Origin of the sequence: Sphaerisporangium sp. NPDC051017 (genome assembly GCF_040683095.1) — a bacterium.
Taxonomy (GTDB): Bacteria; Actinomycetota; Actinomycetes; order Streptosporangiales; family Streptosporangiaceae; genus Sphaerisporangium.
On record NZ_JBFBCI010000027.1, the window covers coordinates 1 to 57,671 of the forward strand.

Sequence of the window (57,671 nt, forward strand, 5' to 3'; positions counted from 1 at the left end):
GGCTTTCGGCATGCCCGAACCCGGAACTCTGCACCCAACACCATGATCAACACGACCTCAGGAAAGCTTGATCATGATCGTGAAAGATCTGGGTCAGCGAGCCCGTCTGGGAGCCAATGGTGTCGCTGAAGGACGCATCAGGAATGCCCATACAGGGATCCGTAGCTGGTGACGCCTCGAAGAAGGTTTTTACCTTCACACCGGCGCAGCGGCTGACACCCGGTACCAGGTACACCGCAGAGATCGCTGAGGCCACCGACGCTTCAGCCAACCCCATGACGCCATTCATCTGGTCCTTCGAGATTCAGGTGGAGGAAAGCGCGCATTGGACTTTCAACGAGGGCTCAGGCGGCACCGCAGCCGACTCCTCAGGAAAGGGCCATACCGCCACTCTGAGCGACACGGCCCGCTGGATCACCGGAAAGAGCGGAAACGCAGTTTCGAACTCGCCTTCGGAGGCGCAGGCTGCCGGTACAGGTGCGCTGGCGGGCGGTTCGCCGGTGTCGGGCATGACGTTCGAGGATCACTCTGACAACGGGTACGTGCTGTTAACCGGTGCGGACGGCTCTCAGCTCACCTACACCCGGCAGGCGGATGGCACCTACAAGCGTGAGTCCGACCCTGCCGACGCTTCCAAAGTGATCAGGGATTCACCGACCCAGTTCACCCACACCGCCGCGGATGGGGTCAGGACCGTCTTTACGGCGGTCAGCGTGCCCGGGACCACCCCCGCGCGCCTTTTCGTCGATACGGACACTCCGGCGGTCGCGGCGGTTGATGAATCCGACCCGGTGGAGCTGGGGGTGAAGTTCACCGCCGACAAGCCCGGCCTCATTACGGGGGTTCGGTTCTACAAGGGGCCGGGGAACACCGGAACGCACATCGGGAACCTGTGGACCACCTCCGGGCTGAATCTGGCGACCGGGACGTTCACCGACGAGAGCGAATCCGGCTGGCAGACGCTCACCTTCGCCGCGCCGGTCCAGGTGGTTCCCGGCGCCACATATGTGGCGTCCTACTTCGCCCCCGTCGGACACTACGCGTTCAACGACGACTACTTCAGCACGGCCACCGACAGCCCTCCACTGCACGCCCCGGCCACTACGGAGGTGTACGGCGGCAACGGTGTCTACGCCTACGGCCCCTCCTCAACGATGCCATCCGGCAGCTATCACGGAGGCAATTACTGGGTGGATGTCGAGTTCGTCCCCAACCAGGGCCAGCCCGATCCTGCTCTATCGATGGTGCGCACCTCGCATCTGTTCGGTGCGGCGGCGACCCCGGGGACCGCTGCCTCTACAGACCCTGGCCCATTGGAGTTGGGGGTGAAGTTCACCGCCGACAAGCCCGGATTCATTACGGGGGTTCGGTTCTACAAGGGGCCGGGGAACACCGGAACGCACATCGGGAACCTGTGGACCGCCTCCGGGCTGAATCTGGCGACGGGGACGTTCACGGGGGAGACCGAATCCGGGTGGCAGACGCTCACCTTCGCCGCGCCGGTTCAGGTGACTTCAGGGACGACATATGTGGCGTCGTACTTCGCCCCCGCCGGACACTACGCGTTCGACGCCGGCTACTTCGCCGCAGCGACGGACAGTCCGCCGCTGCATGCTCCGGCCACCACGGGTGTGTACGGCGGCAACGGCGTCTACGGTCACGGCCAGGCTTCCCAGTTCCCCGTTAGTACCTACGGTGGTGGCAACTACTGGGTCGACGTGAAATTCGCATCAGAGTTGACGCGCTGGGTCGTCAGCAGCATCCAGCCCCCAGAGGAACCGCTGGCGCAGACCGCCGAGCCGGTGCTCCGCACGGACCAGAGCTTTACCGTCAGCGCCTGGTTACGGTGGAGTGACAAGGACGGCGACTACAGGATCCTTGAGCAGAAGGGCGCTCACCAGGCTCCCTTCCGCCTTGGCAACACCCCCGATCGCGGTCTGGTGTTTACCTTCACCAGCGCCGACACCGCCGACGCGACGACCGAGGGTGTGCTGTCCAACGTCGAACCGCCGGTTAATGAGTGGTTCCACCTCGCCGGTGTGTACGACGTTGTGGCTAAGACCGCGACGCTGTACCTCAACGGCAACCTGGTCAAGTCCGCACCGGTCAGCTTTTCTGTGTGGAACCCTGAAGCCGTCATGACGTTGGGCACAAGCATGCGCGGCGACCTCGATGACGTGCGCGGCTACCAGCGGCCGCTCACCGCAGGTGAAGTCAACTTGCTCGCCGCCGGTCCAGCGGCGGTGACCTCTCCATCAGCGGCGACCTCTCAGCCGGCCACCGCTAAGGTGACGGAATCGCCCTTGGTGGGCCAGTCGCCACGCGACGTGGAGTACAAGCACTTCACCCTGAACACCTGCCGGTCAAAGGCTCCCAAGGAGGCCATATGGGGCATCTGGACTGACGCCACCGTCTTCAGTGGATGCTCCGTCAGATGGTTCGGGATCAGCATGTGGGTCGATGACCTCGACGATCCCGACCGCAAGAAAAAAAAGAGGATGAAGCTGCCCGACGGCTCGGAGGGCATGGACCTGATAATTCGTGCCACCACTGTGATCAACACCTACCTCGGCACGAGAAATGGGACAGGGATCCGGAACCAGGGCAGCGACGGTGTAACTGACCTCCTGACGCCGAAAGACATCTCAATGTGGGTCGCGCTCGACCAGATCGATTTCGACGAGGTGACCGGCATAGGAAACTCGCGCTTGAAACTGTCGGTGACGGCGAAGCCGGGCACCACCGACTCGACATGCACCAAAACGATCAACGGTGATCGCGAGGCCCGTGTCAATGAATGGAACGACACGATGCGGTACTACCGTTTCAAGTCCGAGAGCACCAGCGGGGCGGTACGCAGGTGCAGCATGTTCCCCTGGGTGAATATCCGAGACCTCATCACCAGCGTAGGGCCGACGAGTTTCCCGCTCTGGGGCAAGCTCGACGATGATCGGCAGAATGGGATATGGACTCCGCCGACCGTCCGCTGCGACGACGAGGCCATGGGTCCAGGCAGCCCCCCAAACTGGCGGGAAGAACTGCACGTCCGCTACACGGGCGCCTGCATTTTCCCGGACGTTAGCCGTATCTACCAGATGGATGTTCAGCATGCCAAGCGGGGGCCGGTCGCCGCGCACGTGTGGGCAGCGTTCAACACTCCCGATATCACAGACCCCAAGAAGGTGCCAGGCACAAAGGTGGTCCCCGGTAACTGGGACGGGAAGACGGCTGGAGCCCGGGCCCCATTGAATCGGATCAACAAAAAAGAACTCCGCCCCGGGGACCCGGATGGGCGGACCTGGGAACAGGTTCAGAACTCAGAGAGAGACAAGGCATGCCGTGCGGCGAAGGTGGTCGGGGACTGCGATGAGTTCCCGTTCAACACTGTCAAGGAGGGCCCCGGATGGGGGGACGGTAACTACTCTGTCCGCGGCGTACCTTTTTCAAATAATAGGAGCGACGGCTGGTATCTCACGGTATTCTACGCCCGTTACCGCGTGCTTGTGCCGGAAGGCGCCACGCGGCCTAACGGCGACCGAATCTGGGTGAGTGTCAAGGGCACGCCGACGCCCTGATTCCACGAACTCGCAAGGGACCGCCGCCCGGCTAGACTGGCCGGGCGGCACCCAGTGCGATCTTCTATCCAGGAGGTTAAAGGCCATGAAGCCAACCGAAAGGCTGTACGAGCTGCTCGGCTCCTATGACGACAGCGATGTTTCGATGTGGCAGTTCTACGCCGTGTGGTGCGAAGGCATCGCCGTCGAGGAAGCCGTTCTTCTCCTGAACGCCGACCCGGACACCGCCATACCGGCCACCTTCGTCGGGTGGGGGCCCGGCTCCGACGGAAGCGGTGATGAGGACAGCGGCTTGCTCGTGGGGACGATCGGCGCCTGGGTTGTGCTCATCGGCGACTACCGCTGTACCGAGGACGAAGCGCTGTCCGCGTTATCGGAGAACAACAGGCGGACACTGGGAATCAGCTGGGATTTCCAGGGCGACAACACGCTGAAATACGCCATGGGCGGGGAGCTGATCACCGTCCTCAATATGTTCGACACGAGTTACCGGTCCGGTCGCGACCCGGACGCGCTCGACCCTTACCTGCACGGCTTGCGCTTCAACATAGACGGGGGGAAGCCTGGCGAGCCCGGGGTCGATCCGCGCGAGAGTTTTACCTCCGCGCTGACCGCCATCGGCAGGATGGTCGGCCGGGAGATCGATAAGGAATGGCTGGACTCGATGCACACCTGCTACATCGTGCCAGCGGGCAACTGCGAGTGATGAGAGCCTGTCCTCGGCGGGGTCGCCGCAGAGGACAGGCATTTCAGTGGACAGCGCGGCCAAACTGGAACCAGCACAACGCGGGCCGCCTTGAGCTGGGTCAAAGCGGGCATCAAGACCGAACTAGGGTGCAGGTCCCGTTGTCTTCTGTGGTCAGGTGCTTGCCTAGTTCAGGCGCTCAGCTCGCCGGACTTGAGGCTGTTGCGGAATGCGGCCCACTCGGTGGCGGGGATACGGAGCACTGGCCCGTGCGGACGCTTGCTGTCACGAAGCGCCATGCCCTCGACGGACAACTTGGCCACTTCGACGCAGTCACCACCGTTGTCACTGCTGTACGAGGACTTGACCCATCTGGCGGCGGTCGGATCGACCGTGTGGCATCGTCTCCGTGTCCGGAATCGAGGGGCTGGTGTCTCGCTGGGATACCGCCGTTTTGCGGTTGGTCAGCGGGACCCGCCCTGGGGGGCAGGTCCCGCTCACAACGAGGGTCAGGTTGTCAGGGTGTCGAAGTCGCCGGACTTGAGGCTCTGGCGGAATGCGGCCCACTCGGTGATTGGGACGCGGAGCACCGGCCCGTGGGGGCGCTTGCTGTCACGAACCGCCATGCCAAGGCTGGACAGCGCGGCAAGCTCGACGCAGTCTCCGCCGTTGTCGCCGCTGTACGAGGACTTGACCCACCTGGCACTAGTCAGGTCGTCCATTTAATCATCCACTCCTTGATCCGATCGAGTGAGAGGTCATGCGGAAGCGCGAACGTGCGTATTGTTTCGTAGCGTATCTGGATATCTCGCACTTCCTTGCCCTGGGCAGTTACCTGTCCCTTACCGGCGGAATCTAGGTATACGACCTCGCGACCGTCTCGTAGCCGCGCGAGGATGAAACCGCCCAACAATCCTGCGGTGCAGGACACCGCGAGTGGGACTATCTGGATCGCTATACATGGATGCTCGGCCATCGTCAAGAGGTGCTTCATCTGCCCCTCCATGACGGACGCACCGCCTATGGGCCGTTGGAAGACGCCCTCGTCCAGGACCGCCCACATTCTAGGCGGATGGTCACCCCTGAAGATGGCTTGTCGATCGATTCGGGCCTCCACCACCTTGTCGATCGCTTCGGACGTCATGCCGGCCTTTCCGAGGAAGATGGCCCGTACGTAGTCGGGTGTCTGGAGGAGGCCGGGGACGAGGAGGGGCTGCCAGGTGCGCAGAGTAAGAGCCTGCTGCTCGGCCTCGAGCCACGGGTAGAACCAGCGCTGGTTGCCGTCGGAGCGGCACTGTTCCCAGACTTGGAGTAGGGCGCCGTTGACGCCGAGGGCCTCGTCGCACTGTTCGACGAGTTCTCGTTGCTGCGGGAGGCGTAGTCCTCTTTCTATCGCGCCCATCGCGGCTCCCGTGTAGCCGAGCTTGCCGCCCAGCTGGGACTGGGTCATGTGTACTTCCATGCGGAGTCTGCGCAGCTCGTAGCCGAAACGGGCTGCCGGGGAGGACTCCGGGTTGGTCGTCTGCGGTTTTGGCACCTGACCCTCCACGCAACGGAATGCAACTGAATGCAACGGGGGACAACCGCGCCTTTACGGGGCCGTCGTCGGTATTCGCTTACGCACAGTAGAGCCCCGAAGCACTCTTGGAGAGGCGAATCAAGAACCGGCAAGGAAACGGTGTCCCGCATGCCACAGAAAACCGCATCCAAGGCCTTCCCGCAACCCCAAAAAGTCGGACATCCCGCCGATAGCATCGATATCGCTTTTAAGGTGGCGCAATCTCTTCGGCGTGAGTCGGGCGCCCTTTCATATCTGCACGGGCATCAATGTGGGGAACGGCGTCGCGCTGGCCGAAGCGGGGTCAGCCGCGTAGGTAAGTGACGACGGCGAGGACGCGGCGGTGGGCGTCCTGGTCGGGGGGAGGTCCAGTTTGGTGAGGATGTTGCCGATGTGTTTGCCCACCGCCGCCTCGGAGACGACCAGGGCGCGGGCGATGGCCGTGTTGGAGCGGCCCTCGGCCATGAGGGCGAGGACCTCGCGTTCGCGCGGGCTGAGCCGGGTCAGCGGGTCACGGCGGCGGCGGAGCAATTGCCTGACCACCTCCGGGTCCACCACCGTGCCGCCGCCCGCGACCGTGCGCAGGGCGTCAACGAACTCCTCGACGTCGCCGACGCGGTCCTTCAGCAGGTAGCCGACCCCAGTGCCGTCCCCGGAGTCCAGCAGTTCGGAGGCGTAGGTCTGCTCGACGTACTGGCTGAGGACGAGCACGGCCAGGCGCGGGTTCGCCGCCCGCAGTGCCACGGCGGCGCGCAGCCCCTCCTCGGCGTAGCCGGGCGGCATGCGCACGTCCGTGACCACGATGTCGGGGGCGTGCTCGGCCACGGCGGCCATCAGGGACTCGGCGTCGCCCACGGAGGCGGCCACGTGGTGGCCGAATCGGGCCAGCAGACCGGACAGCCCTTCGCGCAGCAGTACGCCGTCCTCGGCGATCACTACTGTCAGGCGGCCGTCGTCGCGCACGGGATCTCCACACGTAGCAGGGTCGGCCCGCCGGGCGGGCTGGACAGCATGAGTCTGCCGTCCACCACCGAGACGCGGTCGGCCAGGCCGGCCAGGCCCGTGCCGGCAGTCGCGTCCGCGCCGCCCACGCCGTCGTCGCGGATCTCCACGACGAGCAGCCCGTCGTCCACCTGGCCGTCGATCGTGGCGAGCCGGGCCTGGCTGTGCTTGGCGACGTTGGCCAGCGCCTCGCACACCACGAAGTAGGCGACCGACTCGATCGCCTCGGGCAGGCGCGGGCACTCGACGGAGCCCTCGACGGGCACGGGGGACCGGTCGGCGACGTCCGCCACGGCGGCGGGCAGCCCGCGGTCGGTGAGGATGCGCGGGTGGATGCCGCGGATCAGGTCGCGGATCTCGGCCAGGGCGAGTTTGGCCTGCTCGTGCGCCTGTCCGACGAGCTCCGCGGCCTCCTCGCCGCGCGTCACCCGGGCCAGGCCGAGCGTCATGGTGAGCGAGATCAGCCGTTGCTGCGCGCCGTCGTGCAGGTCGCGCTCGATGCGCCGCCGCTCGGACTCGAACGCCTCCAGCAGCCGGGTGCGCGAGCGCGTCAGCTCGGCCAGCCGCTCGCCTCGCTCGTCGTCGCGGGGGGCCAGCAGCAGCCGGGCCAGCATGGCGTGGCCCATCGCCAGCGCCGTCAGCGGGTAGGCGGCCAGGGCCAGCCCGAGCACGCCGAGCGCACTCATCGCGAAGGCCTCCGGATAGGTGTCCACCAGCCACACCTTGAGGACGTTGAGGCTGCCCACCTCCGCGACGCCGTACGGGGTGAAGATCATCGTCGTCGGTGTCACCAGGCCGTAGAGGACCACCGCCAGCTCGGCGGGCCAGAGCACCACGACCAGCAACCCCGTGTACGCCAGCTCGCGCCACGTGGCCTGCTCCTTGTAGCGCCACTCGACCCAGGCCCACAGTCCCGGCCGCTTCGGGTCCAGGTGCGGGGTGGGGACCGGTTCGTCCTCGATGAGGCGCAGCCGCCGACGCTCCAGCGCGGCGACCGGGACACCGCCGAGCCCCATGGCCAGCACAATCGGGATGCCGATCAGCACCAGCGTCAGGACGGCGCCCGCGACCAGCGAGGTCACGAACAGCACGAGCACGACGCCGCCGACGGCCACGCCGGTCAGCAGGTAGGCCATCGCGCGCCACGGCCAGGCCGAGATGATCAGGTCCCACCGGGCGAGGGTCCGCCAGGCATGTCGAGGTCGCACCCACACGACGGTAGGGCCTGCTCACGACGCCTTGACAGGTGGCCTGGCCCACCTTGGGGGTAGGGCCGGCCATACCCCCAAGACTAGGCTTCGTCCCCCTGCGCGCCGGAGGGCCGCGGCGGTCTGATTGCCGGTCATGAACGAGACAGCGCGGCTCCTGCCGGACACGGTCGCCGGTGGGGACGCCGAGGGCGCGGGCCAGGTCGGCACGCGGACGGAAGACCTGGAAGCCGCGGGTGGTCGTGCCGCGGACCTGCGGGCCTTCATGGGGGTGGCGCTGCGCAGGCAGCGCGTCGTCGGGGCCGTGGCGCCGAGTTCTCCCGCGCTGGCGCGGGCGCTCACCACGATCGTCCCCTCCTCGGGGACGCCGGTCGTGGTGGAGCTCGGCGCGGGCACCGGGCCGATCAGTGAGGCGATCCGGGGCAGGATCGCCCCCGGCGGCCGGCAGATCGCCATCGACGTGGACCCGGCGATGGTGGACCACCTGCGCCGGACCCGGCCCTGGCTGGAGGTCCTGCACGGGGACGCCGCCGACCTCGGGGCTTTGCTCGCCTCGGCCGGGGTGGGCCGGGTGGACGCGGTCGTCAGCACGCTGCCCTGGTCGCTGTTCCCGGTCCCGCGCCAGGTGCGGATGCTGGAGGAGATCGGCGGGGTGCTCACCCCGGCCGGGGCGTTCACGACGGTGACGTACCTGCCCGCGCTGCTCCTGCGCGGCGCCCACGAGTTCCGGCGGCGTCTCGGCCGGGCCTTCGAGGAGGTTCTGATCACCGGCCCGGTCTGGCGCAACATCCCGCCGGGCCTGGCCTACGTCTGCCGCAGGTCGTTGTCCGCCTCACCCGCGCCGGGTGGCGAGGATCACTCCTGACCCGTCGGACAGCTCGGCCGCGACCAGGTCGGCATGGGCGAACAGCGCGCGCCTGACCCCGTGCTGCCGCTCGGCGAAGTCGGCCGGCCAGTCGGGCATGGGCCGCATGTCGTCCACCACCAGCGTCCCGCGCGGGGCGAGGGCGGCGATCGTCGCCTCCAGCCCCTCATGCTTGCCCGCGGCGGCGTCGGCGAAGATCAGGTCGAACGGGCCGAGGCCCAGCGGCGGCACCTCCCCGATATGGAAGTGCACGAAGGTCGGCCAGTCGCCCTCGGCCGCGCGCGCCGACCTCGCAGCGTCCTGCTCGACGGTGATCACGGTAACGTCCGTGCGGGGCAGAAGACCCGTGGTGATCCAGGCGGTGCCGACGCCGAGCCCCGTCCCGATCTCCAGGACGTGACCCGACGGGGGGACGCGGGCCGCGAGCACCGCGAGCAGCCGACCGGTGACGGGGTCACACGAGTACGGGAACGCCTGGGCACGTGCGCGGGCCGTGGCCTCGGCCACCAGGGGCGGGTGATCGGTGTCCATGAACGACAGAGCCTATGCGCGTCCAAGATCGTTCACCGGGTGACCCACCGCACAGAGGCGCCGGATTCGCCGTACCACTCCTCGCCGACCCGCTGCCGGATGAGGAGCACCGCGACGAGGTGGAGGGCAGCACACCGGGCGATCACGAGTGGGCACCGCGCGCGCGAAAACCCGCAGCCCGCGACCGGCTGTCCGTCGCCCCGGCCGTCGCCGCGTGGGTCCCCCGATCACGACGGAGGTGGTGAAGACAGGTGGGCCGGTGACCATGCGGACGACAGGTCGGCTGGTGAACACGGGCCGTCCACTGATGATGGGTCGGCCGATGGCGACGGGGGCCTGGTGGCCAGGCGGGGCGGCGGGGCCCGGGGGCGGTCAGCGGGTGAGGATGAAGTCGGCGGCCTCGCGCGGTGGGCGGTCGCGGGGCGGGGTGGCGGCGTGGCCCACCGCCACGGCGCCCATCGGGTCCCATGTGCCCGGGATGTCGAGCACCTCGCGGACGACGTCGCGGCAGAACATCGTCGAGGACACCCACGCCGAGCCCAGCCCCTCGACAGCGAGCTGCACCAGCAGGTTCTGCACGCCCGCCCCCATGGCGACGACGAACATCTCGCGCTCGGCGGTGTTGCGGCGATCGTCGGGGTAGGTGTGCGAGCCGTCCATCACCAGGCAGGGCACCACGAGGTACGGCGCGCGGCGCAAGACGTCGCCGCGCCGTACCCGGCGCGCGATCGACTCCTCGGTGAAGCCCGTGGCCCGCAGGTCGCGCACCCAGGCCTCCAGCATGGTGTCCAGCAGCTTCTCACGCGTGGACGCCGACTCCAGCAGCACGAAGCGCCACGGCGTGGTGTGGTGGGGGGCGGGCGCGCTGATCGCGGCGTTCACCGCCCGCCTGACGGACGCCGGGTCCACCGGCTCGGCGGAGAACTCCCGGATCGTCCGGCGCGCGAACACCACGTCGGCGGAGCCGTACCGGAACATGTCCTCGTCGGCGGGCCGCACCAGCGGGCGCACCCCGGGACCGTCCTCGTCGGTCACCAGGTGGGACAGGCCGCGGACGACGGCCACCGGCACCCCGTCGAGCTTGCCCTTGACCAGCTCGGCCGCGGCGGCGATCTCGTCGACCAGCGCGGTGAGCGTGGCCATCAGCGGGTTGCCGTAGCCGTCGGACATGCCGCGGAAGTCGGCGAACGGGCGGACGCCGGCCGCGCCGATCGCGACGTCGGTGAGCCCGTTGCGCCACGGCCGGCCGAAGGTGTCGGAGAGGATCACCCCGGCCTTCACCGGCAGGCCCGCGCGGATCCGGCGCGCCGAGGCGTCGGGGTCCGTGGGCAGGAGAAGGACGGTGCCGGGCTCGGTGTTGGAGGCGTCCACCCCGGCGGCGGCCATGACGAAGCCGTGCCGGGTCTGGGAGATGACGGTGTCGCCGCGCCGGGCGACGACGCGCACGGTCTCCTCGGCGATGGCCTGGGTGCGGTCGGCGCCCTGCCGTACCCGGCCCTCGGCCTTGCTCACGATCTTGGAGGTGACGACGAGGATGTCGCCCTCGGCGAGGCCGGGGACCGCCGCGGCGATCAGCGCGGCGAGGTCGTCGCCGGGACGCACCTCGGGCAGGCCGGGTACCGGGCGGATCTCGATGTTCTGGTGGGTCATCGGGCGAGCTCCAGCGCGGCGCGGGCGATGTCGGCGGTGGTGTCCAGGTCGGTCATGAGCAGCGGCCTGGCCTGGACGCGAACCCCGTCCAGCGCGACGCCGGCGTCCTGCTCGGCGACCAGCCACCCGTCGAGCAGGCGCGAGCCGTACAGCTCCAGGACCGCCTGGGCGGTGGTCTCGACGCCGATCGCGGTGAGGCAGGCGTCGGCCATGCCGCGCACCGGGGCGCCGCCGATGATGGGGGAGACCCCGACGACGACCTTCTGCTCAAGGGCGTCGCGGATGCCGGGGATCTGGAGGATCGTGCCGATGCTCACCACCGGGTTGGAGGGCGGGAGCACGACGACGTCCGCGTCGCGGATGGCCTCGATCACGCCCGGCGCGGGCTTGGCGTCCTCCGCGCCGACCAGGACGATCTGCCGGGCGGGGACGGAGGCCCGCAGCCGCACCCACCACTCCTGGAAGTGGATCGCGCGCCTGCCCTGGTCGTCCTCGATGACGACGTGGGTCTCGGCGCGGTCGTCGGTCATGGGGATGAGCCGGACGCCGGGGTTCCAGCGCACGCTCAGGGCCTCGGTGACCGCCGAGAGGGGGTAGCCGGCGCCCAGCATCTGCGTGCGGACGATGTGGGTGGCGAAGTCCTTGTCGCCGAGGCCGAACCACTGTGGTTCCACGCCGTACGCGGCGAGCTCGGACTTGACGACGTGGCTCTCGCCGTCGCGGCCCCAGCCCTGCTCGGGGTTGATGCCGCCGCCGAGGGTGTACATGACGGTGTCGAGGTCGGGGCACACTCGGAGGCCGAAGAGGGTGATGTCGTCGCCGGTGTTTCCGATGACGGTGATCTCGGCGTCGGGGGCCGCGGCTCGCAGGCCCCGCAGAAAGCGGGCGCCGCCGATTCCACCGGCCAGGGACACGATGCGCATGCTGTCAAGTGTTCCACTGCCGTCTTCTCGCGTGATCCCGGCCCGGGCGCGTCGTCGGTCGTGGCGGTGAAAGCCCAGGTCATAGGTGGTGACATTGGCGTTAAAGGCATTGATCGGTGCCTTATGTGCTAATTGAGGTTCTTGAGACTGCCGCCCTGAATCTAGGCGCATGTGCAAAACTGCGAGGTGCCGTATGGACCCATTGGGGGGTAGTTGTGGTCAAAGTCGAGCCTGGACGGCTACGGGAGCCGGCGGCATGGATCATGCTCGTGGTGGTCTGTGCCAACGTGCTGACCGGCGCGTGGAACCTGGTCATCGGCACCGGCGGCGTCCCGTTCGCGACGCAGGCGGCCCTCACGCTGTACACGGTGATCTCCCCGGTCAACGTCGCGCTCGCCGTCGGGGCGGTCGTCCTCGCCACGCGCTTCGGTGAGCCGCTCGCCCACGCCCGCCTGGTCAACCTGATCGCCGCCGCCGCGCTGGCCCTCGCCACGCTGCTCGGCCTGTTGGCCCTCGTCGGCGCCCTCGTCGGCGGGTCCGGCCTGCTGGGCAACCTGGTGAGCGGCCTGCCCGCCCTGGCGCTCGCCGCCGTGGGCGCGGTGTACCTGCTCTCCGTCGTCCCGGCCGCCGCGCCCTCCGCCGCGCGTCCCCGCCAGGAGGCCTTCGGCGCGCGTCCCGGCGAGTACGCCCCCCAGCCCGGCTTCGCCGGTCAGCCCGGAACGGGCGGGTTTGTCCCGCCGCAGGGCCCTCAGGGAGAGAACTTCGTCCCGCCGCACGGCCCGCACGGCCCCCAGGGGGACAACGCCTACGGCCCCGCCGGGCAGCCGTCCTACGGCCCGCCGCCCCAGAACGGCTTCGCCGGCGCGCCCGGGAACGCCCCCGCCTCCGCGCCCCCCGGGAACGCCCCGGTCTCCGCGCCCGCCGTCGCCTCCGCGCTGCCCGCGCTGCCGCCCGGTCCCCACGCTCCGCAGCAAGGCCCCGGCCCCGAGCCCCAGCCCCGGCACGGCGCGCCCGACCCCTACCAGCCGCAGTACGCCGCCCAGGCCGAGCAGCCCCCGGCCCCGGCGGGCGAGCAGCAGCACCCGGCCGAGCAGCCGTACCCCGGCCACCCCGGCGACCAGCGGTTCGCCCCGAGGCCCGAGCAGCAGTTCGCCCCGCAGGCCGACCACTCCTATGCACCGCAGGCCGACCATTCCTACGCGCCGCAGGCGGAGCAGCCCTTCGCGCCGCACGCCGAGCCCCGCTTCGGCGAGCAGCCCCAGCCGTCGTACGCCGCCGCGGGCGAGCCGGCCGGCGACTCGTACGCGCCCCAAAGCGACTCGTACGCGCCTCAGCACTCCCAGCCGCTGGACACCTACACCCCGACGATCAGGCAGGAGAAGTCCTTCACCCCGCAGCCGGACGCGCAGCAGCCCCCGAGTACCGGGGCGTTCGGGCAGCCGGCCGCGTCGGTGTACGACCCGTCCTCGGCGCCGTCGCACGCGAGCGGGTCGTACGCCCCGCAGGCCGCCTCCCCGTACGCGCCCTCGGGCGGCGGAGAGTTCAACAACGCCGACGCCTTCACGACCGGCGCCCGCCAGGCCCTGCCTTCCCAGCCGCTCTCCGCCCCGGCCTCCGCCGACCAGGCCACCTCCCAGCAAGCCGGCGCGTTCGGACGCACGGGTCCGCAGGTGAGCCCGCTCGACCCGTCGTACGGTCAGACCGGGCCGCAGACCAACCCGATCGACAAGACCTACGGTCAGACCCCGCAGGACCAGGGATCGGCGTACGGTCAGACCGGCCCGCAGCAGGACCCGGGGCCGGGGTACGGGCAGCCGAGCCCGCTGGACCCGGGGTATGGTCAGACCGCTCCGCAGGTCAGCCCGCTCGACCAGGGGTACGGCCAGACCGCCCCGCAGGTCGGCCCGCTGGACGCCCCCGCGTCCTACACCCCGACGGGGCCGCAGACCAGTCCGCTGGACGCGGCGCGCGGCTACTCCTCCGACTACGGGCGCGCGCCCGACCCGTCCCCGCTGTACGCGGAGGGGGCGGACCCGCGCCAGCAGCAGCTCCGCCAGGCCTACCAGCAGGCCCAGAGCTACCAGCAGGCGCAGAGCGCGACGCCGGAGTCCGCAGACTACCCGGGCACCGGGACGCACCCGGTCAGGACGCCCGACTACGGCTCCTACGGCACCAGCCCGTTCGGCCACCCGCAGGCGTCCGCCGACACCACCGGGTACGCCCGTCCCGCCGGGGAGTCTCGGCCGTACGTGGCGCCCCAGGACCAGGCGTACCAGCCGGCCTGGGAGGGCCCGCCCGCGGAGAGGACCGTCCGGGTCGACGCGAAGGCGGCGTACCACAACGACCCGCTGAACGCGCCGATGCCGCGCGACATTGACCGGGCCGGCATGAACCAGGGTCGTACGGACGAGGCGATCGCCCCCACGGCGATCTACACTCCGGACCGTTCGGCAAGGCCCGAGGAAAGCGCCGGTAGAGATCAAGCCGGGTCGGGTGTGGACCAGGGGTCGCCTTGGTACGGTTCCGACCGCTGAGCGATTGAAGATCGGGGATCACTCGAGACCGCAGGGGATCCCCGCACGCCGGGCGGCATATGCGCGTGAGTCCGCATATCCGCCGAGGCCCGCGTACCGGGGCGGAGCCCGCCTTTCCCCGGATACTGTCCTGCTGCTTGACGCCACACGCGGCACACGCGTGTAATTACAACTGTGTTGTTACACCTTTCACTCGCTGGGTATTGAGGAAGGTGTTCAAAAAGGGGGGCTCCGTTGCGGGGCGGGCGGGCGATCAGCAGGAGGTGTGCAGTGACCGACCTGGTCATGGCACAGATGCTCGGCGCGGAAGAGCTGGGATGGCAAGAGCGCGCGCTGTGCGCGCAGACGGACCCGGAGGCGTTTTTTCCGGAGAAGGGTGGTTCGACCCGCGAAGCGAAGAAGGTCTGCCGGTCCTGCGAGGTCCGGGCCGAGTGCCTGGAATACGCGCTCCAGCACGACGAGAGGTTCGGCATCTGGGGAGGATTGTCCGAGCGCGAGCGTCGCCGCATCAAGCGCGAGGCCGGCTGAGGGTTACTACTACTGCAGAAGTGCTGCGCCGATGTGCACGACGATCATGGTCACGGCGGAGGGTCACGGCCAGGGGGGCCACGACCTGACGCCGGTGAGGGGGCCGATCGGCGGCACGTGACGCGGCCCCGCCGCTCCCCGCCATCCCTGGACCGTGCCACCCGCGCCGCCGCGGACGGGCCTCCTGCCGGTTTGGCGGAGTGGCGGACCGGTCATGCCCGGGGTGCCGTATCGTGATCGGCGCAAGCCACACGAGCCAGCAAGGACACCACCTCCGTGCACCCGCAGCGCGCCTCCGTCACCGCGATCGTCGTCGCCCACGATGGCGCCCGCTGGCTGAAGGAGACGCTGCAGGGCGTGCTGCGGCAGTCGCGGCCCCTCGACCGGCTCGTCGGTGTCGACAACGGCAGCCGTGACGGCAGCGGGCGGCTGCTCACCGAGGCGTTCGGCGCCAACGGCGTGATGTCCCTGCCCCGCTCGACGGGCTTCGGCGAGGCCGTCGCGGCGGTGCTGGAACGCCTGCCCCGGGCGGGCGCCGACGAGTGGATCTGGCTGCTCCACGACGACTGCGTGCCCGACCGCCACGCTTTGGAGGCCCTGCTGTGGGCCGCGGCGCAGGACGAGAAGGCCGCCATCCTCGGCCCGAAACTGCGCGACTGGCTCGACCGCCGCCTCCTGCTCGAAGCGGGCGTCACCGTCGACCGCTCGGGCCGCCGCGACACCGGACTGGAGCCCCGCGAGTACGACCAGGGCCAGCACGACGGCGTGAAACAGGTGCTGTCGGTCTCCACGGCCGGCATGCTGATCCGCCGCGACGTCTGGGAGGCCCTAGGCGGCCTGGACCCGGCGCTGCCGCTCTTCCGCGACGACCTCGACCTGTGCTGGCGCGCGACCTCCGCCGGGCACCACGTCCTCAGCGTCACCGCCGCCGTCGCCTGGCACGCCGAGGCCGCCGCGCGCCGCCGCCGCCGCGTCACCGCGAGCACCGACCACCCGCGCAGGCTCGACCGGCGCAACGCCATGTTCGTGATCATGGCGAACCTGCCGTTCCGCTCGCTGGTGTGGTCGCTGCTGCGCAACACCGTCGTCTCCCTGTTCCGCACGCTCCTGCTGCTGCTCGCCAAACAGCCGGCCAACGCCCTGGACGAGATCGTCGCGCTCGTCTCCGTGCTCGCCCATCCGCTCCGCCTCATGAAGGCGCGGAAAGTACGCAAGAAGGGGCGAAAACAGGGCTATCCAGACGTCAAACGGCTGTTCACGCCGTCGAGCATGGCCGTGCGGCGGCTCGCCGACATGGTCCAGGGCTACCTGTCCGGGTCCGGGCCCATCGACTCGGCGGGCCGCCACCACGCCGTCATCTCCGAGTCCAAGGAGGACGAGGGCGACGAGCTTCTGACCGACGCCGGGCTGATGCAGCGCGTCTTCGGCAACCCGGGCGTCCTGCTGTGTCTCGCGCTGATCGCGGTCACCGCGGTCGCCGAGCGCTCACTGCTGACCGGCGGCCTGCTCGGCGGCGGCGCGCTCGTCCCCGTCGTCGGCGGCGCCTCCGACCTCTGGCACTTCTACACCTCCGGCTACCACGCCGCCGGGCTCGGCTCCGACGGCTGGCCCCCGCCGTACGTCGCGATCGTGGCCGCCCTGTCGGCGCTCTTCTTCGGTAAGACATGGCTGGCCGTCTCGGTGCTGCTGCTCGGCTGCGTGCCCCTGGCCGGCGTCTCGGCCTACATCGCCACCCGGTCGATGATCTCGTTCCCGCTCGCCCGCGTCTGGCTCGCCGCCTCGTACGCGCTGCTGCCGGTCGCCACCGGGGCCGTCGCGGGCGGACGGCTGGGCACCGCCGTGGTCTTCGTCCTGCTCCCGGCGTACGCCGCGCTCGCCTCACGGGTCCTCACCGCCGAGCGTCGCGTGGCCCGCCGCGCCGCCTGGGCGCTCGGGCTGCTGCTGGCCGTCGGCACCGCGTTCGCGCCGCTGGTGTACGTGCTGGTCGCGCTGCTCGCCGGGCTCGCCGCCGTCTCCTTCGGCGGCGTACGGCGCGGCGTCGGGCTCTCGCTCGGCATCGCGATGGCCGTCCCGATCCTTCTGCTGTTCCCGTGGCTGGCGCAGATCGCCTCCCACCCCGGGCGCATCCTGCTGGAGGCCGGGCTGCACCGGCCGGGCCTCGCCGACCCCCGCCTGCCCGCCGACGCGTTGCTGCTGCTCAGCCCGGGCGGGCCCGGCGTGCCGCCCGTGTGGGCGACCGGCGGCCTGATCACCGCCGCGCTCGCCGCCCTCCTGTTCCGGCGGCACAAGATGGTCGTCATCGTCGGCTGGGGCGTCGCCCTGTTCGGCGTCCTGGTCGCGATCGTCGTCGCGCGCGTCCCGGTCGAGGGGGCCGCCGCCTGGCCGGGCGTGCCGCTCGCCTTCGCGGCCACCGGACTGATCGCCGCGGCCGCCCTCACCGGGCACCACGTCCTGGAGTTCGGCAGGACGGGCGGCCTGCGCCGCGTCGCCGCCGCCTTCGTCGTCGTCGTGGCGTCCGCGACGCCGCTGCTGGTCGCGGGGCTGTGGGTCAAGGACGGCGTGACCGGGCCGCTCAAGCGCGGGGTTCCCGCCGTCGTCAGCGACTTCGCCGCCGCGAGCACCACTCCCGGCGACGCCGCCGAGACGACCATCGTCATCCGCTCCGAGCCCGGCGGGCGCATCGGCTTCACCGCGCTGCGCGGCCGCTCGCCCCTGCTCGGCGAGACCGACCTGCCGGTGTCCGCCCAGATGCGTGCCCGGCTCACCGACATCGTGGCCGGGGTGGTGTCCGGCCGGGGCGGCGACGACGCGCTCACGCTCGCCTCCTACGGCGTCCGCTTCGTGGCCGTGCCCGCCCCGGTCGACGAGGCCGTGCGTCGGGCACTGGACTCCGACCCGGCGCTCACGCGGGTCAACCTGTCCGCCGACGGAGGGTTGTGGAACATGACGCGGCCCCTCGGGCGCGCCTACCTGCTCGGCCAGGACGGGCGGCGCACGCCCGTCGCGGCGGCCGAGGCACCGGGCGGCGGGGTGACGGCGACCGTCCCCGCGGGCCCCGCCGGGCGCACGCTCGTCCTGGCCGAGCCCGCCGGGGGGTGGACGGCCACGGCGGGCGGCACCACGCTCGCCGGGCGCACCGTCGACGGGTGGGCACAGGGCTACGACGTGCCGGCCGTGGGCGGTCGCGTGACGATCCACCACGAATCGTTCTGGCACGACGTGTGGCTGTGGGTCCAGCTCGGGCTCGTCGCCCTCGTGCTCGTGTTCGCCTCGCCCGGCTCGCGCGGCACCGAGGTCGCGGAGGACTACGCGGAGGCGCCCGCGGAACGCGAGCCCGAGGGGGTGCTGGTCCCGTGACCCAGTGGCAGCCACCGAGGGACCCGAACCAGCGACCGGACGGCACCGGCCCGGGTGGGGCGACGCCGCCGTGGGACGGTGCCGGTCATGGTGGGACGACGCCGCCGTGGGGAGGCGTGCCCGGCGGCGCGCCTGAGCCCTTCGCGGGGCTGAGGCCGACGCCCGCCCAGGAGGACGCGCCGGGCGCGGATCCTGGGTCGCCCTACGGACGCGCGGGCCGGGCGATCGACGGCGAGACCGTCGCGGTCCCGCCGGACGGCGCGACCGTTCCGGGCCGGGCCGGAGGCAGGCGCGCCGGGTCCAGGCGGGCCGACGCCAAGGCCGGGCGGCAGGCTCACGCGGACACCCGCCGGGCGGAGGGATCACGGCGAGGCCGGGGCGGCGGGCGTGCGTCCGCGGGCGCCGACGGCGGTACGGCACCGGGCGGCGGCCGTGGGCTGATCGAGAACCGGTTCACGTTCCTCGCGCTGGTCCTCGTGGCGCTGGCCGCGCTGTTCGGCGTCGCCTTCGTGACCCGTCCGGCCGCCGTCGCCGCGCCCGCCGCCGTCCCCGGCAGGGTCGCCGTCGAGTCCGTCACCGCCGTCTGCCCCGACCCCGGGGGTGCGCGCGTGAGCGCCGTCACCCCGCCCGGAGGCCAGGGCACGGGACGGGCCACCGTCGCGGAGGTCTCCAAGAACACGGTGGACCCGCAGGGCCTGGACGCCGCGGGCGACGGCCGGGCCAGGGCCGTGCTCGACCGGCCCGGCGCGCTCTGGCAACAGGAGGTGCCCGCCAAGGCGGCGCCGCTGCAGATCTCGGGCACCGGCGCGATGGCCGCCGGGCTGGAGGCCGCGCAGACCAGCCGGGTGACCGACGGCGCGGCGCGCGGGCTGGCCTCGGTACGGTGCGCCGAGCCGGGCGCGAGTGCCTGGTTCGTCGGCCCGGGGCCCTCCACGGCCGACGTCACGCTCTACCTGACGAACGCCGACGCCGCGCAGGCCGTCGTCACCGTGCTCGTCTACGCCGGAGAGGGGCCCGTCGTGGGCGACTCCGGCAACGGCGTGGTGCTCAAACCCGGCGAACACCGGGCGATCCGGATGCGCGACCTCGCGCCCTCGCCGCTGATCATGGCCGTCGAGGTGCGCACCATCAGCGGCCGGGTGGCGGCGTCAGCGCGGGCCGCGCTCGGCGCGGGCAAGGGCGTCGACTGGCTGCCCGCCGCGGCCGCGCCCGCCAAGAGCATCGTCGTCCCGGGCATCCCCGGCGGCGGCGGGCTGCGGGAGCTCTACGTCACGGCGCCGGGCGAGCGCGACACCGTCGTGCGGGTGAAGGCGCTCACCGCCGACGGCTTCTACGCCATGAAGAACCGCGAGACGCTGGACGTGCCCGCCGGGTCCACCGCGTCGCTCGACCTGTCCACCGGCATCGGCGGCCAGCCGGCGGCGATCGTGCTGAGCGCGGACGTGCCGATCGTGGCGGGCGTGATGGCGACCGGCACCGGCAGCAAGCAGGACGTCGCGTTCAGCGCGGGCGCGCCGCCCATCGACATCGGCAGCGTGGTCGCCGACAACCGCGCCGGAAAGAAGATCTCCTCGCGGCTGATCCTCTCGGCCCCGGGCGCCGCCGGGAAGGTGCGCGTGCAGACGCTGCCCGTGAAGGGGGCCGCGCCCGCGCCCGTGGAGGTCGACATCCCGGCGTCCCGCACCAAGGAGGTCAAGCTGGCGGCCCCCGGCGGGCGGGGCGACTACAGCGTGGTCGTGCTGCCGCTGCCCGGCTCGGGCCCGGTGTACGGCGGGCGCGTGCTGGACGAGCGGGCCCCCGACGGCCTGTACCTGACCACCCAGCCGCTGGCCCTCGCCCGGACCTCCGCCGTGGTGCCGCCGATCGCCGAGTCGACGGACGTCGTCCTCCCGTCAGCTTCTCGGTCGTGAACGACCGAGCTTGCAGCTCCTCGCCGTCGATGGCGTCGACGGTTCGGGCCGCGTACGGCAGCGTGACTCACTGCCCGGCATGGCAAGCCATGCCGCGTGTCGCAGTGCCGATAACGGATCGGAGAGCCGTTCCCCAGCGAACCGGGTGCGTTCAATCCCGCCACTGCATCACCGAGAGTAACAACGAAACCACAAGTAGGGAAACCATTCCTCTCGGGTGTGAACACCCGAGGTTCCTGGCTGGACAGCGCTGAACACGCTCGGCGCGGCGCCGCTGTGACGGCGGCGGCCTAGTGGCGGTCGTCGTAGCCGGGGTCGACGGTCTCGGGGGACAGGCCCAGAAGGTTGGCGACCTGCTCGACCACCACGTCGTGCACGAGCGCGCCCAGCGTGTCGCGGTCGCGCGCCCTGGCCTCCAGGGGACGGCGGTAGACCACGACGACGGCAGGGGAGCCTCCCGCGGCCGGTTGGGCGCGGCCGAAGGGGATCGGGTCGGACGAGAGCCTGCCGGGCCCGTCGAGCAGTTCGTCGGAGGGCGGGACCTCCTCGACGGCGAACTCGACCGCCGAGAGCTGCCCGCCCCACTTCGGCTTGAGCCGGTCGACCGCGTCCAGCACGAAGTCGTCGAAGCGCTCGCTGCGGGCGCGGGCGATCGGCACGTTCGACGGGGCCAGCGGACCGCGCATACCGCGGCCATGCCGGTCCCGCCGCCGCGGACCGTTAGGGCGGGGCTTCCCGCCAGGGGCCGAACTCACACAGCAAGCCTAGATCGTGCCCGGGTAAGTACGCCCCTCCCGCCACTGCCCCTCACGATCCCGTCCAGCCCTCCGGCCCACCCCGAACACGCCGTGCCGGAGGCTCGGCCATAGGTACGGCCGTAAACACAGGTCATAGGGGCCGTAAATGGAAGGCAAGTGTCCGAATTGTGGCGACACGCTCGTTAAGAGGTGCCGGGTGGTGGCAATGTCAACGCGGACCGGATACGGTCCCTCCGTGAGCCCCGTCCGCAGCTGTTCCCGTACCGCCTGCAGGCAGCCTGCCGTCTTCACACTCACGTACGTCTACGCCGACTCCACCGCGGTGCTCGGCCCGCTTGCGACGTACGTCGAACCACACTGCTACGACCTGTGCGCGGACCACGCGGAGCGGCTGACGGCCCCGCGTGGGTGGGAGGTCGTGCGGCTGCCGTCGGAGGCGGGTCAGCCGAGCACGGACGACCTGGAGGCCCTGGCCAACGCCGTGCGCGAGGCCGCGAGACCCGCGCCCTCGTCGGGGGAGCCGGTGGGGCAGGGGGTCGAGGTCGGGCGGCGCGGCCACCTGCGGGTCCTTCGCTCGGCCCAGCAGAACCGCGAGCGCTGACGGGACGCCGCGAACCGGTGGGGTTCTGTCCGAAATGCGGGGTCTTGCGGGGTGAACGCCGGATCGTCGGCCGGGCAGGGGTCGATGGTCCGAGATCGTGTACTACGTCCGATCCGGGGCTTTGCCCGGTTTTCCGAAAGGTTCACCGAGGTCGGCCGTGTCCTTGTCCCGAAAGGACGCTTCGCCGCCCGGGGCGCGCCGGGAAAGGCGGGCGGCTCCGTCCGCGGGTTCGTCAGGCACCCTGACAGAACGCAGTAGGCTCGATCGAAAAGACGTGACTAGGGGCGGAGCGGCTGTGGGCGACCTGGCCAAGATCTTCAAGGCGTACGACGTCCGCGGCGTCGTGCCCGGCGAGCTGGACGAGCGCACGGCCGAGGCCGTCGGCGCCGCCTTCGTCGAGGTCCTTGGCGCCGGCTCCGTGGTCGTCGCCCGCGACATGCGCGCCTCGTCCGGCCCGCTCGCCGCCGCCTTCACCCGGGGGGCCACCGGCCGGGGCGCCGACGTGGTCGACGCCGGGCTCGGCTCCACCGACCTGCTCTACTACGCCAGCGGAAGCCTGGGGTTACCGGGCGTGATGTTTACGGCCAGTCACAATCCCGCCCGCTACAACGGGATGAAGATGTGCCGCGCCGGCGCGGTCCCGGTGAGCGCCGAGACGGGCCTCACGAGCATCCGCGACCGCGCGGCCGAGCTGCTCGCCACGGGCGTGTCCGGTTCGGGCGCCGGCACGGTGGTCCGGCGTGACCTGCTCGACGGGTACGCCGCCCACCTGCGCGGTCTCGTCGACCTGTCGGGCATCAGGCCGCTCAGGGTCGTGGTGGACGCCGGCAACGGCATGGCCGGCCACACCGCCCCCTCGGTGTTCGCGGGCCTTCCCGTCGAGCTGATCCCGCTCTTCTTCGAGCTGGACGGCGAGTTCCCCAACCACGAGGCCAACCCGCTGGAGCCGGACAATCTGCGCGACCTGCAGAAGACCGTCCTCGACAAGGGCGCCGACCTCGGCCTGGCCTTCGACGGCGACGCAGACCGCTGCTGGGTGGTCGACGAGCGCGGCGAGTCGGTCTCGCCCTCGGCGATCACCGCGCTGGTCGCGGTGCGGGAGCTGGCCAAGCATCCCGGCGCGCGGGTGGTCCACAATCTGATCACCTCCCGGGCCGTCCCCGAGATCATCGCCGAGCACGGCGGCGTTCCGGTCCGCACCCGCGTGGGGCATTCGTACATCAAGGCCGAGATGGCCCGCACGGGCGCGGTCTTCGGAGGCGAGCACTCCGCCCACTACTACTTCCGCGACTTCTGGTTCGCCGACTCGGGCATGCTGGCGGCGCTGCACCTGCTCGCGGCCCTCGGCGAGCGGGACGTCCCGCTGTCGGACATGCTCGCCCGCTACTCCCGCTACGCCGCCTCCGGCGAGGTCAACAGCACCGTGGGCGACCAGTCCGCCGTCGTCGCCCGGGTCCGCGACGCCTACGCGGGCCGTGAGGGCGTCGAGATGGACGATCTCGACGGCCTCACCGTCTCGGGGCCGGGTTGGTGGTTCAATCTTCGTCCGTCCAACACAGAGCCGCTTCTCCGTCTGAACGCCGAGGCGTCGGACGAGAAGCAGATGGCGGCGGTCCGTGACGAGGTCCTCGCCGCCGTGAGGAGTTGACCGTGAAGATCGACGACTGGCTGCTCGACATCCTGGCCTGCCCGAACTGCAGGTCGGCGCTCAACGTCGTGCCCGACACCGACGAGCTGGCGTGCGGTTCGCAGACCTGCGGGCTGATCTACCCCGTCCGGGACGACATCCCGGTGCTGCTGGTCGACGAGGCGCGCAAGGCGTGAGCTCGTTCGAGCCCGAACGGCTGGATGACGCCGCCTTCCTGACCGAGGGCGACCCGGAGGGCATGCTGCCCTCGGTGGCGACGTCCGGCGCGCAGGTGCGCACCTCGCACCGGGCGGCGCTGGAGGCCGGTGTGGCCAGGCTGTCCGCCGAGGGGCGGCCGAGGGCGCTGGTCGTCGCGGGCATGGGCGGCTCGGCCCTCGCGGGCGACATGCTCGCGGCCGTGTGCGGCGGCGGGGTCCCGATCCCGATCGTCACCGTGCGGTCCTACCGGCTGCCGGGTTGGGTGGGGGCCGCCGACCTGGTGGTCGCGGTGTCGTCCTCGGGGGCGAGCGAGGAGACGACCGCGCTGGCCCTGGAGGCCGTGCGACGCGGCAGCCGCCTGGTCACCGTCGGCCGTCCGGGCTCGCCGCTGGCGGCGATCGCCGAGCAGTCGTCCGGGCTGCACCTGCCGATCGTGCCGGTCGCGGGGGCCGTGGGCGGTCCGCGGGCGAACCTGTGGGGCACGACGATGCCGCTGCTGGCGATGGCGTCGGCGCTCAGGCTGGCCGACATCGGCCAGGACGTGGTCGAGGCCGCGGCCACGCGCCTGGAGGACGTCTCGCACCGCTGCCGGCCGTCGAGCGAGTCGTTCATCAACCCCGGCAAGACGCTGGCCATGGAGCTGGCGGGCACGATTCCGATGATCTGGGGCACGTCGCCGATCACGACGGCGGCCGCGCACCGGCTGGCGTCCCAGCTCAACGTGAACGCGAAATATCCGGCCATCTGGGGTGAGATCCCGGAGGCCAACCACGACCAGATCGAGGCGCTCGACGGTCCTCTGGCCGAGCGCGACATCTTCGGCGACTCGTCGTCGCCCACGCTGCGGCTGTTCGTCCTGCGCGATCTCGACGAGCATCCCCAGGTCGGCAAGCGCCGGGTGAACTCCGTACGTATCGCGCGCGATCGGGGCGTTCCGGTCAGTGAGATCACCGCCGAGGGCGCGCATCCTCTGGAACGGCTGGCGTCGCTGGTCGGCCTGGCCGACTATGGAAGCGTGTATCTGGCCCTCGGGTTCGGCATCGATCCGGCACCGGTGAGCGCCGTCGTCGAACTCAAGTCGAGAATTTCCCAATAAGATCTGCCGTGACCGCTTTGGCGGTTATGGAAGGTCAGCCGGACGGATGGATGGACACAGCGGGTGAGCGCGAGCGGCGGTAATAAGGCGATCATCGCGGCGCTGGGGGCGAACCTGGCGATCGCGGTGGCGAAGTTCGTGGCGTTCCTGTTCACGGGTTCCTCCTCGATGCTCGCCGAGTCGGTGCACTCGGTCGCGGACTCGGGCAACCAGGCCCTGCTGCTGCTCGGCGGCCGGCAGTCGAGGAAGCGCGAGAACCGCAAGCACCCGTTCGGGTACGGCCGCGAGCGCTACTTCTACGCCTTCGTGGTCGCGGTCGTGCTGTTCACGATCGGCGCGGTGTTCTCGCTCTACGAGGGCGTCGAGAAGATCTCCCACCCGCACGACGTCGAGGCGCCCGGCTGGGCCTTCGGCGTCCTCATCTTCGCGATCATCGCCGAGGGGTTCTCGTTCCGTACCGCGATCAAGGAGTCCTCCGAGGTCAAGGGCCAGGAGTCCTGGTTCGCGTTCATCCGCCGCGCCAAGGCCCCCGAGCTGCCCGTCGTGCTGCTCGAAGACTTCGGAGCGCTGCTCGGCCTGGTCTTCGCGCTGTTCGGCGTGGCGATGGCCGTCGTCACCGGCGACGGCGTCTGGGACGGCGTCGGCACGCTCATGATCGGCATCCTGCTGGCGATCATCGCGGTGATCCTCGCGATCGAGACCAAGTCCCTGCTCATCGGCGAGAGCGCGGCGCCGGAGGCCGAGCGGAAGATCTGCGACGCGCTGGAGTCGAGCGACCGGGTAACCCGGGTCATCCACCTGCGCACGCTGCACCTCGGCCCCGAGGAACTGCTGGTCGCGGCGAAGATCGCGGTGGATCACGACGACACGGCGGCCGAGGTCGCCAAGGGCATCGACGAGGCCGAGCGGCGCATCCGCGAGGCCGTGCCGATCGCCAGGGTCATCTACCTGGAGCCCGATCTGTACCGCGCGGACAGGGCCGCCGAGAACGGCGCTCCCGGCGCGGCCAGGTCCTCCGAGCCTGCCCCCGCCGACCGCTCCTGACGCCTTTCAACGCGATCGGCTCCGCGGGGAAACGAGTTCGACCCGGCGCCGGGCCGGCATGGACGTCCGCCTGGTCGGTGCCCTCCGCGGACGGCCACGGCTCCGGCAGGCCGTCGCCGCCCGGACCAGGCCCGCGGGTCAGCGTCCCTGAGGGCGCAGGAGCCGCAGGGCCTTCTCCTTCTCGAAGTCCAGGGCGCGGCGCGGGGCGTGGATGCGGCCGATGCGTAACCCCAGCTCACGGACGGCCTGGGCGACGGCGGGCTCGCTGAGGACGCGCAGGCCGAAGGCCAGCTCGGCGGGGGAGACGTCGAAGCGCCGCTCCAGCTCCATCGCCTGCGTGACGGCGGCGAGCTCGTCGGGCCCGAACCGCCGGTGGGATCCCTTGTTCCGCGTGGCGGGCAGCAGCCCGAGGGCCTCCCGGTAGCGGAGCATCCGGGGAGACATACCCAGGCGTTTCGCCGCCTCCGTGATTCGCATAGAGAGAAGTCTTACATTCTTTTGTCAGTTTCGCAGTTCTGGGGATGCATTGGGGGCTGACCGACTCTTACACTCGCAGAGAAGCAATGATCCGGGTTGAGGGGAACACACGATGGACTTCAAGGTCGCCGACCTTGCGCTCGCCGACTTCGGCCGCAGGGAGATCCAGCTCGCCGAGCACGAGATGCCCGGCCTCATGGCGGTCCGCCGCGAGTACGCCGAGTCGCGTCCGCTGGCCGGTGCGAAGATCATGGGCTCGCTGCACATGACCATCCAGACCGCTGTGCTGATCGAGACGCTGGTGGCCCTCGGCGCGGACGTCCGGTGGGTGAGCTGCAACATCTTCTCCACCCAGGACCACGCCGCCGCCGCCGTGGTGGTCGGCCCCGATGGCACCGTGGACGACCCCAAGGGCGTGCCCGTCTTCGCCTGGAAGGGCGAGACGCTGGAAGAGTACTGGTGGTGCACCGAGCAGGCCCTGAGCTGGCCCGGCGGCGGTGGCCCCAACATGATCCTCGACGACGGCGGCGACGCCACCCTGCTCGTCCACAAGGGCGCCGAGTACGAGAAGGCGGGCGCCGTCCCGACGGCCGCCGAGGGCGACCCCGAAGAGTGGAAGATCATCCTCGGCCTGCTCCGCCGCACGGTGACCCCCGAGGGCCGCTGGACGGCCGTGGCGCAGGGCATCAAGGGCGTCACCGAGGAGACCACCACCGGCGTCCACCGCCTGTACGAGATGTTCAAGAGCGGCACGCTGCTGTTCCCGGCCATCAACGTCAACGACTCGGTCACCAAGTCGAAGTTCGACAACAAGTACGGCTGCCGCCACAGCGTGATCGACGGCCTGAACCGCGCCACCGACGTCCTGATCGGCGGCAAGGTGGCCGTGGTGTGCGGCTACGGCGACGTGGGCAAGGGCTGCGCCGACGCGCTGCGCGGTCAGGGCGCCCGCGTGATCATCACCGAGATCGACCCGATCTGCGCCCTGCAGGCGGCCATGGACGGCTTCCAGGTCACCATCCTGGAGGACGTCGTCGGCATCGCGGACATCTTCGTGACGACCACCGGCAACTTCGACATCATCACGGCCGACCACATGAGCCGGATGAAGCACAACGCGATCGTCTCCAACATCGGCCACTTCGACAACGAGATCGACATGGCCGGCCTCGCGCGCGTACCGGGCATCGTGAAGACCGAGGTCAAGCCGCAGGTCCACACCTGGACGTTCCCCGACGGGCACGCCATCATCGTGCTCGCCGAGGGCCGCCTGATGAACCTCGGCTGCGCCACCGGCCACCCGAGCTTCGTGATGTCGAACTCCTTCACCAACCAGGTGATCGCGCAGATCGAGCTGTTCACCAAGACCGAGCAGTACCCGATCGGCGTCTACGTCCTGCCCAAGCACCTGGACGAGAAGGTCGCGCGCCTGCACCTCGACGCGCTCGGCGTCAAGCTGACCGAGCTCACCAAGGCCCAGGCCGAGTACATCGGCGTGGACATCGAGGGCCCCTACAAGCCGGACCACTACCGCTACTGATCCGGCGGCTCCACCGCTTGTACGGCCTCGGGTCCCCGCGCGGGTTCGCGCGGGGACCCTTCGCCACGAAACGCACCACCTGAGGAAACGGAAATGGAAGCGCAGGACGCGTCGCTCGCCGGGGCCGGGGAACGCCGGATCGACTGGGCCATGCGCTCGATGCCGGTGCTGCGGGCCGTCGCGGCGCGGTTCGAGGCGACGCGCCCGCTGGAGGGCCTGCGCGTCGCCGCGTGCCTGCACGTCACGGCCGAGACCGCCGTGCTGGTCGGCACACTGAAGGCCGGGGGCGCCGCGATCGCCCTGGCCGCGTCCAACCCGCTGTCCACGCAGGACGATGTGGCGGCGGCGCTGCGGACGTACGACATCGCGGTGCACGCCCGCGCCGGGGTGGACCGTGACACCTACTACCGGCACATCAACGAGGCGCTCGACATCGCCCCCGACCTGGTCCTGGACGACGGCTGCGACCTGGTCAACACCCTGCACACCGAGCGCGTCGAACTGCTCGACGGGGTCAGCGGCGGCTGCGAGGAGACCACGACCGGCATCATCCGGCTGCGCCAGATGGCGGCCGAGCAGGCCCTGCGGTTCCCCATGGTCGCGGTGAACGACACCCGTACCAAGCGCATGTTCGACAACCGGTACGGCACCGGCCAGTCCACGCTGGACGGCATCATGCGCGCCACCAACACGCTGATCGCGGGCCGCACGGTCGTCGTCGCGGGGTTCGGCTTCTGCGGGCGCGGCGTGGCCGAACGCGCCCGGGGCCAGGGGGCGCGGGTCATCGTCACCGAGATCGACCCGGTGAAGGCGCTGGACGCGAGCCTGCACGGCTACGAGGTGCTGCCGATGTCCGAGGCGGCCCGCACGGGCGACCTGTTCATCACCGTCACCGGCAACCGCGACATCATCAGGGGCGAGCACCTCGCCGAGATGAAGGACGGCGCGATCCTCGCCAACGCCGGCCACTTCGACGTCGAGATCGACGTGCGCGCGCTGGAGGGTATGGCGCAGGACGTGCGCCTCGGCGTCCGGCCCCACACCGACGAGTACGTCCTGGCCGACGGGCGGCGGCTGCTGCTGCTCGCCGAGGGCCGCCTGGTCAACCTGACCGCCGCCGAGGGCCATCCCGCGGCCGTCATGGACATGTCCTTCTCCGCGCAGGCGCTCGCCGTCGCCTGGCTGGCCGCCGAGCGGGCGCGGCTCGCGCCGGGCGTGTACGACGTGCCGGCGGACATCGACGCGGAGGTCGCGCGGCTGAAGCTCGCCGCGGCCGGTATCGCCATCGACGCGCTGACCCCGGCCCAGACCGACTATCTGCGGTCCTGGCGATTCGGCTCCTGAGGCGCCCGCGCCCCTGCCGTGAGGCCCGCACGATAGGGAGTTGGGGTGGGTATGGCCGGCGCGACCTCTCCCGCGCGCGCCGGGCCATACCCGTTCCCACGTGGCGAACCAATGCCCCAGTGGCTCGCCGGACGTCTCAGTGCCCCTCGTTTGGCCTTGTATGCACAGGTTTGGCGAAAAACCTACGCGGGAGGCGTGAAGCCGCCCGGCGTGGGCGTCGTCGTCCCTGGTGAGCCCGTGAAAACGGGCTGTGGGAGCGGGGCGGGAAATCCCTGTGGCGGCGCGGCGGAGGGACGCATCTGGCGCGCCAGCCGTACCTCGGTGCGGCGGCGGCGCTCGGCCAGGACGGCGGAGAGGTACGCCCACGCCGGCGCTCCCGGCGGAGGCGGCGGGGAGACGTACGAGGCGAACTGCGCGGCGATCCGCACGCCCATCTCGTGCCTGACCTGCGGCGAGAGCTGGGGCAGCCGCGACAGGTACTGCCGCGCGGTCGCCGCGAGCCCCTCGGGCAGCCGGGACAGCTCCAGCGTCGTCGCCCACGCGGACAGCGCGGGCGGCATCTGCGGCGGCGGAGCCTGGCGCGGCCCGCGCTCGGAGATCACGATCGTGCCGGAGAAGATGTCGCCCAGCCGCTTGCCCCGCTCGGAGACCAGCGAGCTGATGAGCGCGGGAGCGCCGAAGAAGAACCAGAACTCCACGAGCCCCGCGAGCCCCCGGAACAGCGCCTGCCGGAACCGCTCGGGCCCGCCGTCGTCGCTCACGACCCGCAGCCCGAGCGCCAGCTTGCCCAGACTGCGGCCGCGGCTCAGCGTCTCGAAGATCACGGGGTAGCCGACGACGACCAGCGCGCTCATCAGGATCGCCATCGCCACCGCGACGGCCTCCTCGGCGACGAACGTCACCATGCCGAGCAGCAGGCTGATGCCGAAGAGGCCCGCGAGCTGCACCGCCATGTCGATCGCCAGCGCGAGCGCGCGGCTCGGCATCTGCGCGACCCGTACCTCGACGACGACCGCCTCACCGGTCACGACATCAGCCACGCCCCCACCCTATCCACCGGGACAATAGGCTCTCCGCGTGGACATCGACGCGTTTGTCTCCGCGAACCAGCCGACCTGGGATCGGCTGGAGACCCTGGTGCGGCACCGCGGGTCGCTGACCGGGCCTGAGGTGGACGAGCTGGTCGACCTGTACCAGCGGGTCGCGACCCATCTGTCCATCGTCCGGTCCGGTTCCGACCCGCTGCTGGTCGGCCGCCTGTCGGCGCTGGTGGCGCGGGCACGGTCGGCGGTCACCGGCGCGCACACGCCCGCCTGGCGGGAGTTCGCCCGGTTCTTCACCGTGTCCTTCCCCGTGGTGGCCTACCGCGCCCGCTGGTGGTGGGTGGCGACGTCCGCGGTGTTCCTGCTCGTCTCCACCGTGGTCGGCTACTGGGTCGCGCGGAACCCGGACGTCCAGGCGGCCATCGCCGGCCCTGAGCAGATCAGGCGACTGGTCGAGGAGGACTTCGCGAACTACTACTCCGATCACCCGGCCGGGGCGTTCGCCGGTCAGGTCTGGATCAACAACGCCTGGGTGTCCATGCAGGTCATCGCCATGTCCGTGGTGCTCGGCGTTCCGATTCCGTACGTGCTGTGGCAGAACGCCGAGAACGTCGGCGTCTCCGCCGGGCTGATGGCCTCCCGGGACAAGCTCGACGTGTTCTTCGGCCTGATCACCCCGCATGGCCTGCTCGAACTCACCGCCGTCTTCCTCGCCGCCGCCGTCGGGATGCGCCTCGGCTGGACGGCCGTCGACCCGGGGCCGCGAAGGCGCGGCGAGGCGCTGGCCGAGCAGGGCCGCGCCGTGGTGAGCGTCGCCCTCGGGCTGGTCGTGGTGCTGCTGGTGTCGGGCCTGATCGAGGCCCTCGTCACGCCGTCCCCGCTGCCCACGTGGGCGCGTATCGGCATCGGCGTGGTGGCCGAGGCGGCGTTCCTCGCGTACATCGTGTACTTCGGCCGCCGCGCCCTGCGGGCGGGGGAGAGCGGCGACGTCGAACGCGCCCCCGACGTCGCCCCGTCGACCTGACGGACGCGACGTCAGGGAATGTGGACAGGTGCCGTCCGCTCAGACCTGCCCGCCATGTGAGACGAGGAGCCGGTGCTCGGGCTGGATGTCGTCCGGCAGATCGTCCGGGCCGAACCACCCGGCCTCCAGGATCTCGAACGAGTTCACCCGCATCGTCCCGCCGACCGGCTCGGCCTCGTACGCGACCTCCATGCGCATCTGGAACCCGCTCTTCACGTGCGCGATCCGCCGGACCCGGACTTCCAGCCCGGTCTCCTCCCGCACCTCCCGGGCGAAGGTCTCCTCGAACGTCTCCCCCTTGTTCGCGTACCCGCTGGGCAACCCCCACTGCCGCCCTTCGGGCCAGAACCGGTGCTTCAGCAGCAGCACCCGCCCCGCGCCGTCCCGGACGACCCCGGTGACCCCCACCATGAACCGCGCCCGCCGCCGTCCGACCCACTTCCTCAGCATGGTCCCTTATAGCCGAACGACCACCCCGCCCCCAACCGTATGTACTCCGTGAACGCGAAGGGCGCCCGTCGCGGTACCCGGTGGATACCGTGACGGGCGCCCGTGCTCGCCGGCGCCGGAGAGGCGCCTGCGCCGATCCGGATGGGATCACACGTCCATGCACCACATCCAGCCGTGCCCGCCGATGTAGCAGCGGTACCACTCGGGCGCCATCGCGTTCGCGGGGGCGCTGGTGGCGGCGAGGGCGGTGCCGGCGATGGCGACGGCCGCGGCGGTCATGGCCGCGCGGCGGACGAGCTTGCGCATGTTCATCTCCAAAAGGGTCGCGGTGCTGCGGACCCCCTCAGACAATCGGACCGCGCTTGGACCGGTCTTGGAGGCCGCTGCAACCGCAGCCCGACGGACCGGTCACACGGCCGGGACGGTCCGCTGCTCCCAGGAGAAGACCTCGGGGGACTTCGGCTTGACGGTGACGCGCAGCCACTGGCTCGCGGTGTCGCCGAAGGTCTCCAGGCGGGTCAGGTTCGGCACGCCCGCGTAGTTCGGCTCCACCTCCTGGATGTGCTCGTCGCCGTGGACGAGCAGGACCGGCTTGCCGTACGCGCGGGACCGCTGGACGATGCGCTCGCGGATCTCCGTGAAGCCCTGGGTGGCCGTGGGCTCCGCCTGCATCAGGAGCAGGACGCCGGGGGCGTGGGTGCGGCGGGCGGTGTCGAAGGCGTGGTCGATCCAGGAGAGCGCGGCGGCCTTGCGCGCCTCGTACTCGGCCAGCCGGAGCTCGGGCCGGTCCCCGCCGGGCAGTTGGTCCCACGGGGCCAGGTCGTTGACGCTGCCGACGACGTGCACCGCGGCGAAGACGACGTCCTTCTCCGTGAACAGCGTGTTCTCCACGTAGTCGCGGTGACGGCGGTCGTAGGCCTGGGTCTCCACCCGCATCGGGTGGCGGCCGAGAGTGCGTCCGGGGACCGGGTAGAAGATCCGGCGCACCGCTTCGAGCCGCTCCGTGGGCAGGAAGCCGCCCGCCGCCTTGCGGTGGCAGTCGGTCCAGTCGTTGTCGCCGGGGGTCAGCACGAACGGGTCTTCGAAGGTCTGGTACTGCTTCTGCGTCGCGGTCAGGTGGGCGTCATCGCAGGAGGTGGACCCGCTCTTGACGTCACCCGCGTGCAGCACGAGCTTGACGTCCTTGTCGGAGTTGATGTCCTTGACGAGGTTCGGGAACGCCGCTTCCTGAGCCGGGCCGTAGGGGGTGTCACCGAGAAGGGCGAAGGTGAACGACGGCCCACGGCCGCGCTCGTCACCGTGACCGGACCCGGAGGCCAGGGCGGGCGAGGCGATCCCGGCGGTCAGCGACGCGGCGACCAGGGCTGAAGCGAGCAGTGATTTGCGCATAAGGCAATCTTTCGCCCGTGGCCGCCACGGTTCGATGACACCGAACCGACGCCCCAGGAAACCCTCGCCCAACGACTCTGATCATCTCCGCCGCTCACGGACCTGCGGCGCGGCCGGGTGCCCGCGACCTGGCGGTCTGGACGCGCGACGTGCCCGAGATCGCCGTCGGCGACCTGTGTCCCACGTGAACCACCCTGCCGGTCCGCGCGCGGTCCGACGCCTTGGCGGGTGGCCTTTCAGGGGTGCCGGGATCAGAGACGGCCGGCGGCCTTCAGGGCCAGGTAGGCGTCGGCCAGGGCCGGGGCCAGGTCGTCCGGGGTGGCGTCCACGACCTCGCAGCCGTGGCGGCGCAGGCGGGCCGTCAGCCGGGCGCGCTCCCCGCGCAGGTGCTCGGCCGCCGCCGCGTCGTACACCGTCTCGGCCGTGCCGCGGCCCGCCGCCATCTCGGCCACGCGCGGGTCGGCGACGGCGGCGACGAGCACGAGGTGGCGCGCGGTGAGCTGCGGCAGCACGGGCAGCAGGCCCTGGTCCATGGCGGCGGGGTTCAGGTCCGTCAGCAGGACGACCAGGCAGCGCCGCCTGGCGCGGGACATGACGGTGGCCACCATGCGCTCGGCGTCGGCCTCCACCAGCTCGGCCTCGATGGGGGCCATCACGTTGACCAGCGCGGACAGCGAGTCGGTGCGCGAGGCGCCGGACGTCCACGCGCGGGCGACACGGTCGTGCGCGAGGAAGTCCACCCGGTCGCCCGCGCGGGTGGCGAGGGCGGCGAGCAGCAGCGCCGCGTCCATCGACCAGTCCAGGCGCGGCCACCCGGCGGAGTTCGCGGGGACGGCGGGCGCCGGAGCGGGGCCGGCGAGGTGCGGCAGGGGCGAGGCGCCCACGCGGCCCGCCGAGGTGCGGCCGGAGTCCAGGACGATCAGGACCCGCCGGTCGCGCTCGGGCCGCCACGTCCGGACCACGACGTCCGCGCGCCGCGCCGTGGCACGCCAGTCGATCGACCGGACGTCGTCGCCGACGACGTACTCGCGCAGGGAGTCGAACTCGGTGCCCTGGCCGCGCACCAGCGCCGGGTGCACGCCCTCCAGCTCCCGCAGCTTGGACAGCTTGGCGGGCAGGTGCTTGCGGCTCAGGAACGGCGGCAGCACGCGCACCGTCCACGGCACGCGGTGAGATCCCTGCCGCGCGGCCACCCCGAGCGGCCCGACCGAGCGCACGGTCACCGTGACGGCCTCGCGGTCGCCGCGCCGCGTCGGCGTCAGCGTCGTGACCAGGCGGCGGCGCTCCCCGGCGGGGACGTCCAGGCGCAGGTGACGGGGGCTCGCGCCCGCCGACGGAGGCCACGTGTCGCGCAGCACGCCCCGCACGCGGCGGCGTCCCGGATTCTCCACGATCAGCTCGACGGCCACCGACTCGCCCAGGCGGACGAGCCGCTCGCCGCCGCGCCGGAAGCGCAGCGGGCGCACGCCGCCGGCGAACAGCAGGTCCACCACGACCAGCGTGCCGAGCACGAGCAGCAGGCCGAGCACCGCGTACACGGGCCGCGGCGCGACCACCACGACGATCGCGCCCAGCGCGGCGATCAGCCCGGCACGGCCCGTCAGCGCCATCAGCGGGGAACCGGGACCGAGGCCAGCACGCCGTCCAGCAGGCCGTCGGCCGTGGCGCCCTCCAGCTCGGCCTCCGGGCGCAACTGCACGCGGTGCCGCAGGGCGGGCTTGGCGAGCGCCTTGACGTCGTCGGGCGTGACGTAGGAGCGGCCCGACAGCCACGCCCAGGCGCGGGCCGCCGCCAGCAGCGCCGTCGCGCCGCGCGGAGAGACGCCGAGCTGCAGCGAGGGCGACATGCGCGTGGCCCTCGCCAGGTCGACGACGTAGCCGAGCACCTCGGGCGCGACGTGCAGCTTGGCGACCTCGGCCCGCCCCGCGGCGAGGTCGGCGGCCGACGCGACCTGCTTGACGTGCGAGAGGTCCTTGGGGTCGAAGCCCAGCGCGTGGCGTTCGAGCACCGCGATCTCCTGGTCGCGCGGCGGCAGCGGCACCGTCAGCTTGAGCAGGAACCGGTCGAGCTGCGCCTCGGGAAGCTGGTAGGTGCCCTCGTACTCGATCGGGTTCTGCGTGGCGATCACCACGAACGGGTCGGGCAGCTTGACGGGGGAGCCGTCCACGGTGACCTGGCGCTCCTCCATGGCCTCCAGCAGCGCGGCCTGGGTCTTCGGAGGGGTGCGGTTGATCTCGTCGGCGAGCAGCAGGTTCGCGAAGATCGGGCCCTCGCGGAAAGCGAACTCGGCCGTCCGCGCGTCGTAGACCAGCGAGCCGGTGACGTCGCCGGGCATCAGGTCGGGGGTGAACTGCACCCGCTTGAAATCCAGGGCCAGCGTGGCGGAAAGGGTGCGCACGAGCAGCGTCTTCGCCACGCCGGGCACGCCTTCCAGCAGCACGTGGCCGCGGCACAGCAGGGCGATGACCAGGCCGGTCACCACGGCGTCCTGCCCGACGACGGCCTTGCCGACCTCGGCGCGCAGCGCTCCGAGCGCGTCCCTGGCCAGGTCTCCCTCGCGCGTCCCCTGGACGGGCGCAGGGGCCGCCTCGGCCGGGGGCCGCAGCCCAGGGGGCACGGGCGTGGTGGGCCAGTCGGGCGATGGCCGGGACGGGCCTCCGGGCGGAGGAGTGGTCACGACTCTCGTACCTGCCTTTCCAAGGTGTCCAGGTGGCCCGCCAGGGCGACGAGCGCGGCGTCGTCCGCCGGTATCGGGCCGTACATGACCGAACGGACCCAGACCGCGTCCCGCCCCGACTTCAGGGCGGCCGCGGCGACGATCTCGTCCGGGGTGGCGTCGGCGGGCAGGCCGAGCCGGGGGGTGAGCCGGGACGCGCTCGCCGCCCGCAGCGCGGCGGAGGCGCGGTCGCGGGCGCGGCGGGCGCGGTACAGGCGGCCGCGCCCCTCGGCGGTCTCGGCCGCCCGGACGACCACGGGCAGCTTCTCGACCACCACGGGGCCGAGGCGGCGGCCCCGCCACAGCGCCACCACCAGCAGGGCGATGACGAGCTGGACCAGCCCCCAGATCACCCCGGCCGGGATCAGATCGGCGGGTGTGGCGTCGCCCGTGCCCACGGCGGCCGACGTGTCGCCCGGCACCAGCCAGATCAGCACCGGCTTGGCCCCGGCGAGGTTGAGCGCGAGCGCCGCGTTGCCGTCCTCGCCGAGCCGCTGGTTGGTCATGAAGGAGTCGTCCCCGGCGACGGTCACCGTGGACGGGCCGGTGAGCGGGCCGGACACGCGCACCAGGCTCGGCCCTTCGGGGCCCGCGTAGCAGCCGAGGGCGCCCCGGCCGGGCACGTCGAAGGTCACGCCGCCGATGTACGCGCTGCCCGCGCGGGCGGCGGCGGGCAGCGCGCAGCCCGGTTCCCGGGAGCGCAGGGACGCCGCGGATCTGGGCGTGATGCCGGGGGCCAGCAGGGGCAGGCCGGAGTTGACGCCGATGATCAGCCGGTCGGCCTGGGTTCCGGCGAGCCGCTCCAGGTCGTCCTGGCCGAGGGACCAGGTGTCGTACACCAGGAGCTGGCTGTCCGGCCCGTCCAGCCGCTCGATCTCGTCCACGGTGGTGACCCGCTCGACCCGGACGCCGCGGTCGGCCAGAAGCCGGGCGAGGGCCTTGGAGCCCTCCAGCGTCGTGTCGGCCGGGTCCAGGCGGCGGCCCTCGGTGGAGGTGCCGGTGACCAGCGCGGTCGCCACGGCGACGAGGACCACCAGCAGGCCGAGCGCCACGAAGCCGCGGCCGCCCCGCCACAGGCCGCGGGCTGTGACCGACACCGGGGCCGAGGTGTCCGACGCGCGCGGAGCGCTCATCGTGCTCGTCGTGCTCATCGGCCGGCCTCCGGGGGCCGCGCGCCCGCCGTCGCGAGCGTCGCGGGACGGGCGGCGCGCAGGTCGTCGTCGAGGGCCGTCATCGTCGCGTAGTCCTGCGCCGATCCGGGGTCCTGGCCGTAGGTCACGTCGTCGAACAGCCGCGCGGCCCGCGCGAGCCGGTCGGCGAACCCTGGCAGCTCGGCGCCCGCGGCCGCCGCCAGCTCGTCCGCCGTGCGTCCGGGCTGGGGTGCGACGAGCGCGCGGTGCTCCAGGTCGCGGGCGATGGCGCGCAGCCGTTCGCGGACGGCCTCGGCCCAGCGGGACTCGCCGGCCAGGCGCTCGGCCTCCCGCCGGTGCTCGTCCGCCGTGAGCTCCCGCGTGCCGAACAGGCCGTCCTGCGCCGCGCGCCGGCCGCGCGTCGCCTTCCTCGCCTGCCAGACGACCAGCCCCGCCAGGGCGGCGATGAGCACGATGATGACGAGGAGCGCCACGACGCCCCCCGGGACGCCTCCGGGCACGCTGTCCAGCAGGCCGTCGAAGAACTCGCCGATGATCCTGACCACGCGGTCCAGCAGCGATTCCTGCTGGTACTCGGGCCGGAGCAGCTCTTCGATGGCCTTGCGGCGCGCTTCGTCGCGGCCGATGTCGTCGAAGAGCTTCAGCAGGGTCGGCAGGCCTGGAGGCCGGGGCACGGCGCCGGTCACGGACATGATCATAGGAAGGGTCACGGCGCTCCGGGGCCCTGGGGTCCCGCCGGGCCGGGGCCGTAGGGCGCTCCGGGTCCGGGCCCGTACTGAGGGGGCCCGTACGGCGTGCTCGGGCCGGGGCCGTAAGGGACGTTCTGGCCGTCCTGCCCGTACTGGGCGTACTGGTGGGGGTTCTGCGCGTACTGGACGTACTGGGCGTACGGTCCGGCCTGGTCGTGGGGAACGCCGGCCGCGTGGAACGGGTGCCACAGGTCGTCGGCGGCGGCCGGGACCCACCCCAGCCGCTGCTGATCCGCGGCGGCGGTCTGCAGGACCAGGTCGAATGCCTCGGCGCGCATCCGCCGGTCGGCGTAGAGCAGCCCGTTGACGCCCGCCTGCAGGGGGTAGGTGATCATGGAGCTGAGGATGCCGCCCACGATGGACAGCACGGTCGTGACCAGCATCGCCCCGAAGCTGCCCGGAGCGCCGAACGACACGATGAACGACACGATGCTGACCGGCGTCGCCAGCAGGCTGCCGATCAGCACGCCGAGCAGCAGCGTGGCGATCAGGATGAGGAACGTCCGCCAGAAGGCGCCCCTGACCAGCGACCACGACCGGCCCATCGCCGCGGTCACGCCGCGCCCTTCCAGCACCACCGCGGCCGGAGCGAGCGCGAGGCGCGTCGTCGTGATCGCCCAGTAGACGAGATAGCAGACGCCGAGCAGGAACGCCGCCGGCACGATGAGCCCGGCGCTCGCCCCCGCGGCCGCCAGGGCCGCCACCAGCAGGATCAGGGCGACCATCGGCACGGCGAGGATCAGCCCCGTGAGCAGCGCGAGCCCGAATAGCGCCGGCACCCTCGACCGCGTGAGCCGCCAGGCCTCGCCGATGGTGATCCGCCCGCCGAACACCGCCCGGCCGAGAATGCGCGTCAGCACTCCCGTCAGCATCGTGACCAGGAGGAACTGCATGACGTACGACAGGAGCGCGCCGCCGAACTGGGCCGCCAGGCCGCCGGTGGGCACGTCGGCCTGGAACGAGGTGGGGTCCGCCAACAGGTCGCCGACCGAGCGGTAGTAGATCGCCTGGCCGATCGCCAGGGGCAGCGTGCCGATGGCGGCGGCGATCGCCGACAGGCCGAGCGTGGCCTTCGGGTTCGATCGGATCAGCTTGATGGTGCCGTCGAGCATCTCGCCGAAGCCCAGGGGCCGCAGCGGGATGATGCCGGGGCGCGGTGCCGCCGGGGGAGGCATGAAGCCCTGCCGCCCTCCGTAGCCGGGGGCCTGAACGTAGCCGCCCTGGCCGTATGCCTGCTGCTGCTCGTACCCCGGCCCGTACGCGCCCTGTCCGTACATGCCCTGCCCGTACGCCGGCCCGGGCGGCTGTTGCCCGTAGGACTGCTGCGCGTACGGCTGCTGCCCGTACGCGTCCTGGCCATGACCGGGCTGCCCGTAGCCGGGCGGCTGCCCGGACGGGGACGCGTACGGCTGCTGCCCGTCCTGAGGCTGAGCGCTCTGACCTGGGGGGACCTGCCCCGGCCACGCCTGGTCGGAGGCGCTGCCGCCCGCCGCGCTGGGGGACGTCCACGGCGTCCCTGCCTGGCCGGTGTACGGCGGAGGCTGGTCGCTCGCCCAGCCCTCGGGGGTGCCGGGCGCGGAGCCGTGACCGTCTGACATATCCCAATCCTGGCATGTCGCGCGGCTCTTCGGGGTTCTCACCGAAGTGATCACACCGCGGGATGGCCTAATACCGCCCACTTGACGCAGACTTGGGCAGGGGCCCTGCACTCCCGCGCCACGCCACATGGCAGGCTCGTCGAGCCAGATCATTGGCGGGTTGAGTAACGTGCGCCTAAAATTCAGATTTTGGTGACGTCAATGTTCGATCGTTTATCCTCCCGCGATGACACGCGGGTAACCTTCGGTCGGTCTACCTGGTTTCACCACAACCTTCTAGAACCTGTGCAGAACGAATGAGGGGCCATGAAAGGACGCGTGCTGGTCGTCGACGACGACGCCGCTCTCGCCGAGATGCTCGGCATTGTCCTTCGGGGGGAGGGCTTCGAGCCTTCGTTCGTGTCAGATGGCGACAAGGCGCTGGACGCGTTCCGTGATACCAGGCCGGACCTGGTCCTTCTCGACCTGATGCTGCCGGGGGCCGACGGCATCGACGTCTGCCGCCGCATCCGCGCCGAGTCGGGCGTGCCCATCGTCATGCTGACCGCCAAGAGCGACACGATCGACGTCGTTCTCGGCCTGGAGTCCGGCGCCGACGACTACATCGTCAAGCCGTTCAAGCCCAAGGAACTCGTGGCCCGCGTGCGCGCCCGGCTGCGCCGCACCGACGAGCCGACCCCCGAGGTCCTGCAGATCGGCGACATCACCATCGACGTCGCCGGTCACTCGGTCAAGCGGGAGGAGGAGACCGTCAACCTCACCCCGCTGGAGTTCGACCTGCTGGTCGCGCTCGCCCGCAAGCCGCGCCAGGTCTTCACCCGCGAGGTCCTGCTGGAGCAGGTGTGGGGCTACCGCCACGCGGCCGACACCCGCCTGGTCAACGTGCACGTCCAGCGGCTCCGCGCCAAGATCGAGAAGGATCCTGAGCACCCGGAGATCGTGGTCACCGTCCGCGGTGTCGGCTACAAGGCCGGCCCGGCGTAGGCAGGCCCAGCCGTGCCGTGACCCCTGGATCTTCCATGGCCACCGAGACCCTTCCCGGCTCCTCCGGCCCCGCACGCCCGGGGGGAAGGCCCAAGCCGAAGAAGAAGACACGGCGGACGCCGCGCCAGATCGTACGCGGCGTCCGCAGGCGCGCCCGCCGTGCGGCGGGCCGGGTCCGGCGGGTCTGGCGGCGCTCGCTCCAGCTCAGGGTCGTCACCAGCACCCTCATGATCTCCATGACGGTGGTCGCGGTGCTGGGCTTCTTCCTGTGGCAGATGATCGACACCGCCATCCTGCGGGGCCGGCTGGACTCCGCGACCGCCGAGGTGCGGGCCAACGTGACGACGGTCGAGAGCTACCTCAACCAGCCGCTCGCCGCCGCGGGCAAGCAGACGCCGTCCACGCAGGACGACGAGCTGAGCTTCTCCAACGAGGTCGACCAGGCCGCGAACGCGCTCGCGACGCGCGCCGACGGCCGCTACAGCGTGGTGATCCTCAACCCGAACCTGGTGGGGCATGACCGCGGCACCAACGACGTCGACTCCCGGAGCGTCCCCCAGAAGCTGCGCGACAGCGTCCACCGGGCCAAGGACGGTGAGACGCCGGCGCAGTACACCCCGCTGTACTACGTGGGCCGGAGCGAGGCGGTGCCCGCGCTGGCGCTCGGCGCGCTCGTCGACGACTACGAGATCTACCACTTCTTCCCGCTGGCGGACGACGTCAAGACGTTGTCCACCGTCCAGCAGTGGTTGTTCGTGGTCGGCGTGGCGCTGGTGCTGCTGCTGGCCGCGGTGGCGTCGCTGGTGACGCGGCAGGTCGTCACGCCGGTCCGGCTCACCCGCCAGGCGGCCGAGCGGCTGGCGGCGGGCAGGCTGGAGGAACGGCTGAAGGTGCGCGGCGAGGACGACCTGGCGCGCCTGGCCGCCTCGTTCAACGAGATGGCGTCCAACCTCGCCCTGAAGATCCACCAGCTCGAGGAGCTGTCGCAGGTGCAGCGGCAGTTCGTCTCGGACGTCTCCCACGAGCTGCGCACGCCGCTGACCACCGTCCGCATGGCCGCCGACCTGCTGTACGAGGGCCGCGAGGACTTCGACCCGGCCACCGCGCGCGCGGCCGAGCTCATGCAGAACCAGCTCGAACGGTTCGAGTCGATGCTCGCCGACCTGCTGGAGATCAGCCGGTACGACGCCGGGGCCGCGACGCTCGACATCGACTCGGTGGACATGCGCGACGTCGTGCTGCGCGCCGTGGGCGACTCCCAGCCGCTCGCCGAGCGCCGGGCGACCCGGCTCGACCTGCGGCTTCCCGGCGAGCCGTGCATGGCCGAGGTGGACAGCCGCCGCGTCGAGCGCATCCTGCGCAACCTGCTGTTCAACGCCATCGAGCACGGCGAGGGCCGCGACATCGTGGTGGCCCTCGGCGCCGACCGCGACGCGGTGGCCGTGGCCGTGCGCGACCACGGGGTCGGGCTGAAACCGGGCGAGGAGAACATGGTCTTCGACCGCTTCTGGCGGGCCGACCCCTCACGGGCGCGCACCATCGGCGGGACCGGCCTCGGCCTGGCGATATCGCGCGAGGACGCCATGCTGCACGGCGGGTGGCTGCAGGCCTGGGGCATGCCGGGCGAAGGCTCGCAGTTCCGGCTCTCGCTGCCCCGCCAGGCGGGGGCCGAGCTGCGCGGCTCGCCGCTGCCGCTGGTGCCGCCGGAGATCGAGATGCGGCGCACCTGGCGCGGCCACGCCACCCCGGTGCTGTCGCCCGCGGTCGAGGGGGCCTTCGATGCCGACTAGACGCTCCACGGCCGGGCTCTGCGTGCTGGCCATGGCCGCCCTGGCGGTCGCCTCCTCGGCGTGCTCGACCGTCCGGACCGGGGGCAACATCTTCACCGCGCACGACCCCGGCAAGAACGACCCGCTCAGCCAGCCGTACGTGCGCATACTGCCCGCGCCCCCGAAGCCGGACGCCACGTCCGCCGAGATCGTCAGCGGCTTCCTGGCCGCCGCGGCGAGCTTCGACGACCCTACGCGCACCGTCGCCAAGCAGTACCTCACCAGCGACGCGCAGCGCACCTGGAGCCCCTTCGACCCCGTGACGGTCTACGACCAGGCCAAGCTGACGACCGACGGGCGCGGGGACGACCTCACGCAGGCGCACGTCCAGCTCAAGGGCATCAGGCTCGGCGAACTGGACCGCGACAGCCACTACGTGCCCCGCGACGCCTCCGCGAACAACGATCTCACCCTCGGCTTCATCCTGGTGAGGGTCCGCGGCCAGTGGCGCATCTCCACGGCCCCGTCCGGGCTGCAACTGTCCAACGACGACTTCAAGCGCGCCTACCGCTCCTTCGACCTCTACTTCGCGGCGGGTGAAGAGGACGGCCTGGTCAGCGACCAGGTGTGGCTGCCGATCAACCCCAACCAGGGGCTGGCCAAGACGCTGGTCCAGCGGCTCCTCGTGGGGCCGACCACGCCGCTGAAGGGCGCCGTCGACTCGGCGTTCGGCGGCCAGGTGGACGACAGGGACGTCAACGACGTCACCGTCGAGGGGGACACCGTCGTCGTCGACTTCACCTCCGACGTGGTCGGCGCGGCCCGCGTCGCGCGGTACAAGAGGGCGCTGTCGGCCCAGCTGTCCTGGACGCTGAAGCCGCTCACCGAGGCCCGGCGCATCGAGGTCAGGGTCAACGGCGAGCAGTTCCCCGGCGGGCCGTTCATCATCGACCCCCGCGACTACAAGAGCTACGACCCCAATGTCGTCGACGCGAACGTCCAGGCGTTGTTCCTGCGGCAGGGCAGGCTGTTCGTCATCGACAAGGACAAGGACGAGCCGTTCACCGCGGGCACCGGCCCGGCGCGGCAGCTCACCTCCCTCGCGGTGGCCGACAGGAGCTTCTCGCGGGTGGCCGGCCTGGAGAAGGGCGGCGGCAGGATCTGGGTCACCGGCACCGCGCCCGGCAACTCGTGGCAGCGCTGGATGGAGGCGCCCGGCCTCACCTCGCCGTCCTGGGACCGGCACGGCGACCTCTGGTCGGTCTCCCGGACCGGGCCGCGCAGGTCGCAGGTCCTGCGGGCGCGCGAGCCGGGCAGCCCGATCCTGGTCAGCGCCCCCGACCTGGAGGGAACCGACGTCACGGCGTTCCGCGTGGCCCGCGACGGCGTCCGCGTGGCGGTCGTCTCCGACGACGGGCACGGCCAGCAGGTGCTGGTCGGCACGATCAGCAGGTCGCGCACGGAGGTGAGGAACGTCCACACGCTCTTCCCCGCCGAGGCGGGGCGGCAGGTCGCCGACATCGCGTGGCGCGACGCGAGCACGCTGCTGGTCCTCACCAAGAACAAGAACGACAGGCAGTTGACCGCCGTGTCGGTGACCCAGAGGGTGACCGACACGCCCAGGTCGGCGGCCGGCATCGAGACGATCACCGCCGCGCCCGACCCCGCGCCCGTCCTCGCGGGCACCTCGGACGGCCAGGTGCTGATGTGGGACACGCAGAAGCGCCAGTGGACGCCCGTGGAGAAGAACGGCGCGAGCGCCCCGATGTACCCGCTGGGGTGACGCGGGCCTGTGGACGAACGGGCCTCCGTGACCGGAACCGGCCATGGCCTGTGGAAAACCCGGCCCGGCGCCGCGTTTCCGTCGGTGCCGGGACGCATGGTGGGCGGGTGCTGACCACCGTCCTCGACCTGATCCTTCCGCCGCGCTGCGCCGGGTGCGGCGGGGCGGGCGCCGTCCTGTGCCCTTCGTGCCTGGGGCGCATGCGCGCCGACCCGTTCCCCCGGACGCCCGGCCCCGCGCCGCGGGGGCTGCCCGAGTGCTGGGCGGCCGCCCCGTACGAAGGCGTCCCGCGCCGGGTGATCCTCGCGTACAAGGAGCGCGGGCGCACCGCCCTGCGGCCCGCGCTGGCGGCGTGCCTGGTCGCCACGTTCGTCGCAGCCGCGGGGCTGCCCACGACGCCGCTGCTGCTGGTCCCGGTGCCGAGCGCGCCGCGGGCCGTGCGGCGGCGCGGTCACGACCCCGTGGGGCGGCTCGCCGCGCTCGCCGCCCGCCGGTTACGGGCGCGGGGCTGCCCGGTCGTCGCGGCCCCGGTGCTCAGGCACCGCCGGCACGTGCGCGACCAGGCGGGCCTGAGCGCGTCCGAGCGCGCCGGAAACCTCGCGGGGGCCTTCGAGGTCGCGGGGCCCGGTTCCTGGCGCGCCATGGCCGCCACCGCCGCGCGCCGGGGCCTTCCCGGGCGCCCGGTGGCGGTGCTCGTGGACGACATCGTGACAACGGGCGTGACGCTCGCGGAGGCGGCGGGCGCGCTGCGCGCCGCGGGCGTCGCGGTCCCCCTCGCGGTGGCGCTCGCCGCCACCCGGAGGCATTTGTGACACGCCCGACACGCCCGGCGACATCAGACTGAAAAGATTACGAACAGTAATGAAATCGTCAAATCGCCGGGCTGCCCTCACGGACACAAGTGCGTACCGGCGAGTGCGAAAGGTGCAGCTCACGCGACATGGGAACCCCCTGGCGCCGAGCACGAGCACGGCCAACGCCGGGTCTGCTCCAGGGCTCGGATTCTCAAGGAAATCACTGAATGTGATCCTTTGGCCGACCCCGCGGCTGACATTCGGCCCCACAGCGACTAGCGTCTGAGCATGGCACCCGTTCGGGTCCGTGGTTGCACCGGACCGACCCCCGCAGGGGGGCCGGCCCGGCTAGCCGATGCCAGCCGCAGGCGAAACGGCCCACGTAAGGCGACTCTTTGTCGACCGATCACGGTGCGGCTTAGAGGTAAGTCCTGCCTTCCCGGAGGTCCAGATGTCCTCCGTCAGAAGAGAAGGGCAGTAGTGGCACAGAGCCGCGAGACCCTCAGCAGGCGGATGTGGGGACGAAGACCAGGTCGGCCGGACGGGTGTCCTCCTCGCAGTCGATACGAAGGGGGGCCTTTGAGTGGACATCATCGTCAAGGGACGGCACACCAGTGTGAGTGACCGGTTCCGCGATCACGTGACGACCAAGCTGGCCAGGATCGAACGACTGGACAACAAGCTCATACGCGTCGATGTGGAGGTGTCCAAGGAAGCGAACGTGCGGGCGACGGAGGACCGGGAACGGGTCGAGCTGACCATCCACTCCAAGGGTCCGGCGATCCGCGCCGAGGCGTCGGCCGACGACCGCTTCGCGGCGCTCGACATCGCCCTCGGCAAGCTCGAGGGACGCCTTCGGCGCATCGCCGACCGGCGGAAGGTCCACCACGGCAACCATTGCCCCCCATCGGTCGCCGCCCTCACCTCCGCCCTGGCGGACACCTACGAGCCCCTGCCCGAACCGCTTCCCGCCGAGCCGCAGGCCCGGGAGAAGGCCGGCCGCGCCCCACGCGATTCCGGCTTCGAAGAAGCCATCGTTCCGATCGAGATGGACGGCGACGGCCCCCTCGTCGTCCGCGAGAAGTTCCACAACGCCGACCCGATGACCATCGACCAGGCACTGCTGGAGATGGAACTCGTCGGCCATGATTTCTACCTGTTCAGAGACAAGGAGTCCGGACATCCCAGCGTCGTGTACCGACGTGTCGGGTACGCATACGGAGTGTTGCGGCTCGTAGAACAGTAACCGCGGCGTTCGAAGATCCTCTCGACCACCCCCGCGACCCGGAAACCCATGTAATGATGGCGGTTCCGACAGGTCGCGGGAGCGTCGTGCGGTAGGGGACGACCTACCCGGCGCGATCTGGCTCCCCACGAGGAGGAGGCGTGACGCAGACCGACGAAACGGCCGGCCGCTCCGGGCGGGACGAGCCGATCCGCGTGCTGATCGTTGACGATCACGCGCTGATCCGGCGGAGCCTGGAGCTGGCGCTGGCCGCGGAGCCGGACATCGATGTGGTCGGCGAGGCGAGCGATGGTCAGGAGGCGGTCGAGCTCGCCGACCGCCTCCTGCCCGACGTGGTCCTCATGGACGTGCGCATGCCCCGGCAGGGGGGCATCGAGGCGACCCGGGTCATCAAGGCCTCGGTCCCGAGCGCGCGGATCATCATGCTGACCGTCAGCGACGAGGAAGAAGACCTCTTCGAGGCGATCAAGGCCGGGGCCACGGGCTACCTGCTGAAGGACGTTCAGATCGACGAGGTCCCCGACGCCGTGCGCGGCGTCCACGAAGGACAGTCACTGATCAACCCGGCCATGGCGGCGAAGCTCATCAGCGAGTTCGCCAGCATGAGCCGCAAAGAGGCCGAGCGGCCGCCGCAGCTCCCCGTCCCCAGGCTCACCGAGCGCGAGATGGAGGTGCTCCGCCTCGTCGCCAAGGGCATGAACAACCGGGAGATCGCCAAGGAGCTGTTCATCTCCGAGAACACGGTCAAGAACCACGTCCGCAACATCCTGGAGAAACTCCAGCTCCACTCCCGCATGGAAGCCGTGGTCTACGCGGTCAGGGAGCGACTTCTGGAGATCACATAAGGTTGTGCCCATGTGGTTCGCTCCGCTCGCCCAGGGCTTGGGCGCCGCGCCCAAGCCCGGTCGGGCCGAGGTGGTCGGTTAGCGGGGTTACCGGCTCTCCAGGGCTTTTGCCAGGGGGAGTGTCAGCTCGGGCTCTGTCACGCGGTCTACTCGGACGGTGTCGCAGCCGACCCAGGTGGCGGCCTCGTGCAGGGCCTGGCTCATGGACTCCACCGCGCTCGCGGGAACCCTGCCGGTCGGGCCGGGTTCGAAGGCGACGTGGCGTGCGACGAACGCCGAGCCCTCGCGGGCCGGGTCGACGCGGCCGATCAGGTGGCCGCCGGCGAGGACCGGCATCGTGAAGTAGCCGTGCACCCGCTTGTCCTTCGGGACGTACGCCTCGAGACGGTGGGTGAAACCGAACACGCGCTCGGTGCGCGCGCGGTCCCACACCAGGGAGTCGAAGGGCGACAGCGGGGTCGTGCGATGGCGGCCCTTGGGCGCGGACTCCAGCGCCACAGGGTCGGCCCACGCGTTCGCGACGGCCCGGCCCGTGACCGCCCCGTTCCCGGAGCGCCGGGCGGCGCCCCACCCGGAGACGCGCACGGGGACGAGCCCGGCGGAGCCGTCCAGCAGCGCGTCGTCGAGCATGGTCGCGTACACGCCCTTGAGCCGCAGGAAGTCCACGATGTCGGCGCGGGTGGCGACGCCGAGCGCCGCCCCGGCGATGCGCGCCAGCCGCACGACGCACTCGGCGTCGGTCAGCTCCTGTTCGAGGAGGGCGGCGGGAACGACGCGGTCGGCGACGTCGTACACCCGGCGCCAGCCGACGCGGCGCGTGCACACGACCTCGCCGATGTCGAGCAGGAACTCCACCGCGATCTTGACGTCGGACCAGTCCCACCACGGGCCGCCGTTCTTGGCTCCGCCGAGCTCGGTGGTGGTGAGGGGGCCCTCGTCCCTGACCTGCTGGAGCACCTTGTCGATGGTGGGCGGCACCTCGTGCCAGCGGAAGCGCCGGTCGCGGTAGGCGCGGCGGCGGAAGGCGTACAGCGGCCAGTGGTCGATCGGCAGGATGCAGGCGGCGTGACACCAGTATTCGAAGGCCGACGCCGGGTCGTGCCAGTAGGCCCGCTCGACCTTGGCCCGGCCGACGGCCCCCAGGCGCGCGTACGCGATCAGCTCGTGCGAGCGCGCGAGCACGGAGATGGTGTCGAGCTGGACGGCGGCCAGGCGGCGCAGCACCGCCGCCACCCCGCCCCGGCGGGAGTCGGCGCCGAGGAAGCCCTGGGCACGCAGGATGAGACGGCGCGCGTCGTCGGCGGACAGCTCGGCCACGGCACCCGGAAGACCACTAGGCATGAAACCTGATGCTAGACCCTGCCACCGACAAAACGCCTACGCCGGTGTGAGGGTTGTCACGCGAAGGGCGATGGAGTGGAAGCGGTCCCGGCCCCAGCGGGCTTGGGCGCGGCGGTGTTCTGGAGCCGTCAAACGCAAGGGTGAGGAACGAGCCCTTGCGTTCGACGGTGGAAGAACGCCGCCTAAAGTGCGCCCAAGCCCTGCGCGAACGGAGAGAGCGCCCTAGGCACTGTGCCGTTCGAAGGGCGAGTGGTGCTCCTGGACGGCGATCTCGCGGGGGGCGTCCTCGATGACGTCCGAGAAGATGTCGAAGATGAGGGCGAGGATGCCGCCGACCACGATGATGCCGCCGCCGAGCCAGAACAGGAACCAGTTCGGGCCGAGGCACAGGGCCACCCCGCCGATGGTGAACCCCAGAAGGATCACGGTGACGGCCAGCCATGAAGTCGGACGCCCCGCGTGGGACTGCCCGCCGTGTGCCGGCGCCGGTGCGCTCTCGGCCATCCTGACTCCTAGATCTCGTTCAGACTCGCGTGACGTCGGGAGGGGGCGCCGCGTGGCAAAGATTCCCTCCCCTTACCGTCGCACGATATACAACGTCACCACCGGTCGCCGCAGGCCGTACCGGTGTAACCCGTGTAAACGGTCCGGCGTGGGGGAAGCCGGGAACTCTGGCGAGCCCGACAGCGTCATTGACGGTGGCTGTGCGCGGTGGTGAAACCGCCTACCATGGTTACGGGGAACTCTGTTACGTCCTCATGTCCCGGCCGCCGGGCCGCGGTACAGACCTGCGAGGAGCTTTACAAAAAGTGCCAGCCATTTTCGACAAGATCCTTCGCGCCGGTGAGGGCAAGGTTCTGCGCAAGCTGAAGCGGATCTCCGAGCAGGTCAACTCCATCGAGGCCGACTTCAAGAGTTTGAGCGACGCAGAGCTGAGGGCGCTGACCGACGAGTACAAGCAGCGTCACGTGGACGGCGAGTCCCTCGACGATCTGCTTCCCGAGGCCTTCGCGACCGTCCGCGAGGCGGCCAGCCGCGTCCTCGGCCAGCGCCACTTCGACGTCCAGATCATGGGCGGCGCCTCCCTGCACCTCGGCAACATCTCCGAGATGCGCACCGGTGAGGGCAAGACCCTGACCTGTACGCTGCCGGCGTACCTCAACGCGATCTCCGGCAAGGGCGTCCACGTCATCACCGTCAACGACTACCTCGCCAAGCGCGACGCCGAGACGATGGGCCGCATCCACCGCTTTCTGGGCCTGGAGGTCGGCGTCATCCTGGCGAACATGCCGTCAGACGAGCGCCGCCGCCAGTACAACGCGGACATCACCTACGGCACGAACAACGAGTTCGGCTTCGACTACCTGCGCGACAACATGGCGTGGTCGCTCGAAGAGTGCGTGCAGCGCGGCCACAACTTCGGCATCGTCGACGAGGTCGACTCGATCCTGATCGACGAGGCGCGTACGCCGCTCATCATCTCTGGTCCCGGCGAGCAGTCCGGCAAGTGGTACCAGGAGTTCGCCAAGATCGTCCCCCGCCTGCGCCGCGGCGTCGAGGGCAAGGAAGGCGAAGAGAGCACCGGCGACTACATCGTCGACGAGAAGAAGCGCACGGTCGGCGTCCTCGAGGCCGGTGTCGAGAGGGTCGAGGACTGGCTCGGCATCGACAACCTGTACAAGCCCGAGCACACCCACCTCGTCGGCTTCCTCAACAACGCCATCAAGGCCAAAGAGCTCTACAAGAAGGACAAGGACTACATCGTCGTCGACGGCGAGGTCCTGATCGTCGACGAGTTCACGGGCCGCGTGCTCCACGGCCGCCGCTACAACGAGGGCATGCACCAGGCCATCGAGGCCAAGGAGTCCGTGAAGATCAAGGACGAGAACCAGACCCTCGCCACGATCACCCTGCAGAACTACTTCCGCCTCTACACCAAGCTCGCCGGCATGACCGGTACGGCGGCCACCGAGGCGAACGAGTTCCACCAGACCTACAAGCTCGGCGTCATCCCGATCCCGACGAACCGGCCGATGGTCCGCCGCGACCAGGCCGACGTCGTGTACAAGAGCGAGGACGCCAAGTTCACGGCCTGCGTGGCCGACATCAAGGAGCGCTACGAGAAGGGCCAGCCCGTCCTGGTCGGCACCACCTCGGTCGAGAAGTCCGAGAAGCTCTCCAAGATGCTGAAGCGCGCCGGCGTCCAGCACGAGGTCCTGAACGCGAAGAACCACGCCCGTGAGGCCGCGATCATCGCCGAGGCGGGCCGCAAGAACGCCGTCACGGTCGCGACGAACATGGCCGGTCGAGGCACCGACATCATGCTCGGCGGCAACTCCGAGTTCCGCGCCGACCTGGAGCTGCAGCAGCGCGGCCTGTCCCCGTCGGAGACGCCGGACGAGTACGAGAAGGCCTGGCCCGAGGCTCTCGAGAAGGCCAAGGAGGCCGTCAAGGCCGAGCACGACGAGGTCACCGAGCTCGGCGGCCTGTACGTCCTCGGCACCGAGCGCCACGAGTCCCGCCGCATCGACAACCAGCTCCGCGGTCGTTCCGGCCGTCAGGGCGACCCGGGCGAGTCCCGCTTCTACCTGTCCCTCGAGGACGACCTGATGCGGCTGTTCAACGCCGCGCGCGTCGAGATGATCATGACGCGGCTGAACATCCCCGAGGACGTGCCGATCGAGTCCGGCATCGTCTCCAAGGCCATCGCCTCGGCGCAGCACCAGGTCGAGCAGCAGAACTTCGAGATCCGCAAGAACGTCCTCAAGTACGACGAGGTCATGAACCGCCAGCGCAAGGTGATCTACGCCGAGCGCCACCGCGTGCTGGAGGGCGCCGACCTGCACGAGCAGGTCCGCACCTTCGTCACCGACGTCGTCGAGGGGTACGTCCAGGCGGCCACCTCCGAGGGCTTCGCCGAAGAGTGGGATCTGGACAAGCTGTGGAAGGCGTTCCAGCAGCTCTACCCGATCACGGGCACGGTGGAGGAGCTCGTCGAGAGCCAGGCCGACGGCGAGCGCGAGAGCCTCACGCCGCAGGTCATCACCGAGTGGGTCAAGGCCGACGCCCTCGCCGCGTACGCCAAGCGCGAGGAGACGCTCGGCTCCGACACCATGCGCGAGCTGGAGCGCCGGGTCATCCTCTCGGTGCTGGACCGCAAGTGGCGCGAGCACCTGTACGAGATGGACTACCTGCAGGAGGGCATCGCCCTGCGGGCCTACGCCCAGCGCGACCCGCTGATCGAGTACCAGCGCGAGGGCTTCGACATGTTCTCGGCGATGCTCGACGGCATCAAGGAGGAGTCGGTCGGTTACCTGTTCAACCTCGAGGTCGAGGTGCAGGACAACCCGATCGTCGAAGAGGTGCCGCAGGACGCCGGGGTCAGCGAGACCGAGGCGATCATCTCCAAGGCGTTGCGCCGCCCGCAGCGTCCCACCGAGATGATCTACAGCGCGCCGGGCGAGAGCGGCGAGGTCGAGCAGACCCGGGTGCACACCACCGCCGAGGAGCGCGCGGCGTACGGCAACGTCGAGCGCAACGCGCCGTGCCCCTGTGGCTCGGGCAAGAAGTACAAGCGCTGCCACGGCGACCCCAAGCACGCCGGCGCCTGATCCGTCCCACCCCTCGGCCGTCCGGCGGCCGAGGAGCCACGATCACCCGGCCCCGTGACCCGCACAGGTCACGGGGCCGTCGTGTGGTCGGTCACGCTCTCACAGAGCCGGGGTCCACAAGGTGGCGAACGCCATGTTCGGGGCGTTTCGGCTTCGGGTTCACGCCGTCTCGAAGTCCGTGCACAACCACTGGACGCCCCGGCGTTCCACCCGCAGCGCCAGCACCCGACTTCGCTCGCCGCAGCGGACGAGCATGCACGCCTCGACCACGCCCTCGCACGGCCGGTGGACGTGCGGGGCGGCGACCACAGGCGGCCGCCTGCCGTCGATCATGCGCCCGGCGCGCACCAGCTCGGCGTACGCCCGGTCGGTCAGGCGCTCGGCCACGCCGCCCGGCGGACGCCGTCCCGCCAGCACCTCGGCGATGGCCTGCCCGAGGCCGCGCAGCCCGCGCTCGTCGGGTGAGGCGCCGCCGCGGGTGGCCAGGCCGGCGCGGGCGGTGAGCGTGAGGGGGCGGGTCGTCTCGCGTGGCGGCGCGCTGCGGGCGGCGGACGGCGAGCCCTGCGCCGGACGGGGAGCCGCCGCCGGCGAGCCGGGGCGGCGCTCCTCGTCGTACGGCGGATCGGCCGGCGGGACGGTACGCAGCGCGGGCAGGGTGATCGGGCGGGAGAGACGGGACATCGCGGGCACTCCGGTGTCGTCGGCGAATCGGGACGACACTAAGGAGCACCCACCCGGGCGGGCTGATGCGCGTTGTCACGGACCGGCCACACCGCACCGCGCCGATCGGGTCCCGGCCACGCCATACCGCGCCGGCCGGGTCCGGCCACGTCAGGGGCTTCGGACGCCCGGTGGCGCGGCGGGCTCGCCGGAGTCCGGGTCCGGCTCGGGCTCGCGCCCGGGGGTGAGGATGTCCAGCCGTTTGATCAGGAAGCTGAACACCGCGTAGTACACGACCGCGTAGATCAGGCCGAGCACCATGATCTGCCAGAACTTGTCGGTGTTGGACTTGGTGGCGTTGAGCGCCGCGTCGATGGCCCCGGCCGAGAAGGTGAACCCGAGATGCCCGCCCATGGCCGCCACCAGGGCCATCGACAGGCCGGTGAGCAGGGCGTGGATGACGAAGAGCAGCGGCGCGACGAAGATGAACGCGAACTCGATCGGCTCGGTGATGCCGGTCACGAACGACACGAGCGCCGCCGAGATCATGATGCCGCCCACGGCGCGGCGGCGGACGGGCGGGGCGGCGCGCCAGATGGCGAGGGCGGCGGCGGGCAGGCCGAACATGATGACGGGGAAGAACCCGGCCATGAACTCGCCCGACCCCGGATCACCCTGCAGGTAGCAGGTGAGGTCGCCCGCGAAGTGCCGGCCCCCGACCATGCAGTCGGGCACCTGGAACCACACGATCGAGTTGAGGAAGTGGTGCAGGCCGAGCGGGATGAGCAGCCGGTTGGCGGCGCCGTAGATGCCCGCGCCGACGGTGGAGTGCTCCGCGAGCCAGCGTCCGAACCCGGTCAGCCACTCGCCGACCGGTTGCCAGAGCACGCCGAACACCACGCCGAGGATCAGCGCGGCGAACGCCGTGACGATCGGGACGAACCTGCGCCCGCCGAAGAACGCCAGCCAGGTGGGCAGCTTGATGCGGTAGTAGCGCTGGTAGAGGGCGGCGGCGACCAGGCCGATCACGATGCCGCCGAGCACGCCGGTCGGGTTGCCCGGCCCGAGGTCGAGCACCTGCGACGCCCTGCCGTCCGCGCCGATGACCGTGTGGGCGACGCGGGTGTGCACGGCGGAGCCGGAGGCGTCGAAGAACAGCAGCTTGGACACCCGGTCGAACACGAGATAGCCGACCAGCGCGGCCAGGGCGGTCGACCCGTCGGAGCGGCGCGCGTACCCGACGGCCACGCCGATCGCGAAGAGCAGGGGGAGGTTGTCGAAGAGCGCCTCGCCCGCGCCGCCCACCACCTCGGCGATCTTGTCCAGCGCGGCGTTCTGGGTGCGTCCGAGCAGGTCGTCCTGGCCGAGCCGGAAGAGCAGGCCCGCCGCGGGGAGGGCGGCGATCGGCAGCATCAGCGAGCGGCCGATCCGCGACAGGATCGCCATCACGCCGGATCTGGGGCGCGGGGGCGCGGGGAGGCCCGCATCGGCCGAGGCGGAGCTCATCGGCTTTCCTCCAGGGATGGGAAGGGAGGATTCAGCTACGCCGCGTCGGGATCTCCAGCACCGTGCGGAGCTGGTACCGGTCGGCGCGATAGGTCGACACCCCGAACTCGACGCAGACGCCGCCCGAGAACGACCGCCGCTGGAGCAGCAGCACGGCCCCGCCGCGGGGCAGTTTGAGCAGGTCGGCGTCGCCCGGATCGGCGATGCCCCCGTCGATGGTCAGTTCTCCGGCGTCCAGCACGACCCCGTGGCGCGTCTCCAGCAGCGCGTAGAGGGACCGGCCGGACAGGTCGAACGATGCCAGATCGGGCGCGAAAGATACAGGAATGTGCGCCCGTTCGATGCAGAGCGGCTCCCCGTCGGCCGTCCGCAGGCGCTCGATGAAGTGGACCGCCTCGCCCGGCGGGATGCCGAGCTCGCGCGCGAGGTGGGCGCTGGCCCGGACCACGCGGCGGTCGAGGTCGCGCGAGCCGGGCTCCATGCCCCGGGCCCGCATGTCGTCGCTGAAGGACGTGAGCCGCAGCGCCATCTCGATCTTGGGCCGGGCCACGAAGGTGCCCTTGCCCGCGACGCGGTGAAGCCGCCCCTCGGAGACGAGGTGGTCGACCGCCTGGCGTACAGTCATGCGCGACAGGCCGAAGCGCTGGCACAGCTCCCGCTCGGAGGGGATCGCCGCCCCGATGGAAAGCTCGTTGCTCTCGATGAGGTCGAGGAGGATCTCGCGAAGCTGGAAGTACTTCGGCACGGGGCTGTCAGGGTCGATCTGCGCCACTATCCTCTCCTCTCGATCTCAACGTCGGCATACGTTAAAGTTTGTACTGGTCTAGTCCGGACTAGACCACAAGCCAGAAATAAGTGTCAACGTACGGACCGGCGACGGATCGATAACGGCCCGATCTCGCCTCCGAAGCTGAAGGACGGGGCACGGATGACGACCAAGATGCGCAGCGAGATAGCCGAGCAGCCGGCCGCCCTGCGAGCCACCCTCGACGCCCTGCTTCCCAGGGTCGACGAGGTGAAGGGCCTCGCGGGCGGGACGCGGCAGCTCGTCTTCATCGCCCGGGGCACCTCCGACAACGCGGCCGTGTACGGCCGCTACCTGATCGAGGCCCACGCGGGCCGGATGTCCTCACTGGCCGCCCCCTCCATCGCGACCACCTACAAGCGCAAGCTCGACCTGAGCGGCGTGCTCGCGGTCGCCCTGTCCCAGTCGGGCAAGACCGAGGAGATCGTCGACACGCTCGCCTGGGCCAAGGACTGCGGAGCCGCCACGGTGGCGATCACCAACGGCGGAGAGGAGTCCCCGCTGGCCCAGGCCGCCGACCTCGCGCTGTGCACCCTGGCCGGCGAGGAGAAGGCCGTTCCCGCCACCAAGACCTACACCACCCAGCTCGCCGCCCTCGCCGTCCTGGCGCTCGGGCTCGACGCGGACGTGAACGCCGACGACCTCCAGCGCGTGCCGGACGCGGTCGAGCGGCTCATCGCCGAGCCCGGCGACCTGGACGCCGTCGTGGACGGGCTGGCCGAGGTGTCCGGCGTCGTCGTCTCCGGCCGGGGCATGGCCTTCTCGACCGCGCTGGAGACCGCCCTGAAGCTCAAGGAGGCCTGCTACCTGCACGCCATGGGCCTGTCGTACGCCGACCTGCTGCACGGGCCGATCGCCGTCGTGGACGAGCGCACGCCCGCCCTGCTGGTCGCCGCCGGCGAGGGGCCGACGCTGCAGGGCACGGTCGCGCTCGCGCGGCGGGTGACCGGCGCCGGGGCGTCCGCGTTCGGCGTCGGCGGCGGGGACGAGCTCGCCGCCGCCTCCACCGCGGCGCTCAACGGGCCCGAGCTGCCCGAGTGGGTGGCCCCGATGGGGTTGATCATCCCCGGTCAGCTCGTGACCGAGGCGCTCGCGCGCCGCCGCGGCATCGACCCGGACTCCCCGCGGGGCCTCAACAAGGTGACGCAGACCGATTAGCGTCACTAGCGTTGCCCCGGGCGTATCGAGGAGGTCCGAAATGGCGGCAGACGCGCGCGCGATCATCGCCGGGCTCGGGGGAGCCGACAACATCATCGACATCGAACCCTGCATCACGCGCCTGCGCACCGAGGTTCGCGACGCCTCCAAGGTCGACCACGCCGCCCTGCGGGCCGCGGGCGTCCACGGAGTGATGGCGGCGGGCAACGTCGTCCAGGTGGTGGTGGGCCCCGACGCGGACACCATCGCCTCCGACATCGACGACCTCATCGCCTGAGAGTCGCCCGGGGCGGCCTCTCGCCCGAGGCCGCCCGGACCGTCTGGAATCGCCTGAACCCCACCGCCGGGACGCCGGAAGGTGAGCCTGCCATGACCACTGTTCTCGCTCCTGTGGCGGGCCGTGTCGTGGGGCTGGCAGCCGTGCCCGATCCGGTGTTCTCCCAAGGCCTGGTCGGGCACGGCACCGCCATCGACCCGGCCAGGGAGCCGGGCACGGCGGTCGCCCCGATCGACGGCACGATCGTCAAGCTCCACCCGCACGCCTATGTGATCGTGGGCGACGACGGCCGGGCGGTGCTGGTGCACCTGGGCATCGACACGGTGGAGCTGCGGGGCGAGGGGTTCCGCGTCCTGGCGGCCGAGGGGGAGCGGGTGCGCGCCGGGTGGCCGGTCGTCGCCTGGAACCCCGCCCTGGTCGAGGCGGGCGGCAGGTCCCCGATGTGCCCGGTGGTCGCCCTCGACGCGCGGCCGGGCACGGTGAGCGTGCTCGCCGCCTCTTCTGGGGCCGTCCGGGCGGGCGACCGGCTCTTCCTGTGGAGCTGAGGCCCTGGAGCGGTGTTCCTCTGGGGCTGGGGAGATCTCGCGTAACCCGGGCATGTGGGATTGGCTCACAGTGAAGCGGTGAAACCTCGACCAAAGGGGAGTGACGGGCGCGTGGGAGCGAAGGCCGCGTTGTTCGACCTGGACGGCACCTTGATCGACAGTGAGCGCCGGAGCCTGGTGCTGTGGGGCCTTCTGCTGACCAACCATGGGGTCGACCACGACGAGACCCTGCTCAGGCAGTTCATGGGCCGCAGGGGGCCCGACGTGCTCGCCGAGAAGGCCGGGCTCTTCCCTGGCAGGCGCGCCGAGGACCTGCTCGCCGAACTGTTCACCTACCTGGACCGGCCGGGCCTTCCCGAGATCGCCCCCGTGCCCGGCGCCGCCGACCTGATCCGGCGCATCGACGGCCACGGCCTTCCCGTGGTGCTCGTCACCTCGGCGCGGCGGTGGTGGGCCGAGAGCTGCCTGGAACTGGTCGGGGTGAGCGACGTGGTCCGGACCATCGTCTCCGCCGAGGACGTCATGGTCGGGAAGCCTGATCCGTCCTGTTTTCTCATGGGCGCCCGCGCGGCGGGCGTCCGTCCCGGGGAGTGTGTGGCCTTCGAGGATTCGCTGGCGGGGATCGCCGCGGCCAAGGCGGCGGGTATGACCTGTGTCGGGGTCGCCACGACGCACCACGTGAGCGAGTTGTCTGCGGCCGATCTCGTGGTGTCCGACCTGGCGGGGGTGGACTGGCCGCTACCGCTGTACGGCGATTTCCCGGTATAACCCGCTTTCGTACCCTGAATCCCGAACGGGTGGTCTGGACCGCCCCGCCAAGGAGGAACCGTGCCCGAGCGCAAGGTCATCGTGGAGTCGCAGGTAGGGTTGCACGCCCGCCCCGCCGCGACGTTCGTGCAGACCGCCGCCAAGGCCACCATCGACGTCACCGTCGCCAAACCGGGCGGCTCGCCGGTGAGCGCCAAGAGCATCCTGTCCATCCTGGCCCTCGACGTCCGGCACGGGGAGGCGATCGTGATCCACGCCGAGGGCGAGGGCGCCGACCGGCTCCTGGACGAGCTGGTCGCGATCGTGTCGGTTCCCTGACACCCCGCAAGTCCGGTCCTGCGTTCATGTCCGAGACTGTGTGCTGCGACCGTCGCGGCGACGGCGTTCTGATTCTGTGAGAAGCGCGGAAAGTGCGGTCAGGGTGATG

General features: G+C 71.2%; 50 protein-coding genes and 2 pseudogenes (1 of these 52 running past the window's edge). 28 read left to right on the forward strand and 24 right to left on the reverse strand.

The features are described 5' to 3' along the window. Nucleotides 1-116 precede the first annotated feature (116 nt). Entirely contained in the window at nt 117-3,575 is a 3,459-nt protein-coding gene (locus tag AB0M95_RS21670; protein ID WP_363767328.1) for a DUF4082 domain-containing protein, read from the forward strand. An 85-nt stretch (nt 3,576-3,660) separates the two neighbouring features. Next, nucleotides 3,661-4,281 (forward strand): DUF6461 domain-containing protein, encoded by a 621-nt coding sequence (locus AB0M95_RS21675; RefSeq protein ID WP_363767331.1) that lies wholly within the window; start codon nt 3,661-3,663, stop codon nt 4,279-4,281. 170 nt (nt 4,282-4,451) lie between these two features. Here the strand turns inward: AB0M95_RS21675 and AB0M95_RS21680 are convergent. From AB0M95_RS21680 to AB0M95_RS21700, 5 genes and pseudogenes are all read right to left on the reverse strand, one after another. Beyond that, nucleotides 4,452-4,625, reverse strand: a pseudogene (locus AB0M95_RS21680) (DUF397 domain-containing protein); the annotation flags it as partial. A 144-nt stretch (nt 4,626-4,769) separates the two neighbouring features. Further along, a complete protein-coding gene (locus tag AB0M95_RS21685) occupies nt 4,770-4,982 on the reverse strand; it encodes a DUF397 domain-containing protein (RefSeq protein ID WP_363767334.1) in 213 nt (70 codons plus the stop codon). Then, nucleotides 4,970-5,809 carry a helix-turn-helix transcriptional regulator gene (locus AB0M95_RS21690; RefSeq protein WP_363767337.1) on the reverse strand — a complete coding sequence of 280 codons (840 nt, stop codon included), beginning with the start codon at nt 5,807-5,809 and terminating at the stop codon, nt 4,970-4,972. Before AB0M95_RS21690 ends, AB0M95_RS21685 begins: the two co-directional genes overlap by 13 nt. Before the next feature lie 313 nt (nt 5,810-6,122). Next, nucleotides 6,123-6,763, reverse strand: a pseudogene (locus tag AB0M95_RS21695) (response regulator transcription factor). Continuing rightward, entirely contained in the window at nt 6,760-8,028 is a 1,269-nt protein-coding gene (locus tag AB0M95_RS21700) for a sensor domain-containing protein (RefSeq protein WP_363767340.1), read from the reverse strand. The pseudogene AB0M95_RS21695 and the gene AB0M95_RS21700 overlap by 4 nt, the downstream one beginning before the upstream one ends. A 136-nt stretch (nt 8,029-8,164) precedes the next feature. Here AB0M95_RS21700 and AB0M95_RS21705 point away from each other — a divergent pair, with 136 nt between their 5' ends. Next, nucleotides 8,165-8,893 (forward strand): methyltransferase domain-containing protein, encoded by a 729-nt coding sequence (locus AB0M95_RS21705; protein WP_363767343.1) that lies wholly within the window; start codon nt 8,165-8,167, stop codon nt 8,891-8,893. On the opposite strand, the gene AB0M95_RS21710 is transcribed toward AB0M95_RS21705, so the two are convergent. From AB0M95_RS21710 to cofD, 3 genes are all read right to left on the reverse strand, one after another. Beyond that, on the reverse strand, nt 8,861-9,424 hold the full coding sequence (locus AB0M95_RS21710) for a class I SAM-dependent methyltransferase (RefSeq protein ID WP_363767346.1): 564 nt from the start codon (nt 9,422-9,424) through the stop codon (nt 8,861-8,863). The two genes, AB0M95_RS21705 and AB0M95_RS21710, sit on opposite strands and share 33 nt — an antisense overlap. Before the next feature lie 372 nt (nt 9,425-9,796). Further along, nucleotides 9,797-11,074 carry a coenzyme F420-0:L-glutamate ligase gene (locus AB0M95_RS21715; protein ID WP_363767349.1) on the reverse strand — a complete coding sequence of 426 codons (1,278 nt, stop codon included), beginning with the start codon at nt 11,072-11,074 and terminating at the stop codon, nt 9,797-9,799. Next, a complete protein-coding gene (cofD, locus tag AB0M95_RS21720) occupies nt 11,071-11,997 on the reverse strand; it encodes a 2-phospho-L-lactate transferase (protein ID WP_363767352.1) in 927 nt (308 codons plus the stop codon). The genes AB0M95_RS21715 and cofD overlap by 4 nt, the downstream gene beginning before the upstream one ends. Nucleotides 11,998-12,212: 215 nt before the next feature. Between cofD and AB0M95_RS21725 the strand changes: the two genes are divergently transcribed. The 4 genes from AB0M95_RS21725 (at nt 12,213) to AB0M95_RS21740 (ending at nt 20,326) form a co-directional block, all read left to right on the forward strand. Next, complete coding sequence (locus AB0M95_RS21725; protein ID WP_363767355.1) at nt 12,213-14,531, forward strand: hypothetical protein; 2,319 nt, start codon at nt 12,213-12,215, stop codon at nt 14,529-14,531. 285 nt (nt 14,532-14,816) lie between these two features. Then, the gene (locus AB0M95_RS21730; RefSeq protein WP_184889896.1) at nt 14,817-15,059 is read left to right on the forward strand and encodes a WhiB family transcriptional regulator; all 243 of its coding nucleotides are present in this window, start codon (nt 14,817-14,819) and stop codon (nt 15,057-15,059) included. 276 nt (nt 15,060-15,335) lie between these two features. Further along, on the forward strand, nt 15,336-18,416 hold the full coding sequence (locus AB0M95_RS21735) for a glycosyltransferase (protein ID WP_363767358.1): 3,081 nt from the start codon (nt 15,336-15,338) through the stop codon (nt 18,414-18,416). Then, a complete protein-coding gene (locus tag AB0M95_RS21740; RefSeq protein WP_363767361.1) occupies nt 18,413-20,326 on the forward strand; it encodes a DUF5719 family protein in 1,914 nt (637 codons plus the stop codon). The genes AB0M95_RS21735 and AB0M95_RS21740 overlap by 4 nt, the downstream gene beginning before the upstream one ends. A 290-nt stretch (nt 20,327-20,616) precedes the next feature. Here AB0M95_RS21740 and AB0M95_RS21745 read toward each other — a convergent pair whose 3' ends face one another. Beyond that, nucleotides 20,617-21,012, reverse strand: coding sequence for a metallopeptidase family protein (locus AB0M95_RS21745; protein WP_358516495.1), 396 nt, complete (start codon nt 21,010-21,012; stop codon nt 20,617-20,619). Nucleotides 21,013-21,319: 307 nt separating this feature from the next. Here AB0M95_RS21745 and AB0M95_RS21750 point away from each other — a divergent pair, with 307 nt between their 5' ends. The 5 genes from AB0M95_RS21750 to AB0M95_RS21770 all read left to right on the forward strand — a co-directional run bounded on the left by AB0M95_RS21750 (nt 21,320) and on the right by AB0M95_RS21770 (nt 25,671). After that, nucleotides 21,320-21,685: a DUF3499 domain-containing protein gene (locus tag AB0M95_RS21750; RefSeq protein WP_114031452.1), complete on the forward strand. Its 366-nt coding sequence runs from the start codon at nt 21,320-21,322 to the stop codon at nt 21,683-21,685. Between the two features lie 295 nt (nt 21,686-21,980). Continuing rightward, the gene (locus AB0M95_RS21755; RefSeq protein WP_363767365.1) at nt 21,981-23,333 is read left to right on the forward strand and encodes a phosphomannomutase/phosphoglucomutase; all 1,353 of its coding nucleotides are present in this window, start codon (nt 21,981-21,983) and stop codon (nt 23,331-23,333) included. Further along, nucleotides 23,330-23,509 (forward strand): Trm112 family protein, encoded by a 180-nt coding sequence (locus AB0M95_RS21760; protein WP_358516493.1) that lies wholly within the window; start codon nt 23,330-23,332, stop codon nt 23,507-23,509. Before AB0M95_RS21755 ends, AB0M95_RS21760 begins: the two co-directional genes overlap by 4 nt. Then, nucleotides 23,506-24,627 (forward strand): SIS domain-containing protein, encoded by a 1,122-nt coding sequence (locus AB0M95_RS21765; protein WP_363767370.1) that lies wholly within the window; start codon nt 23,506-23,508, stop codon nt 24,625-24,627. Before AB0M95_RS21760 ends, AB0M95_RS21765 begins: the two co-directional genes overlap by 4 nt. A gap of 63 nt (nt 24,628-24,690) precedes the next feature. After that, nucleotides 24,691-25,671 (forward strand): cation diffusion facilitator family transporter, encoded by a 981-nt coding sequence (locus AB0M95_RS21770; protein ID WP_363767373.1) that lies wholly within the window; start codon nt 24,691-24,693, stop codon nt 25,669-25,671. A gap of 138 nt (nt 25,672-25,809) precedes the next feature. Here the strand turns inward: AB0M95_RS21770 and AB0M95_RS21775 are convergent, their stop codons facing one another. Continuing rightward, nucleotides 25,810-26,148 (reverse strand): MerR family DNA-binding transcriptional regulator, encoded by a 339-nt coding sequence (locus AB0M95_RS21775; RefSeq protein ID WP_358516489.1) that lies wholly within the window; start codon nt 26,146-26,148, stop codon nt 25,810-25,812. Nucleotides 26,149-26,260: 112 nt separating this feature from the next. On the opposite strand from AB0M95_RS21775, the gene ahcY reads away from it, so the two are divergent. Next, a complete protein-coding gene (gene ahcY / locus AB0M95_RS21780) occupies nt 26,261-27,688 on the forward strand; it encodes an adenosylhomocysteinase (RefSeq protein ID WP_363767376.1) in 1,428 nt (475 codons plus the stop codon). A gap of 93 nt (nt 27,689-27,781) precedes the next feature. Beyond that, a complete protein-coding gene (locus AB0M95_RS21785; protein ID WP_358516487.1) occupies nt 27,782-29,032 on the forward strand; it encodes an adenosylhomocysteinase in 1,251 nt (416 codons plus the stop codon). A gap of 182 nt (nt 29,033-29,214) precedes the next feature. Here AB0M95_RS21785 and AB0M95_RS21790 read toward each other — a convergent pair whose 3' ends face one another. Then, the gene (locus AB0M95_RS21790; protein WP_363767380.1) at nt 29,215-30,072 is read right to left on the reverse strand and encodes an RDD family protein; all 858 of its coding nucleotides are present in this window, start codon (nt 30,070-30,072) and stop codon (nt 29,215-29,217) included. A gap of 37 nt (nt 30,073-30,109) precedes the next feature. Between AB0M95_RS21790 and AB0M95_RS21795 the strand changes: the two genes are divergently transcribed. Next, nucleotides 30,110-31,099 (forward strand): stage II sporulation protein M, encoded by a 990-nt coding sequence (locus tag AB0M95_RS21795; RefSeq protein WP_363767383.1) that lies wholly within the window; start codon nt 30,110-30,112, stop codon nt 31,097-31,099. 39 nt (nt 31,100-31,138) lie between these two features. Here the strand turns inward: AB0M95_RS21795 and AB0M95_RS21800 are convergent, their stop codons facing one another. From AB0M95_RS21800 to AB0M95_RS21835, 8 genes are all read right to left on the reverse strand, one after another. Next, complete coding sequence (locus tag AB0M95_RS21800) at nt 31,139-31,549, reverse strand: NUDIX domain-containing protein (RefSeq protein ID WP_363767386.1); 411 nt, start codon at nt 31,547-31,549, stop codon at nt 31,139-31,141. 147 nt (nt 31,550-31,696) lie between these two features. Then, entirely contained in the window at nt 31,697-31,861 is a 165-nt protein-coding gene (locus tag AB0M95_RS21805; RefSeq protein ID WP_363767389.1) for a hypothetical protein, read from the reverse strand. Nucleotides 31,862-31,957: 96 nt separating this feature from the next. Continuing rightward, entirely contained in the window at nt 31,958-32,938 is a 981-nt protein-coding gene (locus tag AB0M95_RS21810; RefSeq protein ID WP_363767392.1) for a metallophosphoesterase, read from the reverse strand. 251 nt (nt 32,939-33,189) lie between these two features. Next, complete coding sequence (locus tag AB0M95_RS21815; RefSeq protein WP_363767395.1) at nt 33,190-34,548, reverse strand: DUF58 domain-containing protein; 1,359 nt, start codon at nt 34,546-34,548, stop codon at nt 33,190-33,192. Continuing rightward, nucleotides 34,548-35,543, reverse strand: a complete 996-nt coding sequence (locus tag AB0M95_RS21820; protein WP_358516562.1) for a MoxR family ATPase — start codon at nt 35,541-35,543, stop codon at nt 34,548-34,550. The genes AB0M95_RS21815 and AB0M95_RS21820 overlap by 1 nt, the downstream gene beginning before the upstream one ends. A 68-nt stretch (nt 35,544-35,611) precedes the next feature. Next, nucleotides 35,612-36,805: a DUF4350 domain-containing protein gene (locus tag AB0M95_RS21825; RefSeq protein ID WP_363767398.1), complete on the reverse strand. Its 1,194-nt coding sequence runs from the start codon at nt 36,803-36,805 to the stop codon at nt 35,612-35,614. Further along, complete coding sequence (locus AB0M95_RS21830; protein WP_363767401.1) at nt 36,802-37,491, reverse strand: DUF4129 domain-containing protein; 690 nt, start codon at nt 37,489-37,491, stop codon at nt 36,802-36,804. Before AB0M95_RS21830 ends, AB0M95_RS21825 begins: the two co-directional genes overlap by 4 nt. A 20-nt stretch (nt 37,492-37,511) precedes the next feature. Beyond that, nucleotides 37,512-39,152 carry a hypothetical protein gene (locus AB0M95_RS21835; protein WP_363767404.1) on the reverse strand — a complete coding sequence of 547 codons (1,641 nt, stop codon included), beginning with the start codon at nt 39,150-39,152 and terminating at the stop codon, nt 37,512-37,514. 306 nt (nt 39,153-39,458) lie between these two features. On the opposite strand from AB0M95_RS21835, the gene mtrA reads away from it, so the two are divergent. The 6 genes from mtrA to AB0M95_RS21865 all read left to right on the forward strand — a co-directional run bounded on the left by mtrA (nt 39,459) and on the right by AB0M95_RS21865 (nt 46,573). Next, a complete protein-coding gene (gene mtrA / locus AB0M95_RS21840) occupies nt 39,459-40,136 on the forward strand; it encodes an MtrAB system response regulator MtrA (RefSeq protein WP_114031473.1) in 678 nt (225 codons plus the stop codon). A gap of 35 nt (nt 40,137-40,171) precedes the next feature. Beyond that, nucleotides 40,172-41,926 (forward strand): MtrAB system histidine kinase MtrB, encoded by a 1,755-nt coding sequence (gene mtrB, locus AB0M95_RS21845; protein ID WP_363767408.1) that lies wholly within the window; start codon nt 40,172-40,174, stop codon nt 41,924-41,926. Beyond that, a complete protein-coding gene (locus tag AB0M95_RS21850; RefSeq protein WP_363767411.1) occupies nt 41,916-43,688 on the forward strand; it encodes an LpqB family beta-propeller domain-containing protein in 1,773 nt (590 codons plus the stop codon). The genes mtrB and AB0M95_RS21850 overlap by 11 nt, the downstream gene beginning before the upstream one ends. Before the next feature lie 107 nt (nt 43,689-43,795). Beyond that, nucleotides 43,796-44,500: a ComF family protein gene (locus tag AB0M95_RS21855; protein WP_363767414.1), complete on the forward strand. Its 705-nt coding sequence runs from the start codon at nt 43,796-43,798 to the stop codon at nt 44,498-44,500. A 565-nt stretch (nt 44,501-45,065) separates the two neighbouring features. Continuing rightward, nucleotides 45,066-45,728, forward strand: coding sequence for a ribosome-associated translation inhibitor RaiA (gene raiA, locus AB0M95_RS21860; RefSeq protein WP_363767417.1), 663 nt, complete (start codon nt 45,066-45,068; stop codon nt 45,726-45,728). 140 nt (nt 45,729-45,868) lie between these two features. Then, complete coding sequence (locus tag AB0M95_RS21865) at nt 45,869-46,573, forward strand: response regulator transcription factor (protein WP_363767420.1); 705 nt, start codon at nt 45,869-45,871, stop codon at nt 46,571-46,573. A gap of 87 nt (nt 46,574-46,660) precedes the next feature. Here the strand turns inward: AB0M95_RS21865 and AB0M95_RS21870 are convergent, their stop codons facing one another. Both AB0M95_RS21870 and AB0M95_RS21875 read right to left on the reverse strand, forming a co-directional pair. Further along, a complete protein-coding gene (locus AB0M95_RS21870) occupies nt 46,661-47,914 on the reverse strand; it encodes a crosslink repair DNA glycosylase YcaQ family protein (RefSeq protein ID WP_363767423.1) in 1,254 nt (417 codons plus the stop codon). Between the two features lie 222 nt (nt 47,915-48,136). Further along, the gene (locus tag AB0M95_RS21875) at nt 48,137-48,418 is read right to left on the reverse strand and encodes an HGxxPAAW family protein (protein WP_358516456.1); all 282 of its coding nucleotides are present in this window, start codon (nt 48,416-48,418) and stop codon (nt 48,137-48,139) included. Nucleotides 48,419-48,723: 305 nt separating this feature from the next. Here AB0M95_RS21875 and secA point away from each other — a divergent pair, with 305 nt between their 5' ends. Further along, complete coding sequence (secA, locus tag AB0M95_RS21880) at nt 48,724-51,525, forward strand: preprotein translocase subunit SecA (protein WP_363767426.1); 2,802 nt, start codon at nt 48,724-48,726, stop codon at nt 51,523-51,525. 159 nt (nt 51,526-51,684) lie between these two features. On the opposite strand, the gene AB0M95_RS21885 is transcribed toward secA, so the two are convergent. The 3 genes from AB0M95_RS21885 to AB0M95_RS21895 form a co-directional block, all read right to left on the reverse strand. Beyond that, the gene (locus AB0M95_RS21885) at nt 51,685-52,245 is read right to left on the reverse strand and encodes an Rv3235 family protein (protein ID WP_363767429.1); all 561 of its coding nucleotides are present in this window, start codon (nt 52,243-52,245) and stop codon (nt 51,685-51,687) included. A gap of 111 nt (nt 52,246-52,356) precedes the next feature. Further along, nucleotides 52,357-53,691, reverse strand: coding sequence for a PTS transporter subunit EIIC (locus AB0M95_RS21890; protein WP_363767432.1), 1,335 nt, complete (start codon nt 53,689-53,691; stop codon nt 52,357-52,359). Between the two features lie 31 nt (nt 53,692-53,722). Next, nucleotides 53,723-54,463 (reverse strand): GntR family transcriptional regulator, encoded by a 741-nt coding sequence (locus AB0M95_RS21895; protein WP_358516449.1) that lies wholly within the window; start codon nt 54,461-54,463, stop codon nt 53,723-53,725. A 156-nt stretch (nt 54,464-54,619) separates the two neighbouring features. Here AB0M95_RS21895 and AB0M95_RS21900 point away from each other — a divergent pair, with 156 nt between their 5' ends. From AB0M95_RS21900 to ptsP, 6 genes are all read left to right on the forward strand, one after another. Beyond that, on the forward strand, nt 54,620-55,654 hold the full coding sequence (locus tag AB0M95_RS21900; RefSeq protein WP_363767435.1) for an SIS domain-containing protein: 1,035 nt from the start codon (nt 54,620-54,622) through the stop codon (nt 55,652-55,654). A gap of 40 nt (nt 55,655-55,694) precedes the next feature. Next, nucleotides 55,695-55,931 (forward strand): PTS glucose/sucrose transporter subunit IIB, encoded by a 237-nt coding sequence (locus tag AB0M95_RS21905; protein WP_363767438.1) that lies wholly within the window; start codon nt 55,695-55,697, stop codon nt 55,929-55,931. Nucleotides 55,932-56,023: 92 nt separating this feature from the next. Further along, the gene (locus tag AB0M95_RS21910) at nt 56,024-56,476 is read left to right on the forward strand and encodes a PTS glucose transporter subunit IIA (protein WP_358516443.1); all 453 of its coding nucleotides are present in this window, start codon (nt 56,024-56,026) and stop codon (nt 56,474-56,476) included. Nucleotides 56,477-56,587: 111 nt separating this feature from the next. Then, on the forward strand, nt 56,588-57,244 hold the full coding sequence (locus AB0M95_RS21915) for an HAD family phosphatase (protein ID WP_358516441.1): 657 nt from the start codon (nt 56,588-56,590) through the stop codon (nt 57,242-57,244). A 60-nt stretch (nt 57,245-57,304) separates the two neighbouring features. Then, entirely contained in the window at nt 57,305-57,562 is a 258-nt protein-coding gene (locus AB0M95_RS21920; protein ID WP_358516440.1) for an HPr family phosphocarrier protein, read from the forward strand. 106 nt (nt 57,563-57,668) lie between these two features. Then, nucleotides 57,669-57,671 carry the 5' end (the start) of a phosphoenolpyruvate--protein phosphotransferase gene (gene ptsP, locus AB0M95_RS21925; protein WP_363767443.1) on the forward strand. The gene runs 1,674 nt beyond the window's last position, so the window shows 3 of its 1,677 coding nt (coding positions 1-3); it begins with the start codon at nt 57,669-57,671; the stop codon falls past the right edge of the window.

Excerpts from the sequence above, each read along its gene's own strand:
- AB0M95_RS21905 (WP_363767438.1), top strand. The coding sequence starts at position 55,695 with ATGGCGGCAGACGCGCGCGCGATCATCGCCGGGCTCGGGGGAGCCGAC.
- AB0M95_RS21675 (WP_363767331.1), top strand. The coding sequence starts at position 3,661 with ATGAAGCCAACCGAAAGGCTGTACGAGCTGCTCGGCTCCTATGACGAC.
- AB0M95_RS21850 (WP_363767411.1), top strand. The coding sequence starts at position 41,916 with ATGCCGACTAGACGCTCCACGGCCGGGCTCTGCGTGCTGGCCATGGCC.
- AB0M95_RS21785 (WP_358516487.1), top strand. The coding sequence starts at position 27,782 with ATGGAAGCGCAGGACGCGTCGCTCGCCGGGGCCGGGGAACGCCGGATC.
- AB0M95_RS21825 (WP_363767398.1), bottom strand. The coding sequence starts at position 36,805 with ATGAGCACGACGAGCACGATGAGCGCTCCGCGCGCGTCGGACACCTCG.
- AB0M95_RS21910 (WP_358516443.1), top strand. The coding sequence starts at position 56,024 with ATGACCACTGTTCTCGCTCCTGTGGCGGGCCGTGTCGTGGGGCTGGCA.
- cofD (WP_363767352.1), bottom strand. The coding sequence starts at position 11,997 with ATGCGCATCGTGTCCCTGGCCGGTGGAATCGGCGGCGCCCGCTTTCTG.
- AB0M95_RS21745 (WP_358516495.1), bottom strand. The coding sequence starts at position 21,012 with ATGCGCGGTCCGCTGGCCCCGTCGAACGTGCCGATCGCCCGCGCCCGC.
- AB0M95_RS21670 (WP_363767328.1), top strand. The coding sequence starts at position 117 with ATGGTGTCGCTGAAGGACGCATCAGGAATGCCCATACAGGGATCCGTA.
- AB0M95_RS21815 (WP_363767395.1), bottom strand. The coding sequence starts at position 34,548 with ATGGCGCTGACGGGCCGTGCCGGGCTGATCGCCGCGCTGGGCGCGATC.
- AB0M95_RS21805 (WP_363767389.1), bottom strand. The coding sequence starts at position 31,861 with ATGAACATGCGCAAGCTCGTCCGCCGCGCGGCCATGACCGCCGCGGCC.
- AB0M95_RS21875 (WP_358516456.1), bottom strand. The coding sequence starts at position 48,418 with ATGGCCGAGAGCGCACCGGCGCCGGCACACGGCGGGCAGTCCCACGCG.
- AB0M95_RS21835 (WP_363767404.1), bottom strand. The coding sequence starts at position 39,152 with ATGTCAGACGGTCACGGCTCCGCGCCCGGCACCCCCGAGGGCTGGGCG.
- AB0M95_RS21685 (WP_363767334.1), bottom strand. The coding sequence starts at position 4,982 with ATGGACGACCTGACTAGTGCCAGGTGGGTCAAGTCCTCGTACAGCGGC.
- AB0M95_RS21705 (WP_363767343.1), top strand. The coding sequence starts at position 8,165 with ATGAACGAGACAGCGCGGCTCCTGCCGGACACGGTCGCCGGTGGGGAC.
- AB0M95_RS21715 (WP_363767349.1), bottom strand. The coding sequence starts at position 11,074 with ATGACCCACCAGAACATCGAGATCCGCCCGGTACCCGGCCTGCCCGAG.
- mtrA (WP_114031473.1), top strand. The coding sequence starts at position 39,459 with ATGAAAGGACGCGTGCTGGTCGTCGACGACGACGCCGCTCTCGCCGAG.
- AB0M95_RS21870 (WP_363767423.1), bottom strand. The coding sequence starts at position 47,914 with ATGCCTAGTGGTCTTCCGGGTGCCGTGGCCGAGCTGTCCGCCGACGAC.
- AB0M95_RS21775 (WP_358516489.1), bottom strand. The coding sequence starts at position 26,148 with ATGCGAATCACGGAGGCGGCGAAACGCCTGGGTATGTCTCCCCGGATG.
- AB0M95_RS21810 (WP_363767392.1), bottom strand. The coding sequence starts at position 32,938 with ATGCGCAAATCACTGCTCGCTTCAGCCCTGGTCGCCGCGTCGCTGACC.
- AB0M95_RS21900 (WP_363767435.1), top strand. The coding sequence starts at position 54,620 with ATGACGACCAAGATGCGCAGCGAGATAGCCGAGCAGCCGGCCGCCCTG.
- ahcY (WP_363767376.1), top strand. The coding sequence starts at position 26,261 with ATGGACTTCAAGGTCGCCGACCTTGCGCTCGCCGACTTCGGCCGCAGG.
- mtrB (WP_363767408.1), top strand. The coding sequence starts at position 40,172 with ATGGCCACCGAGACCCTTCCCGGCTCCTCCGGCCCCGCACGCCCGGGG.
- AB0M95_RS21890 (WP_363767432.1), bottom strand. The coding sequence starts at position 53,691 with ATGAGCTCCGCCTCGGCCGATGCGGGCCTCCCCGCGCCCCCGCGCCCC.
- AB0M95_RS21800 (WP_363767386.1), bottom strand. The coding sequence starts at position 31,549 with ATGCTGAGGAAGTGGGTCGGACGGCGGCGGGCGCGGTTCATGGTGGGG.
- AB0M95_RS21730 (WP_184889896.1), top strand. The coding sequence starts at position 14,817 with ATGGCACAGATGCTCGGCGCGGAAGAGCTGGGATGGCAAGAGCGCGCG.
- AB0M95_RS21710 (WP_363767346.1), bottom strand. The coding sequence starts at position 9,424 with ATGGACACCGATCACCCGCCCCTGGTGGCCGAGGCCACGGCCCGCGCA.